Here is a 57,671-nt window from a genome sequence, read left to right as displayed (position 1 = left end):
ATCTCTGGTGCCTGCGGCCGCCTCATGTGCTGCCTGCGCTACGAGTTCGAGGCGTACCGTGACTTCAAGCAGCGCGCGCCCAAGAAGAACGCCGTCATCCAGACCCCGCTCGGTACCGCCAAGATCATTGAGTATGACACCCCGAAGGAACAGCTGGCGCTTCGCCTCGAGAACGGCAAGCAGATCCGCATCCCGCTCGCCGAGATGGAGACCTCGGACGCCGCGCGCAAGAAGAGCGAGGAGCTTGGCTGCCCCTGTCGTCCTGACACGGTTGTTCGTTCGACCATGGACCGCCTGGCGAGCCCCGAGGTTCGTGCCGCGCTTGAGGAGCTTGATCGCAAGAACGGCCTCCTGCCCGACCAGACCTTCTCCGAGGATGACCTCTTCGTGACGGAGGAGCGCGGTCGTCGCCGTCGCAACAAGGGTGGCAACAAGGGTGGCTCCGGCTCTGGTGCATCGCAGCAGGCGCCCGCCACGTCTGAGCAACCTGCCGAGACGAGCACGCGTAAGCGTCGTCGTCGCAAGACCGTCGAGATTTCCGGCGATGCCGCCGAGAAGCTTCCGGGTCAGGGCAACATGAACGAGGCCAAGCAGAGCGCCCCGGGTGAGGGCCGCAGGTCTCGTCGCCGTCGTCACCATGCCGAGGGCGAGGCTGCGGCTTCCAGCGAGGCACAACAGCAGCCGCGCGAGCAGAAGCCGCAACACCAGGATGCCACCGAGCAGGGTAATGCCGCCCCCAAGCGCCGTCGCCGCCGTCCCGGCGACAAGGGCGGTGCCGCCGCGGCCGATGCCGGCTCGCAGCAGCCGCGCCAGAAGCGCGTGCGCAAGCAGCAGCCCGGCCAGCCCGGGGACTCTCAGCAGCGTGAGGGCAAGCAGCGTAGCGGACAGGCTGGCGAGCCCCAGCAGTCCGGGGATGCTCCCAAGAAGCGTCGTCGCCGTCGTCACCGCAGTGGCGGCTCGTCCGAAGGCGGTGCCCCTACGGCCGAGTAGCTGGCGAATCTAACGTTATAGCGCGGCGGGCGTCGTACGGCCTCCAACTCGGTCGAGTAGCTAGCGGATTTACAGCGATAACGTCATCGCGGGTGGCGGGCGGCATGCCCGTCACCCGCGAGTTCTTTGCGCAGCAAAGCTGTCTGAGCGGGGGATGGGCATGCCGCCCGCACCCCCCCCACGCGATGCCCGGCGCGGTTGGACGCCTAAAGTTCGTTGGTGTCGAGCCAGATGGTGAAGGGGCCGTCGTTGACGAGGGAGACCTCCATCATCGCGCCAAAGATGCCGCGCCCGACGTGCTCGAGGCCAAGGTCTGCCTCTACGAGTTCGCAAAAGTGCTCGTAGAGGTTGTTGGCGAGCTCGGGCCCGGCGGCATCGGTGAAGGATGGCCTGCGTCCACGGCGGCAATTGGCATAGAGCGTGAACTGGCTCACGACGAGCGCCTCGCCCGCCACATCAGCTAGCGAGAGATTGGTCTTGCCGTCCTCGTCCTCGAAGATGCGCAGGCCAGAGATCTTGTCCCAGAGCTTTGCAGCCGTCGCCTCGTCATCATCATGACCAACGCCGAGGAGAATGAGCAAACCCTTGCCGCAACTCCCGACGCTCTCGCCGGAAACTGACACGTTCGCCTGTGTTACGCGCTGAATGAGAGCTCGCACTTCGTTGCCTTTCTCGGATGCCTGACAAGGGGATAGCTGTTCCTGACGGATATCTAACAAGTGGGCGGCTTCCCGACGGCCAGCCGACAGACGGGAAGCCGCCATCTGCAAATGCCTACAGGTTGTAGATGCCGGAGAACTTCTCCGTGAGGTAGCGAGTGTAGTGGGAGGCGTCGAATTTGCCGCCGCACGCAGCCTCGATAAGTGGCATGGGCTCGATGGCGCGTCCATGGCGCCAGATGCGCTCGCGCAGCCAATCGCGAATCGGGGCGAGGTCGCCGGCGCCAACGCTGCCTTCGAAATCGATGCCGCTCGTACGCATGGCGTCGAGTAGCTGAGCGCCATAGGCTCCTCCCAGCGCATAGGTGGGGAAGTAGCCGAAGTCTCCGCAGGACCAATGGACGTCCTGGAGGCAGCCGAGGGTGTCGGTGGGCACGTCTATGCCAAGATAGCTGCGGTAGCGCTCGTTCCAGAGGGTGGGGACATCCGCCGCGGTGGCTTCGCCGGCGATGAGGAGCTGTTCGATCTCATAGCGAATTACGATGTGGAGCGAGTAAGTGAGCTCGTCCGCCTCGGTGCGGACGAGGCTCGGCTCGGCGCGGTTGACGGCGAGATAGAGCTCGTGCGGCGTGACGTCGTCGAAGCGACCGGGGAAGCGCTTCCTTAGCGCCTCGAGCAATACGGGCGCGAAGGCCTCGCTCCTGCCCACGTAGTTCTCGAAGAAGCGGCTCTGGCTCTCATGGACGCCGCTCGAGATGCCTCCGTTGAGGATGCCGTGGTCATACGCGACGTCGACGTTCTGCTCATAGATGGCGTGACCGCCCTCGTGCAGCATCGAGAAGACGTTGCTCATGACGTCATTCTCGTAGACGTGCGTCGCGATGAAGGTGTGACGGCTGGAGACGGAGTCGCTAAAAGGGTGCTCGGTCTCGGCGAAGGTCATCGAATCGAGGTCGAGCCCCTCGATGCGGAGAAGGTCGCGAGAGAGCTCCATCTGCGTGTCGTGGTCGAAGTGCCCCTCGATGCAGGTGCGGCTGGGCTGCCACCCGCGTTCGCGAATCTCGGCGACGAGCGGAATGACGCAGCCCTTCACCTCGGTGAAGAAGGCATCGTAGAACTTGCGTGAGCTACCGTGCTCATATTCGTCGAGGAGGGTCTCGTAGGGATCCTGCTCGGGTGCGCGCATCAGGGCCATCTCGCGCCTGGCGGCAACGAGTCGGTCGAGGTAAGGGGCGAAGGAGCCCCAGTCATTCGCGACCTTGGCGCGGGTCCAGACCGCCTGGGCCTCGCTTGCGAGACGCGCGAAGTCTGCGGCGACATCCGCCGGCACGTCAACGGCGTCTGCGCGGTCGCGGGAGAGGACACGGACCTCGGCGGCGCGCGTCTCGTCGAGCTCGCCGGCGTCGGCGGCTTGCTGGAGGCGCTCGAGGAACTCGCCGGTCTTGGCGCAGCAGAGGTAGTCATGAGCCTCTTCCTCGAGCGTGGCCATGGCCTCCGCGCGGGCGGCGGTGGCGTTGGCGGGGTCGCTCGTCTCGCCGGCGAAGGCGATCGAGGTCTGAGCGTGGCGATGGGCGAAGAGGTGGCGCTGGAGCTTGTCGAGCGCGGCGAGATCCTGGGATATGGCGGGCATGCTTCCTCCTTGATTATGGTCCGGTATTTGAAGTGTAGCGCTGACATGGCTCCGCGGCCGGGCGCAGGGCGGTGAGCGCACGTAACGGACCTTGCGGCTCCTCCGGCGCACGATCCCGCACGCTTAAGGCCAGCATGTATGCCGAAGCGCCGCCGACCGCCCGGGCCCTGCCGGGCGCCCCCGGTGCGTTCGAGAAAGTCGATGGAGACGGGTAATTAAACGCTGCTCAAACCGTATGGCGCCTCCCTCCGCGTTGCATAATAAGAGGGCAATTCTCACGACGGCCGGGCTGCCAGCCGCAAGGGGCGCCCGCCAAGATCTTGGGAGAACAGACTATGAAGTACTTTGGTACTGACGGCTTCCGTGGCCGTGCTAACGAGGGCCTTACCGTCGACCACGCCTTTGCCATCGGCCGCTTCGTCGGTTGGTACTATGGCCTCCGCGAGGGTCGCAAGGCCAAGGTCGTTATCGGCAAGGACACGCGCCGTTCCAGCTACATGTTCGAGTATGCGCTTGGCGCTGGTCTTGTCGCCTCTGGCGCGGACGCCTACCTCCTCCACGTCACCACTACGCCTTCCGTGAGCTACGTTGTTCGCAGCGAGGACTTTGACTGCGGCATCATGATCACCGCCAGCCACAATCCCTATACGGACAACGGCATCAAGCTCATCAACTCCGGTGGCTACAAGATGGAGCCGGAGGTCCTCGAGATGGTCGAGGATTACATCGACGGCAAGACCGAGGTGCCCCTTGCCACCGGCGAGGACATCGGCCGCACGATCGACTACGTCGAGGGCCGTAACCGTTACATCGGCTTCCTCATCAGCTCCGCCAGCTTCTCCCTTCACGGTCTGCGCGTTGGCCTTGACTGCGCGAACGGTGCCTCCACGCCCATCGCCAAGGGCGTGTTCGACGCCCTGGGCGCCAAGACCTACGTCGTCTCCAACGAGCCCAACGGCTTTAACATCAACCGCGGCTGTGGCTCGACTCACATCGAGCAGCTTCAGAACCTCGTTGCCGAGAAGGGCCTCGACGTGGGCTTCGCCTATGACGGCGACGCGGACCGTTGCATCGCGGTCGACGAGCACGGCAACGTCGTCGACGGTGACCTCATCATGTACGCCTGCGGCACTTACATGGCAAAGAAGGGCCAGCTTGCGGATAACACCGTCGTCACCACGGTTATGAGCAACCTCGGCCTCTACAAGGCTTTCGAGCGCGCGGGCATTTCCTACGAGCAGACTGCCGTGGGCGACAAGTACGTTTCCGCCTGCATGAGCGAGCACGGCTACTCCCTCGGTGGCGAGCAGAGCGGCCACGTCATCTTCTCCAAGTACAGCGCCACGGGTGACGGCATCAACACGAGCCTGCGCATTCTCGAGGCCATGCTTGGTTCCAAGAAGACCCTCTCTGAGCTCACGGAGCCCGTCAAGATCTATCCGCAGCTGCTCAAGAACGTCGTCGTTGCGGATAAGAACGCCGTTATGGCGGACGAGCGCGTCAAGGCTGCCGTTGCCGGTGTCGAGACCGCCCTCGAGGGCGAGGGCCGCGCGCTGGTTCGTGCGAGTGGCACCGAGCCGATGGTGCGCGTCATGGTCGAAGCTGCGACGCCCGCCATCTGCGAGCAGTACGTCGACCAGGTGGTCAAGGTCATCGAGAGCCTCTAGGCTTGTGCGTCAGTAGGACCGTATGGCCGGTGCGTTCCAGGGGTGGAAAGCACCGGCCTTTTCTTTGAGAGGGTAGTTGAATGAGGCTCATTCTTGCAGATATCGACCGCACGATCATGCCTTTTGGCGATACCGTGGTGCCCGTCCGCGTACGCGAGGCGTTTAGGGCCGCTGTCGAGGCGGGCTGTGCCGTGGGCCCCTGCAGCGGGCGCGGCCGTGACTGGATCAGCATCTTGTTTGACGGGGACGAGCCCTGTTACCGCACGAACATCGCCACGAACGGCCTGCAGGTGAGCTATGGCGGCGAGCTCGTGCTCGAGCGCCATATCCCCGCCGAGCTGGTCGCGCACATGGCTGCCCTCACCGCTGAGGTGCCGCATGCGGGCCTCGTCTGGTTTGATGGTGCCGAGCCGAAGGTCGTCGCGGGTGATATGGAGGACCTTAAGGTCGCGTTCCCGCGCTATGGGGCGTGCGGCGTCTACGAGCCGCTGCCTGGTTATGACGTGGTCAAGGCGAACGCTTTCGTCGCGGGCGACGACGCGGCAACGCGCGAGCTCGCGGATCTTCTCACGAGGGAGATTCCGGAGCTTGACTTCGACGTGCCGCAGCGAGGCTTCGTCAACATCATGCCTGCGGGTTGGAACAAGGGAGCCGCGGTGCTTTGGCTCGCGGATTACCTGGGCGTGGCGCCGCAGGACGTCTTCGTCTTCGGTGACGCGGAGAATGACCTCTCGATGCTGCATGCGGTGGAGAACTCCGTTGCCGTGGCGAATGCCACGCCCGAGGCCGCCGCTGCCGCGCGGTGGCACATCGGCGCCTGCGAGGACTTCGCCGTCGCTGACGCCGTCGAGGCCCTCGCCTCCGGTGGCTTCCCCTTCACCGAGTAGCCGAAAGCTGACAAAGGGACTGTCCCTTTGTCAGCTCGACACCCACTGACCTGAAAAAGGGACTGTCCCTTTTTCAGGTTCTTTCTTACGTCCCCAGCTTGATATGTCAAGTGAGGCGCTATGGGGGAAGTTCGGGCGATCCGTTGGTGCCTGTACCCAAATAATGCGAGAGCATTTTCTGACAACAATAAAAGCGCAGGTAGACATATGCGCAAACGGTAACTCATGACCGAATGTCGGCTTAAAACGACTCGACCAAATGATTACCGCTCAGCGAACAAATAGATACCGTTCGGCAGCGGAAGCGGGCAATTTGGAACTTCTGTGATAGCTTAATATACGGAGTTGGAGGGAGAGAGGGACTCCCGCCGCTCTTGTTCGCTTCCGCTTTTGGTTGGCTCGCGGAGGGCCAACAGATGAATTGGCGTGGACGCGTACGTATTGTTTGGAAAGCAGTACAAATGAAAGGTAGGAGGGATACCGAATGATGAAGTATCTCCAGAAGCTCGGCAAAGCGCTGATGCTTCCCGTCGCGGCGCTACCCGTCGCTGGCATCCTCATGGGCGTTGGCTATCTGCTCGCCCCCGGCGTCATGGGCGTTCCTGGCGCTGAGACCGCTGGTGCGGCCTACACCGTTGGTTTCCTGCTCGTCAAGGCGGGCGGCGCTCTTATCGACAACATGGCTTGGCTCTTCGCCATCGGCGCAGCCGTGGGCCTGGCTGACGATCACGACGGCACCGCTGGCCTCGCTGGCCTCGTTGCCTTCCTGATGATCCAGCAGCTCCTCAACCCGGCTGTCGTCGGTACCGTTCGCGGCATGGACGCTGACGCTCAGGCTGCCTGGCTCCTTACCGCCGAGGGCATCGCCTTCTCCAAGATCGCTGGCAACTGCTTCATCGGCATCCTCTCCGCCGTCATCGGTGGCACCATGTACAACAAGTTCAAGGACACCCGTCTCCCGGATTGGCTGGCCTTCTTCTCCGGCAAGCGTTGCGTCGCCATCATGACCGCGCTCGTCTCCATCCTCACCTCTGTTGTCTTGCTCTTCGTGTGGCCCATCATCTTTGACGGCCTCGTCGCGCTTGGCAACGGCGTCGCCGCTATGGGTGGCATCGGCGCTGGCATCTACGCCTTCCTGAACCGCCTCCTCATCCCGACCGGCCTGCACCACGCCCTCAACAACGTCTTCTGGTTCGACACCATCGGCCTCGGCGATCTGTCCCACTTCTGGGCCGGCGACGTCATGGGCCAGAACGGTGCCAACTGGAGCGTCGGCATGTACATGTCCGGCTTCTTCCCCTGCATGATGTTCGGCATCCCGGGTGCTGCCCTCGCCATGGTCAAGACTGCCAAGGACAAGAAGGCCGCCATCGGTCTGGTTCTCTCTGCCGCCATCTGCGCCTTTGTCTGCGGCGTCACCGAGCCGTTCGAGTTCGGCTTCATGTTCCTCTGCTTCCCGCTCTACGTCGTGTACGCCGCCCTGTACGGCATCTTCACGATCGTCGTCTACTACGTGAACTTCCGCGCGGGCTTCTGCTTCTCCGCTGGTGCGACTGACCTGCTCTTCTCCGCGAGCCTGCCCGCCGCTTCCAACACCTGGATGATCATCCCGCTGGGCATCGCCGCCTTCGTGATCTTCTACGCGGTCTTCTACTTCGCCATCACGAAGTTCGACCTCAAGACCCCTGGCCGCGAGGATGTTTCCGAGGATGAGGTCAGCGTTGCTTCCGCCACCTCTGGCGACGACAAGTTCGCCGCTATCGCCGCTGGTGTCCTGGCTGCCGTGGGCGGCAAGGAGAACGTCAAGAACGTTGACTTCTGCGCCACGCGCCTCCGCTTCGAGGTCGTTGACTCCGCCAAGGTCGACGAGGCCGCCTGCAAGAAGGCCGGTGCCGTGGGCGTCATGATTCCTTCCAAGGAGTCCGCTCAGGTCATCATCGGCACGCAGGTCCAGGCCGTCTGCGACGAGCTCCAGAAGCTCATCTAAGACTGATGCCTGAGGCCGCAAGGCTGAAGTAACAGCACGAAGGGCCGTTCCCACTCCGCGGGGAACGGCCCTTTTCTTGTGCGCCATCACGATAAAGATGCTGGCAAGAGCACAAATCCGATGCGGCTCGCATTGGCGTACGAATCTAATCACACCCCGGCAAGCTGGAGTTCCTCGGCCCATGCCGCGTTACGCAGCCACAAGAAGAGGGCCCGCCGGCATTGAGTCGGCGGGCCCTCTGTACGAGTCAACGCGCTTTGCGCGGGCGTGCGCCCGCAGAATCGCGGAAGCTACTTCGTGACGTTCACCACGACATCGCCAACCTTGACGGTGCAGTTGGAGATGGGCGCGACCTCGGCGCACTCGGCGGTGTTGGTGATGATGACGAAGGTGGTGTCAGGGTGGCCCGCCTCGGCGATCTTCTCGCGCGAGAAGGTAAGGAGCTCCTGGCCGCAGGTGACGGTATCGCCCTGGGCAACCTTGAGATCGAAGCCGTCACCCTTCATCTCGACGGTGTCGATGCCCACGTGGACCATGACCTCAACGCCGTTATCGGCGATGATGCCCACGGCGTGCGGCATGACGACGGAGACCTTGCCGGAGATGGGGGAGATGACGGTCGAGCTCGTGGGGTTGATGGCACAGCCCTTGCCCATCATCTCGCTTCCAAAGACGGGCTCGTTGGTCTCAGAAAGCTGGACGAGCTCACCGTCGACGGGAGCGAGAATCTCAGTGATGTTGCCGGCCGGCTTGTCCTCGGTCTTCTTGAAGCGATCGAACAGTCCCATCGTGTCTCCGTTCGCTGGGGGGATAAAGATATACTTGATATTATAAGTTGGAAGCAGGAGATCATTGCGCTTGCGTCGGCATGCGGTATGATTCGTCGTTTAACTGAAACGGGAAGACAAGCAACTAGGCTTGTCTTCCCGTTCTGCGTCAAATCGTGTGTGAAAATGCGCCAGAGCCCTGCCAAGCTTGAATTCCGGTGTGGATGGCGAAGGCGCTATCTTAGCCGTCTACTTAACGACGCCCTTGCGGAGAAGGATGTTCGCGTAGGTGGCTTCCTCAGAGGTGGCCACGATGGCGTAGGTCTTGCGGGCGCGCTCGATGAAGGCGTCATGCTCCATGTGGGAGATCTTCACGTCGCCGGCGTGCTTCTTGATGATCTCGCGGTAGGTGGCCCAAATGGGAGGCTCCTCCGGAGTGGGCGATTCCATCATCGCGACGGGAGACTCGACGTAGTCATCGAGCGGCATGAGCGTGAGGATGGAGTCGAGCAGCTCGGGTACGCCGAGACCGATGCAGCGGACGAGCAGGTTGCCGCTCGAGGTGGCGGGATAGTTGCCGTCCGAGAGGACGATCTCGTCGCCGTGGCCCATCTCCATCAGGACCTTCAGCAGGTCGGGCGAGACGTTCTTGGGGATTCCGTTGAGCATGGGTTGTCCCTTCTGCCGCGCGAGCGGCATGTCCGTTGGTTGGCCGTCAATTGGCAGCTGGTTTAGTTGTAACCACTTTGGACGGGGCCTACGTCAACGCTTCGGTGGACGCGCGCGATGGTTCGCAGGCGCGGGGGCGAGACGGGGCGCCCTAGTCGAGCACACTGCGTGTGCCAGAGCGAGCGCGGGGGCGAGGCGGGACGCCTAGTCGAGTACGCTACGGGCACCAGAGCGATCGAGCGAGGAGAACTTCAGCTTGAAGTAATCCCAGCGCACATAGGAGAGCGCGTCCTCGACAACCTCGCCCGTGGCGAGCGTCGTGATCTTGTGCTCGCGAACGACGGGCGTGTCGCCCTCGAGCTTGAGCGCATCTGCCACCTCAATCGGCGCGGGGAAGATGATGTCATCCACCTCGACCGCGGCCTCGTCATTGAGCGAGATGCCGAAGTCCTCGCGGACCTTGCGGTAGATGGAGGAGTACTCCTGCGGCTCCGCGTCCTCCTTGATGAGGCGGCTCGCGATGTAGCTGCGCTGATAGACGATGGGAATGCCCTCGCAGCTACGGATGCGCATGATGCGCTGGTAGCCCTCCGTGGGACCGAGGTGCATAGAACGGCGGACCTCCGGGTCACCACCGCGCTCGAATGACAGGACCTCGACGGTCTCTCGTTCGGTGTAGCCCTTCCATGGCTCCATGTCCGTGAGCTCGACGAGGCGACGCTTGCGCGTGCGTGAGACGAACGTGCCCTTGCCCTGGCTGCGCACGAGGTAACCCATGTTCACGAGTTCGCGGATGGCGCGGACGATGGTGATGGAGCTCACGCCGTAGCGCTCGATGAGCTCTGACTCGCTGTAGAAGCGTTGGCCGTTCTCGAACTTCTTGCTCTCAATCTCCTTGCGGAGGTCTTCTTTGATGAGCTCGTACTTGGGCGTGCGCATGTCTCACCTGCCGTGGGGCTCAGCCTGTCGCAAAAGGCTGCCGTTTGCCGGGAAAATAGGATAAAAGCCGTGCTAGTGAATTACTATACTAAGTATATGACAGGCGTGAACAACAACTAAATCCCTCATCGTTGAACGGCTGCCAAATTCCGTTTATCCGTAGCTCTGCTCTACGCATTTTCGCGTGAGAAGGGATTGCAATGGCTTCGTATCTTATCAAAGCTGACAAGTTCTTCCTGCCCGGCGGAGTTGCCCTGGGCGGTTACCTCAAGGTCATCGACGGCAAGTTTGGCATGTGGACTCCTGCTGCGTCCGAGGGCGTCGAGATCCGTGACTTCACGGGCAGGTGGATCGCTCCCGGTATGGTAGACACGCACATCCACGGTTTCTTCGGCCACGCCACTATCGACGTCGATGCCGAGGGTATGGTCGAGGCGAGCGAGAACCTCGCGAAGTTTGGCACGACGAGCTGGTTACCCACCACCTTCACCGATGGCGTCGAGCATATCGGCGAGTGCTGCGCGGCGATTGCCGAGGCCGCCAAGTCTTGCCAACCTGGCTCTGGCCGTGCCCACATGCAGGGCATCTACCTCGAGGGGCCGTTCTTCACGATGAAACACGTGGGTGCCCAGAACCCGGCGTTTCTCGTCGATCCCAGCTATGAGGTCTTCGCCGCTTGGCAGGAGCGCGCCGGTGGCATGATCCGCAAGAGCGCGCTTGCTCCCGAGAGGGACGGTTCCGTCGACTACATTGCCGCGCTCGATGCCGAGGGCGTCGTGACCTGCATCGGGCACACGGATGCCACCTATGACGAGGCGCTCGCCGCCGTGAACGCTGGTGCGACCTGCTTCGTCCACACCTACAACGGCCAACGCGGCCTCCACCATCGCGACCCGGGCGTGGTGGGCTGCGCCATGTCGACGCCTGAGACCTATGCGGAGATCATCTGCGATGGCAAGCACGTGCGTACCGCCGCGATCGAGTCCCTGCTTCGCGCCAAGGGCTGGCAGCATACGGTGCTTATCACGGATTGCCTGGGCTGCGGTGGCCTTCCCGAGGGCAACTATATGAGCGGCGGCATGCCCGTCGTCCTCGCTGATGGCCTGTGCTACCTGCGCAATGAGGACGGCACGAGGGGCAACATTGCCGGTTCCGTGCTCACGCTCGCCAAGGGCGTGAAGAACATCGTGGATTGGGGCCTTGCGAGCGCTGACGAGGCGATTCGCATGGCGACGGAGGTCCCGGCTCGCTCCGCGCGCATCGACGACGTCTGCGGCTCGATCAAGCCTGGCCGCGACGCGGATTTCGTGGTCTTTGACCACGAGCTTAACCTTCGCGAGACGTTCCTCGCGGGCGAGTCCGTGGGAGCCCCGATCGAGTATTAGCGGCGATGCGGTAGCGCGGGCTGCAGCGCGGACGCGGGCGGCAGATTGAAGACTGTCTGCGGGATCAACGGCAGCACCCGTATTAAGCAGCTGCGATAACGCGCGTGTGCCGCTTCTGGAAACAGTGCGTAACGAAACCTCCTGCGGGGCGCGTTGCGTGCTTTGATGGGACGAACTAATCGCAGTCAAGCACGCGCCGCCCCGCAGGAGGTTCTTCATGGTTGGATTTGTCCTCACTGGTCACGGAGAGTTCGCGCCCGGTCTTGCGAGCGCCCTTGACCTCTTCGCCGGTCCCCAGGAGAACTTTGACGTCGTGCCGTTTGACGTGAGGCGTGCCGGCGAGTACCCGCACCTCATCAGCGGCGCCATCGCCACTATGCGCGAGCATACCGACGGCGTCCTCGTGATGTGCGATCTTATTGGCGGCACGCCGTACTACCAGTCGATGACGGCGTCCGCCACGATGCCGGACGTGCGTGTCGTTGCCGGCGCGAACCTCCCGATGGTCATCGAGACGGTCTTCACTCGCAACGCGGATACGGCTGCCACGCCAGATTTACTCGTGGCCGTAGCGCTCGACGCCGGAAAGAGCGGCGTGGAGAGTCGCTTGATCTCCTAGCCCAGCAGCTCAGATACCACACTCGCGACGAGCGTGCGGGGGAGCAGTACGTCGAGGCCGCTCGCACGGCGCGCCGCGTCGCGCATGGCGAGGGTGAATCCCATGCAGTCGAGGCAGAGAAATGCGTCGTCCGCGCCCTTGAGCGTAGCCGCGGCGCGCGTGACGCCGTCGATGCCCTGATAGGGGCTTGCGGAAACGATATCGACCTCGACGCCGCTCATGCTCCACCACTCACGCGCCTGCTCGATCTGCGACGGGTCGGGCACCATGACGGCGACGCGGCGACCGCCGGCGAGCGCGCGGGCGTTCGAGTGCAGGAGAGGCTGCGGGAAGATGAGGGGAACCGTGTGACGGAGCTCCGGGAAGGAACCGGTGCAGAGCACGATGATTGCGCGGCAGCCGTCCGCCTCGGCCTGATCGATCTTTGCCTGGACGAGGGGGACGACCTTGTCTCCCGAGAAGGTGGCCTGGCGGCCGTCGCTCATGCGCGAGACGAGGACCTCCTCGCCGGGCTCGGGCTTAAGCTCGCTCTCGACCTGCTCAAGCGTCATACCGTCAAGCGCGCCGTACTCGACGAGCTCGAGGTTGTCCGCAAGACGCTGGACGAGGTCACAGGTCATGTCCGTGCGGGGACTCTGGCCCACCGTGATGCCTGCGATACGCGTATGACGTGCCATGATGCCTCCAAGAGAGTGATTGCCGAGATAGATTCGGGCTCGGCACATAGAAAGGCCCGCCGACGCTGGGTCGACGGGCCAAGTGATGCGTATGCCTGACTACTCGGACTTGCCGGGGGTCTGGAAGTGGCTCATATCGCCGTAGAGCTTCTGGAGACGGTCGAACTGCTCCTCGTCATAGAACTTGCAGGCGCCGGGGCCAAAGACCTTGGCGACCTCGACGGCGAAGCGGGCGGCCTCCTCCACGTCGGTGCCATGGGTGGCGCCGGTGGCGCAGCCGGCGACCATCTGCTCGGTCGCGATCGCGACGCCGACGACGGGGGCGTCGGTGGAGGTGGTGGGCTGGAGGATCGAGTTGAGGTGGTAGAGGTTATTGCCGTAGGGCGTGATGTCCTGCTGCGAGAGGGCGAAGACCTGCGGCATCTTGCCGGTAACGCGGGTCATGACGTCCATGAGGTCATTGGAGACGGACAGGATGTAGCCCATCTTGGTGGTGGGGGAGATGGCGATGCCGTTCACGTTGATGATGCGGTTGCCCTTGGTGGTGTCGATGGAGACGATGGCGTCCATGCGCTCGTCGACCTCCATGCGGTTCATGGTCGCCATGTCGATCGGGGAGTCCATGAAGGGGACCGGCTCGTGCGGGAGCGTCGGGGCGTCCGGGCAGACGTGGGTGGCGATGATGACGTCGCCCTCGAGGACGTCGCCGTTCTCGTGCATCTCGGCGAGCTTGAGGGCGGCGGTGAGGGCGGCGAGGGCACCGTCACCGTCGGACACGGCGCCAATCATCTCGGGACGAGCGCCGAGGCCGCCGAGACGGCCGACGATGCCGAGCGTGGGGGCGGTGCCACCGCAGGACTTGCCGTTGGAGCCGGGGATGAGGACCTTGATGCAGTCAGTGCCACCGCGGTCACCGCTGACGCGCTCGACGGTCACCTCGGTGATGCCGTGGCTGCGGATGAGCGCGGCGCACTCCTCGCCGGAGGCCTGGGGCTTGTCGATGAGGTCATAGATGTCGAGCATCTGACGAAGAAGCATGGATGGTCGCCTTTCCTTAGAGGTTATTCGCAACGCTCACCATCATACGGCAATGAACGCCTTACGTGTGCAAGCGCTATGCTAGTCGACCGATAAAGGACAGGGGCGTTCGCGTCGTGCGGCGTCTTCATACAAGGGAGGATGCATGGGAACCGAGGAACTCGACTTCTCTACCGTCAACGAGCTCACGAATAACTTCGCGAGCGTGCGTGCCAACCGCGTGGCGCGCAACTCCGTCACCGCGCTCGGCGTGGTCGAGGCAAGCGTCGACCGCAGGCAGGCGCGTAACTACCAGGACACCTTTGGCGTGTCGCTCAAGGTCGCCAAGACCGTGACCGGCCAGCGCCACTCGGGTCGCTGCTGGATGTTCTCGACGCTCAACGTCCTGCGCTCCAAGGTCCTCGCCAATCTCGACATCGATGACTTTGAGTTCTCCCAGAACTACGTGCAGTTCTATGACAAGCTCGAGCGTTGCAACTCCCGCCTCGAGTACGTGATCGATACCGCGGATCAGCCTTGGAATGACCGCGAGGTCACCCAGCTCATGCTCACCCCGGTCGATGACGGCGGCCAGTTCGTCTTCTGCTGCAACATCGTGAAGAAGTGGGGCGCCATCCCCAAGGCCCTCATGCCGGACACCGCCTGCAACAAGGACACCGCGCAGATGAACGCCCTGCTCACGACCCTCCTTCGCAAGGACGCCACGATCCTGCGCAAGATGGCTGCGAAGGGTGCCACGCTCGAGGAACTTCGTGCCAAGAAGCAGGAGATGCTGCCCGAGTTCCACCAGATCCTTTGCTGCTGCCTGGGCGAGCCGCCCGTGACCTTCGATCTCGCGATTGAGGTGGGCGAGGGTGCCGACATCGACGCTTCCAAGGTCGAGGAGGTCGTCTGCGCCAACGGTGGCGAGCCGCGACGCGTCCTACGTGACGCGGGCATCACCCCGGTCGAGTTTGTTGAGCGCTACGTGAAGCTCGATCTCTCGCAGTACGTCGAGCTCGTCAACTTCCCGGGCGAGACCCGTCCCTACGAGCATGCCTATGGCATCCGCTACTTCGATCCGGTCATCGGCGGCCAGCGCCTCCGCTTCCTCAACATGCCGATGGAGGACCTCGAGAACGCCGCCGTCGAGTCGCTCAAGGCTGGCGTCCCCGCGTTTATGATGTGCGCCGTCAACAAGAACCTCATGCGCAAGGACGAGGACTTCTCCGGCGTGCTCGCGCTTGATGGTATGGACCTCGACGGCACCTTTGGCGTCGACCTCTCCCAGACCAAGGCCGAGATGATCGACGACCGCGAGTGCGGTATGACGCACTGCATGGCCTTCCAGGGCGTTGAGCTGGGCGAGGACGGCAAGCCCGTGGCCTGGCGCGTCGAGAACAGCTGGGGCGACGACTTCGGCTTTGACGGCTATCTCGTCATGGACGCGGACTGGTTCCGCCTCTACGGTGGCGACGTCGTGGTGGAGCGCCGCTTCCTGCCGCAGCGCATCCTCGACCTCTGGGACACCCTGCCGCTCGAGGACGTTGCTTATTGGGATAACATGCTCGCGATCGGCTAGGGGCTTTAGGGCGGGAATGTCCAATAGCCACGCCAAAAGAGCCTTATTCGCTTGTTTGCGATGAAATGCCCGCAGGCGGTGAAACAGCGGTTTGCCGTCTGCGGGCATTGTATAGCCGTTCACACGAAAATGTACAGTAATTAGAGACATCTATCAGGTAAAGTAGGAAGTTGCTGTTTTATCCAAAAGCAGTCCAGTATTTCGCCTGAGTAAACCATCGCGTATCACTAGCTCAACGTGATGCCGTTTCAGATATCTTTTATGAAGCGAATTGCATGGCTGGTAAGGAATTTGCAGTTTCCAGGCATATCCGCGTTTTTCAAGAGGGCGCTCGCGTCCTGACACCAAAATGGGAGGAACCATGTCTGACCTCAAGATCTCTCGTCGTTCGTTCGTCGGTGGTGTGTCCATCTTCGCAGCGGCAATGGCGGGCACCGCGCTCTCCGGCTGCAGCTCTGATGGCGGCTCGACTTCCACCGGCTCCGGTGCCGAGGGCGGCACGCTCGTTCTCAGCCTTCCCTCTTCGCCCAAGTACCTTGACCCTGTCAAGTACACGGGTGCCTATGAGGCCCAGATCATCTGGACCGTGTGCGACACCCTCGTCGACTACAACATCGACCTCACCCAGATCGTTCCTCAGCTCGCCACCGAGTGGAAGATCTCTGACGACGGCCTCACCTACACCTTCACCATCCGTGATGACGCCAAGTTCCAGGCTGGCCAGTACCAGGAGGGCCGTGCCGTTGTCGCCGAGGACGTCAAGTACTCCCTCGAGCGTTCCGCGACCGAGTCTTCGATGAACCGTCTGAGCATGCTCGACCACTGCAACGTCGTTGATGACCACACGGTCGAGTGCGTGCTCAAGGCCCCCAATGCCTCGTTCCTCACTGCACTTACGGATGCCGGCAACGTCATCGTCCCGAAGGAAGAGGTCGAGGGCTGGGGCGACGCTTTCGGCGATCACCTCGTCGGTTCCGGTCCGTTCAAGCTTGATCAGTTCGTGAAGGATCAGCAGAGCGACCTGTCTCGCTCTGAGAGCTACTGGGGCGAGAAGCCGCACCTCGACGGCGTCACCGTCAAGGTCGTCACCGATATGACCCAGGCTGCCAACGGCCTGTCCACGGGTGAGGTCGACATCGCCACTTCGCTCACGGGCGAGTCCATCCAGACCGTCAAGAACAACGACCAGCTCGTCATGGATCAGAAGCAGGCGCTCCACGTTGCCTACGTCTACATGAACCAGGTCAACGGCCCGACCGCCGACCAGAGGGTCCGCAAGGCCATCCTTATGGCCGTCAACCGTGATGACCTGGTCAAGGGCGTCTATCCCTACGGCGAGGCTGAGACCGCCGTCCTGCCCCTGCCCAAGGGTTCCTGGGGCTACGATGAGTCCGTCGAGGCTGACGTCCCGGCATATGACCCCGAGGGCGCCAAGAAGCTCCTCGCCGAGGCTGGCTATCCTGATGGCCTCTCCCTCAACATCTACATCTCCAACACCGAGGCTCGCGTGAAGATGGCCACCATCCTCCAGCAGTCCCTCAAGGAGAACCTGAACATCGACCTCACCATCAACCCGAGTGACTGGGGCACCTTCAGCGCCACCGCCTCCGCCGGCAATGCCGACCTGTATGGCATGAGCTGGACCTGGTACCCGGATCCCTACTTCTTCCTCAACAAGCTGTTCAGCTCCTCTGAGGTTGGCGCGCTTGGTAACGGTGCTGGCTTCAACCACCCCGAGGTTGACGAGCTGCTCGACAAGGCGCTCGAAGTTACGGATCAGGACGAGCGTGCCAAGTACTACAAGGAGGCCCTGAAGAAGATCGTCTCCTATGACCCGATCTTCGTCTATGGCTCCGAGTACGTGAACACCGGCCTCTCCAAGAAGGTCGAGGGCTTCCAGAGCCGCGCCGATAACAAGACGACTATCGTCTCCAGCGAGATCAACCTCTCGAAGACGGCGTAATTAGAGTTTCATTCAGTTAAGAATGATGGGGGCATGGCCCAGAGCCGTGCCCCCATCACATGGTTACGCGGGCACAAGTTCCCGCCCGACTCCGCTCAGGGGGTGTTGCAAAGGTGGCAAAGACTATCCTCAAGAGGATTCTCCAGACGATTCCGGTTCTATTCGTTGTCGTCACCATCACCTTCGTCCTCACGCGCATGATTCCGGGCGATCCAGCGGCGCAGATGCTGGGTCCGCAGGCGTCACCCGATGCGATTGCGACGATGAGAGTAAAGATGGGCCTCGATGAGCCCATGTTTACGCAGTACATCAACTACATTGTTGGTATCCTGCACGGCGATTTTGGCTACTCGTACTCCTACAGTGGCCCCGTCATGCCCATCATCCTGAGCAGGCTTCCCTCCACGCTTTCGATCACCCTCACAGGCCTCGTGCTCGCGCTTCTCGTTGGCGTGCCCATCGGCGTCGTGTCTGCTGTGAAGCAGAACACCGTTTTTGACTACGTCTTCATGGTGCTTGCCCTCGTCGGTGTTTCCATGCCTATTTTCTGGCTGGGCCTCATGCTCGTCCTCACCTTCTCGGTGAACCTCGGTTGGCTCCCCGCCATGGGCATGGGCGCAATGTCGAAGGGCGTCTGGGACGTCATCAGCCACATGATTCTGCCGTGCTTCTGCTTGGCAACGATTCCTGCAGCGACGTTTGCCCGCATCACGCGTTCCAGCATGCTCGAGACGATTAACGGTGAGTACATCAAGGCACTCCGCGCTCGCGGCATCAAGGAATCCAAGATCATCTGGAAGCACGCGTTCAAGAACGCGCTCCCGCCCATCGTGACCGTCTTGGGTCTTCAGCTCGCCAGCGCCTTCGCCGGCGCCATCCTGACGGAGACCATCTTCTCCTGGCCCGGCCTTGGCACGCTCATCGTCAATGCCGTTAACGGCCGTGATTACTCTCTCATTCAGGGCGTGGTCCTGTTCTCCGCCGTCGTCTTCGTCTTCGTTAACCTCGTTGTTGACATCGTCTACATGGTCATCAACCCCAAGGTCAATTATGAGGGGGGTAGCAACTAATGGCAGATAACGCTACTGGCGCTAGCCTTTCTGACGAGGCAACGCTCAAGATGCTCGAGCGTGAGCGCAAGGCGAACAACGCCTGGCACAAGCTCGCTCGTAACAAGATGGCGCTCGTGGGCCTTGCGATCGTCGTCGTGATGGTGATTCTCGCCATCTTTGCGCCTCTGCTTGCTCCATGTGATCCCAACGCCACGGATACTAGCAACATGTTTGCCGCTCCCGGTGTGGGGGGCCACCTGTTTGGCACCGACGCCTATGGCCGTGACCTTCTCTCCCGCGTGATCTATGGTGCGCGCATCTCGATCTTCATCGCCATCGGCGGCACCATCCTCGGTGCCATCGTCGGCATCCTGCTGGGCCTCATTGCCGGCTTCTTTGGCGGCATCGTTGACTCTGTGATCATGCGCATCATGGACGGCATGATGGCGTTCCCGTTTATCCTGCTGTCCCTCATTCTCATGACCATTCTTGGTCAGGGCACCATCAACGTGATCATCGCGATTGGCGTTGCGAACGTGCCCAACTTTGCTCGTGTCGTGCGTGGTCAGGTTCATGTCGTGAAGAACGAGGAGTACTGCAACGCCGAGCGCGTCATTGGCGCCAGCCCCGCTCGCATCCTCTTCAAGCACATCTTCGCCAATGCCATGAGCCCGGTCATTGTCTACTTCACGCTCAACATCGCCAGCGCGATCATCTCTGAGGCCGCACTCTCCTTCCTCGGTCTTGGCATCCAGCCGCCCACCGCTTCTTGGGGCTCGATTCTTTCCGAGGGCAAGAGCTGCCTGCAGGGCGCCCCTCACATCGCCACGATTTCTGGCATGTTCATCCTCGTCACCGTTCTTGGCTTCAACCTGTTTGGTGACGGTATTCGTGACGTTCTCGACCCGAAGCAGAAGAGGTAGGCCCTATGAGCGAGAACAACTCTCAGGCTACCGAGACCAACGCGGCTACCGAGCAGGTCTCGGAGCACCTTGTTGAGGTCCATGACCTTAAGACGTACTTCCACACGGCTGCCGGTATCGCCAAAGCCGTCGACGGTGTGAGCTTTACGCTCGATCGTGGCAAGACGCTTGCCATCGTGGGTGAGTCTGGTTCCGGCAAGTCCGTCACCTCGAGCTCTCTGATGCACCTTCTGCCCAAGACCGGCAAGATCGAGGGTGGCAGCGTCATGTTCGACGGCAAGGATATCGTGCATGCCACCGAGGCTGAGCTTCGCGAGCTTCGTGGCAAGGACATCTCAATGATCTTCCAGGACCCGATGACGGCCCTCGACCCGGTGTTCAAGGTCGGCACCCAGATGATCGAGAACATCCGCCTGCATGACGGTCTCGACAAGGAGGCCGCGCGCGAGCGTGCCATCGAGATGCTCAAGCTCGTGAGCATCCCCAACCCCGAGAAGCGTATGGACTCGTATCCGTACGAGCTCTCCGGTGGTATGTGCCAGCGCGTCATGATCGCCATGGCAATGAGCTGCCACCCCAAGTTCATCATCGCCGACGAGCCCACCACCGCCCTTGACGTGACGGTGCAGGCCCAGGTCCTGAGCCTACTCAAGGGCCTCCAGGACACGCTCAACACGGGCATTCTCCTCATCACGCACAACCTCGGCATCGTCTGGCAGATGGCTGACGACGTCATGGTCATGTATGCGGGCCGTACCTGCGAGTATGCCCCCATGGAGGAGCTCTACGCCAATCCGCTGCACCCCTATACCTGGGGCCTGCTGGACTCCATGCCCAAGCTCTCTGATAAGGCGAAGACCGATCTCAAGACCATTCCGGGTGTTCCGCCCGATCTGAGGCTCACCGGCACCTGCTGCAACTTCTACAACCGTTGCCCCTACGCCTGTGAGAAGTGCAAGCACGAGGTTCCGCCGCTGGTCGAGGTCAAGCCTGGCCACTTCGTGGCGTGCCACAGGCAGAACGGCGAAGAGAGCCTCGTTCGTGGGGAGGCGAACTAAATGGCCAACGATAATGTGATTCTTGGCATCAAGAACCTTAACAAGGAGTTCCGTCTTCGTGGCGATGGCCTCTTCGGCAAGCCTCAGACGCTCCATGCGCTTTCCGGCGTTTCGCTTGATGTCTATGAGGGCGAGACCCTCGGCATCATCGGCGAGTCCGGTTGTGGCAAGTCGACCCTCGGCCGCTGCATCGTTGGTCTCCATGAGCCCACGAGCGGCGAGATCATCTATAACGGCCAGGACATTTCCAAGCTTAAGGGCGCCGCGCGCAAGCCTGTGCACAAGGATCTCCAGATGATCTTCCAGGACTCCTATTCGAGTCTTGACCCTCGCTTTACCGCAGCGGCTTCCATCGAGGAGCCGATGGTCATCCATGGCATCGAGCCTGATGCCGCGAAGCGCCAGCAGAAGGTCCTCGACCTCATGAAGGAAGTCGGCCTCGACATCCAGCACCTGCAGCGCTACCCGCATGAGTTCTCCGGCGGCCAGCGTCAGCGCATCAACGTCGCTCGCGCCCTTTCGCTCGATCCGAAGATCATCGTGTGCGACGAGCCCGTCTCCGCGCTTGACGTGTCGATTCAGGCCCAGGTCCTGAACCTCTTCCGTCGCCTCCAGCGCGAGCGTGGCCTGACGTACATCTTCATCAGCCACGACCTCTCGGTGGTCAAGCACATCTCTGACCGCGTGGCCATCATGTACCTCGGTCGCGTCATGGAGATCTCGCCTGCCCACAGCATCTATGAGAACCCGCTGCACCCTTACACGAAGGCTCTGCTCTCGGCCATCCCGCCCGAGAATCCCTTCGAGCGTCACCCCGAGATGAAGCTCGAGGGTGAAATCCCCAGCCCGGTGGGCGAGCAGGTCGGCTGCCCGCTAGCTGGCCGTTGTCCCAACGCCACAGAGCGCTGCCACCACGAGCGTCCCGCGCTCATGGAGGTGGAGGACAATCACCGCGTCGCGTGCTTCCTCTACCACGATAAGGTCGCGGAGTAGATCTATTATTTTGGGGCCAGTCGTTTCCGGCTGGTCCCTTTCTGTTTGTTTGCAAGTCTTGCGTTTGTCTAATGGCTGGTGTGCCGGGAGCCGGCATGCCTTGAGGGAAGGCGGAACCGAAGTGTCGGTTACGAAGGAGCAGCTTCACGAGGCTGTACTTGCTCACCAGGACGATCTGCTCAAGCTTTGCCAGCAGCTCATCCAGATCAAGAACCAGAGCCCGATTGATGACCAGGAGCCCGCTATCAAGTTCGTTCGTGACTACCTTGCCGATCACGGCATCGAGTCCGAGCGCCTCGTTGCGGACAGCGGCGAGGACTACCCTGTCGTCTATGCTCACATTGGATCCGAGGACGGTTTTCGCGTCGTTCTGAACGGTCACGTTGACGTCGTGCCCGTTGGCAATCTTGATGGCTGGGACTTCGATCCGTTCGGCGGCGAGATTCGCGACGGCAAGATGCTCGGCCGCGGCACCTCTGACATGAAGTGCGGCCTTGCGGTCCTGCTCTTCTCGATGGCCATGCTGAACGAGGCTGACGTCGACCTCAAGGGCGACATTCGCCTGCACGTCGTCTGCGACGAGGAGATCGCCGGTTCTGGTACCAAGTGGTTCTGCGAGAACGGCTATGCCGACGGCGCCGATGCCGTCATGATTGGCGAGCCCACCGGCCACGACACGATTGAGATTGGCCAGAAGGGCATCCTCCACCTCACGTTCACCGCTCATGGCGTGCCCGGCCACGGCTCGACCGGCAACTACAAGGGCGATAACGCCATCAACAAGCTCGCGAAGGTCATCCCCTTCATCGACGAGATCACCGCTGTTCCCGGTCACTATGACGAGTCCCAGGCTCGCGCCGTCAAGAACTCGCGCACCATCGCCGAGCGCACGATCGGCACTCCTGGCGTCGGCAACGTCATCGACCACTGCTCCACCAACGTCGGCATCATCCAGGGTGGCGGCAAGATCAACCAGGTGCCGGACTTCGCCTCCTGCAGCGTCGACGTTCGCCTGCCGTATGGCTGCAAGCACGAGGAAGTCGTTGCTGCGGTTGATGCTCTGATCGCCAAGAGCGGTGTCGAGGGTGTCGAGGCCAGCTATAACTGGATTGCCGAGGGCAACTACACCGACGATGAGTCCAAGCTTGTCACGAGCCTCAAGAAGAACATCGAGGACGTCTGGAACGAGGAGTGCCTGCCGGCTTACCAGTGGGCGAGCTCTGACGCCGCGCACTACCGCGCGCTCGGTGCCCCGACGATTCAGTTTGGCCCGGCCAACAACGAGGGTATCCACGGCTACAACGAGGATGTCGACGTTATCGACATCGTTCACTCGGCGGAAATCTACATGCTGTCGCTCTGCGACATGCTGGGGGTGGAGTAAATGACTGACGAGAAGTGCTGCTGCGGCATGGACGCCACGACCGACGCCAACGCCGTCCCGGAGGGCAAGCGCACCGAGGGCCTGGTCTGGCAGTATGGCGATGAGCGCATCGAGTACGCCGCCGCCGCTGGTCACCTCGACATCTATGACCCCGCGCGCGTGCTCGAGGGCAAGATGTTCAACGTGAACTACGTTGCCTCCAGCGTTAACGGCGAGGCCGTGGACTCCTCCAAGCGCCCCGTGACGTTTGCCTACAACGGTGGCCCGGGCTCCGCGTCCGTGCCCATCAACTTTGGTGGCCTTGGCCCGAAGCGTGTCGTGAGCGAGGGCGAGAAGTTCGCGAGCGCCTCCTATGAGGTCGTCGACAACCCCGGCACGCTCCTGCGCGAGACGGACCTCGTGTTCCTGGACGCTCTGGGCACCGGCTGGTCTTTCGTCGCTGATGGCTATGACAAGAAGCGCGTCTACGGCCTTGAGGAGGATGCTCGCACGTTCTGCCGTGCCATCGTCCGTTGGCTTGACGAGAACAACCGCTGGGACAGTCCCCTCTACATCTATGGTGAGTCCTACGGCACCATGCGTTCCTCCGTCCTTATGCGCTATCTCGGCGAGGCCGGCGTGCCGCTGGCCGGCGTCGTGATGCTCTCTGCGTACTTTGACTGGTCGCAGAACCTGCCGGGCAATGACCTGTACTACCTCGGCATGCTTCCGAGCTTCGCCTCGACGGCCCAGCACTTTGGCGTCACGGGCCAGGGCATCGATGTCGACGAGTGGTTCGATGAGGCGAGCGAGTTCACCGCGAACGAGTATGCCCCGTCTCTCATGAAGGGCGATCGCATCGACCCAGAGGAGAAGCGTCGCGTCGCCGAGAAGATGGAACACTACATCGGCATCCCCGCGGACTTCCTGCTCGCTCACAACAACCGCATTGAGCTCGAGGACTTCCGCGCGAACATCGTGCGCGACCGTGGCCTGATGTGTGGCCGCCTCGACATGCGCTACACCGAGACCATGACGCTGCCCGTGCAGCGCAACACCTTCTACTTCGCTTGCGAGGACCCGGCGGCCCACGCTCTCGAGAAGGTCTGGTACGGCGCGTTCCGTAGCTTCCTCCGCAGCACGCTTGGTTACGTCAACCCCGCCGAGTACCGTCTGTCCGTCTGGAGCGAGATCGGTATCGGTTGGAACTGGGTCCACGACGAGCCCGGCATGGACGACACCAAGACCGCCGCTCCCAACCTCGCGTTCGACATCGCCACGGCGCTCCGTCGTAGCCCGACGACCAAGCTCGCCATCCTCGGTGGCCGCTATGACGCCGCGACTCCCTGGTGGAACATGGACCACACGATGTCGCAGCTGTTCCTCCCGGCAGAGCTCAAGAGCCGCATCACCTACCACCGCTATGGCTGCGGCCACATGGCATACACCGATGTCCCGACCCTCATGCAGATGGTCGACGACATGCGCGAGTTCTACGCTGCGGAGTAGGTTGCCCATATGGATGCGAGGACGCTAGGGATCGTTCTGGTTATCGTGGCCCTTCTCGGCAGCGTTGCGGGAAGGCTCGTCAGGGGTCGTGCTGTCTCAAAGGCACAAGACCAATTCATGGCGGGGGACTTCGAGGGAATGATTAAGACCCTCGATGGCGCTGCGGCGAAAACGGGCCTTCCGCCGTTCAACCTCCACTACATGCGTCTCAACGGCTTTGAGGCCATGCAGGATATCGAGGGCGAGAAGGCAGAGCTAAGCGTGCTGTTGCGTATGCGCTGCACCGACGTGCAACGTCGGTTGGTGCTTGCTCGCGCGATGAACTTCTACGAGATGCAGAAGGATCGCGAGGGTGCCGAGCACGTGCTTGAGCTCATGGAGAGCTTCGAGGACAAGGATTTGCTTCGCGACGCGCGCCAGACGTTCGCCATCGTGTTCAAGAACAGCTTCGCGTACATCGCCGAGATGGAGCACCAGCTTGCGGATGTGGAGCCGGACGAGAAGGCGAGGCTCAACTACTTCCTGTCTCTCCAGTACGAGAACAAGGGAGATGAGGCTCGAGCCAAGGAGCATCTCGACCGGGTCATGTCCGTCTTTGGGGCTGTTCCTGCGAACCCGGCGGATTCCAGTGACGAGGCTGACGAACCCGAGAACTCTGGGGATTCCGAGACGGTCTCCAACGAAGAGTAGACAACTTCGCAAAAAGCGAGGCGAGGAGGGGTGTATGGCTTTTGCCATGCACCCCTCCTTTGTTGCGAGCTGGGCGTAGAGCCGGTAGCTGTGCTAATATTCCTCTCTAGGCAATGACGGAGAGGTTTGGCTGTCGCGTCGCCAGCGGATAAGAGATGGGGCCCACCGGCTGAGAGGTCCCTCCAAGGTTGACGGCCAGAGTTCACTCCACCAGCCGCGAACTGAAAGCGCCATGCGTCAACGCGCGCGCGAGTAGGGGAGCCGTCCGCCCCACGAGACGGGGAGAAGAGCGGGTACGTCGGGCAAGACATCCGGCGGCCAAGCAAGGTGGTACCGCGGAGACTCATCCGCCCTTGCTCGCAAGAAGGCGAGCGAGGGCGGTTTTTTTGTCGCGCACTCTCGCCAAGGAAGGCGGGCGCGAGCCCGCGAACGAAAGGGGCATGAAAGGCATGACGATCATTGACGACCTCAAGGCCATCGAGGCCGAGGCGCACAAGGGCATCGGCAACGTCGCCGACCTCGCGGAGCTTGACCGCGTTCGCGTCGCGGTGACGGGCAAGAAGGGTTCTCTCACCGGTGTCCTCCGCCAGATGGGCCAGCTCTCTCCGGAGGACCGTCCGAAGGTGGGAAAGCTTGCCAACGAGGTGCGCTCCCGCATCGAGGCCGCCCTCGAGGAGCGCAGGCACGAACTCGAGCACGCGGCCCTCGAGGCGCGCATCGCCGCCGACTCGGTCGACGTGACGCTTCCCGGTCGTGTCCCGTCCGTGGGCACGCAACACCTCATCTCGCAGATTATCGAGGAGATTGAGCAGATCTTCTGCGGCATGGGCTACACCGTCGAGGACGGTCCCTACATCGAGACCAGCTATTACAACTTCACCGCGCTGAACGCGCCGCTCGACCACCCGAGCCGTAGCGCCCGCGACACCTTCTATGTCGAGGACAACAACCCTGGCAGCCTCGATCACTCCGAGGTTCACGCCAACGGCGAGTCCGATATCCTCCTGCGCACGCAGACCTCCGGCGTCCAGGCTCACACGATGGAGGCCCAGAAGCCGCCCATCTACATGATCTGCCCGGGCACCGTCTTCCGTCCCGACACGCCCGACGCGTGCCACCTCCCCCAGTTCAACCAGATCGAGGGCCTCGTCGTGGACGAGGGCATCACCTTCGGCGACCTCAAGGGAACCCTCGACTACTTCTGCCGCGAGATGTTCGGCAAGGACCGAGCCACGCGCTACCGTCCCCACTTCTTCCCGTTCACCGAGCCCTCCTGCGAGGTTGACGTGTCCTGCGGCGTTTGTGGTGGCAAGGGTTGCCGCTTCTGCAAGAACACCGGCTGGCTTGAGATTCTCGGCTGCGGCATGGTCGACCCGAACGTTCTCGACAACTGCGGCATCGACCACGAGAAGTACACCGGCTTCGCCTTCGGCATCGGCGCTGAGCGCGTTGCTGCTCTCCGCTACGACCTGCCTGACCTGCGCATGCTGATGACGGGAGATATGCGCTTCCTCTCCCAGTTCTAACCCCCAGGCTTTCCACAGCACCCAATCTGGCCGCTCAAGCCGTCGCTCGCGTGCCTTGGCACGCTTCGCTCCTCTTTCGCGACCATCTCGGGCACTGTGAAAACCCTGGTATGACCCCGTATTTTCTGCGCTATAGAAAGGTATTCACATGCGCATCTCATATGAGTGGCTCGGCTCCATGGTCGACCTCCCGGCCGATCCCAAGGTCCTGTACCGCGAGCTCATCCGCACCGGCACCGAGGTCGAGACGATCGAGCGCGTTGGCGCCGATCTCGACCATGTCGTCGTTGGCCAGGTTGTCTCGAAGCAGCCGCACCCGGATTCTGACCACATGTGGCTTTGCCAGGTCTCCGTTGGCGCCAGGAACGTCGACGCGGACGGCAATCCCGTTCCGCTGCAGATCGTCTGCGGCGCCCAGAACTTCGAGGAGGGCGACAAGATCGTCGTCGCGATGATCGGCGCGGTGCTCCCCGGTGACTTCAAGATCAAGAAGAGCAAGCTTCGCGGCGTGGAGTCCTGTGGCATGAACTGCTCTGCTCGCGAGCTCGGTCTCGGTGGCGACCACTCCGGCATCATGATCCTTCCCGAGGACGCCCCCGTGGGCATGGACTTCGCCGAGTACCGTGGCCTGTCCGACACCGTCCTTGACTGCGAGATCACGCCCAACCGCCCGGACTGCCTCTCCTATGTGGGCATGGCTACCGAGGTCGGCGCGGTTCTCGACGAGGACACGCACATCGAGCTTCCCGCGATTCAGCACGAGGAGGGCCCCAAGTCCTCTGACCTCGTCGACGTGCGCATCGACGCCCCCGAGCTCTGCTCTCGCTACGTCGCCCGCGTCGTCCGTGGCGTGAAGATCGGCCCGTCTCCGGACTGGCTCGCACGTCGTGTCATCGCTGCTGGCAGCCGTCCCATCAACAACGTCGTGGACGTCACCAACTACGTGATGTACCTTACCGGCCAGCCGCTGCACGCCTTCGACCTCGGAAAGCTCTCCGAGCGCGACGGCCGTCGTCACGTCGTCGTCCGCGCCGCTCGCGATGGCGAGGAGCTCACCACGCTCGACAGCGAGGAGCGTAAGCTCACGAGCGACATGGCCGTCATCACCGACGACGGCGAGCGCCCCATCGCCCTCGCCGGCGTCATGGGTGGCCTCAACTCCGAGATTGACGACACCACCGTTGACGTCCTTCTCGAGAGCGCCTGCTTTGACAAGAGCCACATCTCCCGCACGAGCCGCAATCTCAACCTCATGAGCGAGGCCTCCATTCGCTACGAGCGCCAGGTCGACGCCGCAAACTGCGAGGAAGTCTCTGACATCGCAGCCGCTCTCTTCGAGAGCTGCTGCGGCGCCACTGTCTGCCGTGGTCGCGTCGACGTCTATCCCGCTCCCGTCGAGGCCGTCTGCATCACCCTTCGTGGCGATCGCGTCCGCGCCGTGTGCGGAGCCCCCATCACCAACGAGGAGATCTCCCACCTGCTCGAGCGCCTTGGCTGCGCCGTCGTCCCGCAGAAGGGCGGCAATGACTTCGAGGTCGTGGCGCCCACCTCTCGCCCGGACCTCACCCGTGAGGCTGACCTCATCGAGGAGGTCATTCGCCTGTGGGGCATGGACCGCGTCGAGCCGACGCTCCCCGGCGCCAAGAACCACCACGGTGGCCTCACGGTCGATCAGCAGCGCACGCAGCTCATCGGTCGCACGCTGCGCTCCTGCGGCCTTTCGGAGACCTTCACCTACTGCTTCGCGGAAGACGGCGACCTCGAGCGCGCAAAGATCACCGAGACTGGCCGTGGCGTGCCCGTTCGCATCATGAACCCGCTGCTCGCCAACAACTCCGAGATGCGTCGCTCGATTCTCCCGGGCCTTCTCCGCTCCGTCGCCTACAACCTCGATCATGGCGTTGAGAACGTCGCCCTCTACGAGCAGGGCCGCGTGTTCTTCGGCCATGCGAAGCGCACGCTTCCCGACGAGCCCCGTTTCGTCTGCGGCGTGCTCTCTGGCGCTTGGGGCGAGGACGGCTGGAACCAGAAGCACGAGAAGCTCGACTTCTTCGATGCGAAGGGTATTGTCGAGCGCCTGCTCTCCGCGCTTCGCATCACGAAGGTTCGCTTCAAGCCGGTTGATGCCGAGGAGTACACCTGGCTGCAGCCTGGCCGTGCGGCCGAGGTCTATGCCGGCGGCGAGCTCATCGGCTGGGTGGGCAACGTCCACCCCGTGAGCCTCGATGCCTTTGGCATCGACGCGGACGTCATCGCTTTCGAGCTCTCCGAGCCGCACCTTCTGCGTCTTGCCCAGCGCGAGCTGCCGTATGTCGACGTGCCCACGCTTCCCGCCATCACGCACGACCTTGCGATCGTCGTTGACGAGAGCGTCACGTGCGAGACCCTCGTTCAGCGTCTGACCAGTGCCGGCGGCAAGCTGCTCGAGAGCGCCCGTCTCTTTGACGTCTATCGTGACCCGGTGCGTGTGGGACTTGGCAAGAAGTCGATGGCCTTCCAGCTCACCTATCGCTCGAACGACCACACACTCACGAGCGAGGAAGTCGAGCGCGCGCACGCGAAGGTCGTGAAGAAGGTCTGCGCCTCTACGGGCGGCGAGGTGCGCTCCTAGAGCGACGGGGCGAGACCCGAGATTCGATGACGTTTGGCTTGCGATAGGCGCGGACGTCGTTGCTCGTAAATTTTCCCGAAAGTTAGGGGGTCGTCACATTTGTGGCGGCCCCCTTCGCGTGCGTGCTACCATGGGCCTATGCCTAGCTGGAACGTACATACCGCCCATGTTCAGCGCTTGCTCAAGGAGGGTCCGGCCTCCTCCTTTGGCATCCGTGATGTCGACGCATTTCTGTTTGGCAACTATGTGCCAGACGTATACGTGGGCTATATGCTGCCGCATCCTTCCGGCATTCTGCCGTATGCGCTCACCCACTTCGCCGATCCCTGCGCCATTCCCATTCCTCGCGAACGCGAGTTCTGGGATCTCTACGTAGAGCCTACCCTCGAGATTCCTGCGGATGTGCCCATTGGCCCCGCTGCCATTACAGTGGAGGAGGGCGTGAGGATCTCCCGCGCGGGTGGTTCCTTCATCATTCCGGCTAGCCAGCCGGCGCACGATGAGGTGGCGAAGCGCCTGTCCCACCCTGGCTATCGTGCAAGCGACGTCGTGCTGGGTGCCTGGGCGCATCTGCTCTGTGACAGCGTCTATAACACGGCGACGCACGCTTGGCTCGAGCGTTACCACGTGCCAACGGGCGAGGCGACTCGCATTCGCAAGCAGGGAGATTTCGACAAGTTTGGGCGTACCCTGCCCATCACGCTGACCTGCGAGACGACCGCCGCTGTGCTTGCTCAGGCGGCGGAGTTTCCGCAGTATGCGCTCCGCGAGCGGGACGTGAGGCGTTCCGTGGACGTGGCGCGCGGCATTGTCGAGGATAACCAGCGCAACCATATTGATGGCACACCTGAGTACAGCCTGTTCACCGGCGATTTCTTCTTTGAGGTATTTGAACATGCGACTGAGCTGCTCGTCGAGCGCCTGAGTGACTATGCGAGGCGCGTCTCGGCGTAGGGCTATTGGCCCGGTCCCGCGCGTCTGCCACGGCGAAGTTGACTATCCCGTCCACGGCGAAGTTGACTATCCTGTCTGTTTGAAGACGTGCTTCTGGCGAGGTTGACCATTCGTTGATTGCTTGGGTATTGCGTCTCCTGTTGCGCAAACGATTACTTGCTCAATAAGAAATTACTACTAAAACCGCAGGTAGAGTTTGGTTGACTAGTCGTGTATTTTTAGGCTTAACGATTGCCTGGGAGTCAACTTCGGGGTTACACTTCAGCCAGAACTAGTCAAGTTGCTGGGAGCCGTAGAGCGCTCCTGACGCCGGGCACTTGGCGCTCATGGAAAGGCACGCAATGGCTGACTTCGAGAAGAAGGACACCTCGCTGCTCTACGTGCAGGTAGCAGACTATGTTCGTGAGAAGATTTATTCCAAGGAGTGGGGTGTTGATGAACGCATCCCGTCCGAGCACGAGCTAATGGCCATGCTCCACCTCTCTCGCGGTACCGTTCAGAAGGGCATTCGCTCGCTTGTCGAGGAGGGCCTGCTCGTTCAACAGCGCGGTCGCGGCACCTTCGTGATCCAGCCGGTCATGGCTCGCCCCTCGGGCAACAAGCTCCACTCGTTCGCGGAGTCTATGAACGAGCAGGGCATCGAGTACGTGACCCGTGTGGTTGAGAAGCGCATTGACCGTGCCAATCGCGTCTGCGCGCAGAACCTCGGCATTGCGGAGGGGTCAACTTTTCTCTACCTCATGCGCGTCCGCTTCGTTGCGGAGCAGCCCGTCATGCTCATCGAGAGCCGCATTAACCTTGAGCCGTGCCCTGGCCTCGAGAACGTCGACTTCGAGCGCGAGGGTCTGTTCGATGCCGTCGAGCGCACGAGCGGCCAGTCCGTTGGGGATGCGGAGATGACGTACAGCGCTCGCGCCGCGGGTAAGAGGCGTGGCCGCTGGCTCGAGTGCGGCGAGCGTTCCCCGGTGCTTGACCTCGACCAGCTCGTACGCCTCGAGGACGGTACACCCGTGGAATGGGGTAGCGTCTGGCTCCCCGCAAACCGCTGCGTGATCAGCTCCGTTCGTACGAGGTAATGGCCTTATAAACAGCGTGTTTGCCGCGCTCTCTTTTAATTCTCCTTTGATGTCGCCGCCGGGATTGTTAATCCTTGGCGGCGACATTTCTCATGCCCAACAACGCCATTCTCCAAGAGGGCTAGGCTTGCCTTGACTGTCATCATCGGGGGAAGGACATGCATGGAGCTTACGACTATCAACTACCTGCCCAGCTACACCGTGGGTGTTGATGCCTATAAGGCAGTGCCCGAGGTCACGCGCCGCTTCGGGCGCAAGGCCGTCGTGATTGGCGGAAAGACCGCTATGGAGAAGGCCGGCCCGCGCCTCTCGGCCGCTCTTGAGGGAGCGGACGTCGAGATACTCGACTTCATCTGGTATGGCGGCCAGTCCACGCACTCGTCGGCTGCTCGAATCGCCCTGGATCCGCGCGTCGTCGAGGCCGACATGGTCTTTGGCATGGGCGGTGGCCGCGCCATCGACGAGAGCAAGGAGATCGCGGAGCTCGCTGGCAAGCCCCTCTTCACGTTCCCCACCGTCGCCTCGAACTGCGCTCCCGTGACGGCGATCGGCGTCTTCTACAAGGAGGATGGCTCGGTCGATAACTACTTCCTGCCCAAGGAGCCGCCCATCCACTCCTTCATCGACACGAAGGTCATCTCGGAGAGTCCTGACGACTACTTCTGGGCGGGCATCGGAGACGCGCTCTCCAAGCAGCCCGAGGTCGAGCTTTCGAGCCGAGACCTCGACCTGCCCCACACGCCGCTTATGGGTCGTGCGCTCGCGGTGTCGTGCGAGCGCCCTCTGCTCGACTATTCCGAGAAGGCTCTCGCGGATAAGCGCGCGGGTGAGTCGAGCTATGAGTTCGAGCAGATTGTCCTCGACATCATCGTCTCCACGGGCCTCGTCTCGAACATGACGACGAACCTCGGTGCCGCCGAGGGCGCCTACTACTTCAATTCGAGCACGGCCCATGCCTTCTATAACGCCTATACGGGCATGGGGAAGGCCGCGGAGCGCCATCTTCACGGAGAGGTTGTTTCGTTTGGCGTGCTCGTTCTCAAGGCGTTTGATGACCAGACAGAGAGCCTCGCCGAGTACGCGGCGCTTAACCGCACCCTTGGCCTCCCGGTGACCCTGGGCGAGCTTGAGTGCGGCGAGGATGCGCTTGAGGGGATCGTCGAGCGCGCTCAGAAGACCAACGAGTGGGGCCGCGCTCCCTATGGCTTCACTCCCGAGCGATTCAAGAGAGCCATTCTCGACGCGGACGCGTATGGCACGGCCCTTCTTGCCGGGGACGCCGCAGGCCGGGCCAGGGCGCTTGAGGCGGTTCATGCGCATCGTTGCGTGGAGCCCACGTCCCGTAAGCTCTAGAGGCTTCGGCCCCGCTTGCATACGCGCGTTCGCGCAAACAGCTGGCTCGACACACGAAAGGCGCCCCGAACCTGATGGCTCGGGGCGCCTTGTTGTCACTTGGGAGCGACTGATTCGCGTTGCGACCTGCGTCGCGGCTTTTGGCCTAGTGGCTTTGCGCCAGCCGCCAATGGCTCTTTGGCGCGAGGCTTACAGCTCGTGCTTGTTGCCAGCGACAGCTGCGTCGCCAGAGGGAACCTGCGCTACGAGCAGCATGTTCGTCGAGGTGATGTAGTCACCCTGGGACGGCGCGGTGTGCGGGTCGCCGGCGGTGACGCAGACGAGGTCGCCCTCGTTCACGAGGTCCTTCTTGTGGATGAGGTCGAGGGCCTGGCGGACGGTCACGTCAATGGCACCCTGGGCGGTGCCGGGAAGGACGGTGACGCCCCAGTAGAAGCAGCACTTACGGACGGTCTCATCGTGCGGGGACACGGCATAGATCGGCAGCTTCGGGCGGAAGTTGGAGATGAGGCGGGCAGTGCGGCCGCTCTCGGTGGGGGCGACGATGCACTTGGCACCCACGCGGTTGGCGGTGGTCACAGCGGCGAAGCCGATGGAGCCGTTGACGTCACGGACGCCGCCGCGCTCGTGGTAGCTGTGGCGCTCGGGCAGGAACTGCTCGGTCTCGCGGCAGATGGAGGCCATCATCTTCACGGCCTCGACCGGATACTTGCCGGCAGCGGTCTCGCCGGAGAGCATGACGCAGTCCGTGCCGTCCATGACGGCGTTGGCGACGTCGTTGACCTCGGCGCGCGTCGGGCGCGGGTTGCGGATCATGGAGTCGAGCATCTGCGTGGCGGTGATGACCGGCTTGTAGGCGGCGTTGCACTTGCGGATCATTTCCTTCTGCGCGTGCGGCACCTTCTCGGGCGGGATCTCGATGCCGAGGTCGCCGCGGGCGACCATGCAGCCGGAGGCGTGGGCCAGGATGTCGTCGAAGTTCTCGATGCCGAGGGCACACTCGATCTTCGGGTAGATCGAGACGTTGTCGCGGCCGTGCTCGTGGCAGATCTGGCGGATCTCCTCGACGCCCTTGCCGTCGCGGATGAAGGAGGCGGCGATCGCGTCGATGCCGACCTCGCAGCCGAAGATGATGTCCTCGCGGTCGCGGTCAGTCACCGCGGGGAGGGAGATGTCGACGCCGGGGATGTTGACACCCTTGCGCTCGCCCAGGTCGCCAGAGTTGGCGAGGGTGCAGTGGATATCGGTGCCGTCGATGGAGTCGACGTCGAACTCAAGCAGGCCATCGTCGATCAGGATGCGGTCGCCCGGCTTGATCTCGTTGGGGAGGTTCTTGAAGTCGAGGGAGAAACGCTCATGGTTGCCGATGACGTCGTCATCAGTGGTGATGATGGTCTTGTCGCCGGTCTCGAAGTGGACCTTCTCGCCGTTCTCGAGCACGCCGGTGCGGACCTCGGGGCCCTTGGTGTCGAGCATGATGGCGACGGGGATGCCAAGCTCGGCAGAGACCTTGCGGACGCGCTCGACGCCGGCACGGTGGTAATCGTGGGAGCCGTGGGAGAAGTTGAAGCGGGCGACGTTCATGCCGGCCTTGATGAGCTCGGCGAGGACGGCCTCGTCTTCGGTGGCCGGACCCATGGTGCAGACGATCTTGGTCTTCTTGGACTGCATTTCTTTCCTTTCGTGTGACGAGTGCCGGACCCCATGCCTGACACCCGGGGGCGGAATGGGGGTTCCGCCTGCTCGACGCGGGCGACTTCTGCGCGCGCCTGGCTGCCCAAAGGGGCTAGATATCAAAAGCGCTGCCTCGTCGGGGAGGGCAGCGCGGGTTTGCTAGCAGACGACAGCGGGCTTGGGGAGCTCTTCGCCATTCATGAACGCGGTCGCGTTGTCGAGCGTGGTCTTGGCGATCGAGGCGAGGGCCTCCTTGGTGAAGAACGCCTGGTGGCTCGTCATGACGACGTTGGGGAAGGAGCACAGCGTCGAAGTGACGGACTCGATGATGGTGTTCGAGCGGTTGCGGAAGACGTTGTCGCCCTCCTCCTCGTACACGTCGAGGCCGGCCGCGCCGATCTTGCCGGAGCGGATGCCCTCGATGAGGGCCTTGGTGTCGACGAGGCCACCACGGGCGGTGTTGATGAAGATCACGCCGTCCTTCATCTTGTCGATGGCGTCGGCGTTGATCATGTGGCGGTTGCTGTCGAACAGCGGGCAGTGCAGGGAGATGAGGTCAGACCTGCGGAGGAGCTCGTCAAGCTCGACGTACTCGACCATGCCCTCGAGGGAGGGGTTCTGGTAGACGTCATAGCCGAGGACCTTCATGCCAAAGCCGTTGCAGATGCGGACCATGGCAGCGCCGATCTTGCCGGTGCCCACGATGCCGGCCGTCTTGCCGTGCAGGTTGACGCCGAGAAGGCCCTGGAGGGAGAAGTCATTCTCGCGGACGCGGGCGTAGCCCTTGTGGATGCGGCGGGCGGCGCAGAGGCCCAGGCCGATGGCCTGCTCTGCGATAGCCTCCGGCGAATAGGCCGGGACGCGCAGGACCGTCATGCCGAGGTCCTTGGCGACGGGCACGTTGACGGCGTCGAAGCCGGCGGAGCGCATGAGGACGAGCTTCACGTCAAAGCCGCGAAGGATCTCGAGCGCCATGGCGGAGGCGTCGGAGTTGACGAAGGCGCAGACCGCGTCATAGCCGCGAGCGAGCGAGGCGGTGACGGGCGAAAGGTCGGCCTCGATGTAGTCGATCTTGATGTTGGGATAGTTCTTGAGTTGGGCGTCGAAAGAATCTCGGTCGTAGTCACGGGCGTCGTAGAAGAGGATTTTCACGCTGCCTGACTCCCTCCTGGATCGTTGCTGGGCACATGGCCCTTCCATTCCATACTCCAAGAGGAATTGTAAAACATGAAGTGTGGTCGAATGTGCTAGCAACATGTAAAGACTGAATGAATAATCGCAGCTAGATACGGTTGACTTCGATGCGATGGGCATTTCCCGGGCCCTTGATGGGGCCTGGCTCCCCAGCTTTTGCGTGCAAGTTGACAAAGGGACAGTCTCTTTGTCAACTTGCGCCGGCGCGCAGGGGAGGCGAGCCGTGGAAGCTGAAAAAAGGGACAGTCCCTTTTTCAGCCGCGCGGAGTCCACGTGGTGGCAGCAGGTTCCCTGACGTCTGGTTGCGCGGTTTGAGAGCATGGCGTGCTTGATTGGTGAGAGCCCGTCGAGTTGGGTATCATTGAAAAGATTTGACAACGCGCGAACCACGGCAACCTTGATGAGCCCTTGCCCTTCCTGGGAATTATGATCGGGCATCAATCTGGCTCGCGCCTGAAAACCAGGAGGGCAATCTTGAGAGAATACCTGTCTACATCCGCCGAGGTTCTGAGCGCCCAGGAGACTGACGCCACCGCTGGTCTCACCAGCGCGGAGGCCGCGTCCCGTGCCGCTAAGTTCGGCCCCAACAAGCTGAAGGAAGAGGAGAAGACCCCGCTGTGGATCCGCTTCTTCCAGCAGATGGCCGATCCGATGGTCATCATGCTCATCGTCGCGGCGGCCATCAGCGCGGTGACGGGCGCTATTCAGGGCGAGGTCGACTTCGCGGACGTCATCATCATCATGACGGTCGTCATCATCAACTCCGCCCTCGGTGTCATCCAGGAGGCCAAGAGCGAAGAGGCCCTCGCGGCCCTGCAGGAGATGAGCGCCGCGCAGTCCAAGGTCATGCGCGATGGCAAGCTCGTCATGCTGCACTCCTCTGAGCTCGTGCCCGGCGACGTCATCCTACTCGAGGCCGGTGACTCCGTCCCGGCGGACTGCCGCGTGATCGAGAGCGCCTCCATGAAGATCGAGGAGGCGGCGCTTACCGGCGAGTCCGTCCCGGTCGAGAAGCACGTCGAGGCCATCGAGCTCGCCGCTGGTGCCGATGACGTGCCCCTGGGCGACCGCAAGAACATGTGCTACATGGGTTCCACCGTGGTCTACGGCCGCGGTCGCGCCGTCGTCGTCGCCACGGGCATGGACACCGAGATGGGCAAGATCGCAGGCGCCCTCTCGGACGCCAAGGAGGAGCTCACCCCGCTCCAGGTCAAGCTCGACGAGCTATCTCACATCCTCACCAAGCTCGTCATCGTGATCTGCGTCGTCATCTTTGCGGTCGACGTCCTCCGTCACGGCTTCGGCAACATGGCCGAGGAGCCCACGCTTCTGCTGAACACCTTCATGGTGGCCGTGTCGCTCGCCGTCGCCGCCATTCCCGAGGGCCTCGTCGCCGTCGTGACCATCGTCCTGTCGCTCGGCGTTACCAAGATGGCCCGTCGTCAGGCGATCATCCGCAACCTTTCCGCGGTCGAGACCCTCGGCTGCACCCAGGTCATCTGCTCGGATAAGACGGGCACCCTCACGCAGAACAAGATGACCGTCGTTGACCACCTGCTCGCCGCTCCCGAGGAGAAGCTCCTCTCCGGCATGGCCCTTTGCTCTGATGCCAAGTGGGATGCCGAGGCCGGCGAGGCCGTGGGCGAGCCCACCGAGTGCGCCCTCGTGAACGACGCGGGCAAGGCGGGCCTCACGGGCCTTGTCGAGGAGCACCCGCGCGTGGGCGAGGCTCCGTTCGACTCCGGCCGCAAGATGATGTCCGTTGTGGTGGAGACTCTCGACAATGAGTTCGAGCAGTACACCAAGGGTGGCCCGGACGTCGTGATTGGCCGCTGCACCTCGATCTTCGATGGCGACAAGATCGTGCCCCTCACTGACGAGAAGCGCGCTGAGCTCCTCTCGGCCAACAAGGCCATGGCAGACCAGGCCCTGCGCGTGCTCGCGCTTGCCTGCCGCCACTACGAGGCCAAGCCCACGGACTTCTCCGCTGACGCCCTTGAGCAGGACCTCACGTTCTGCGGCCTCTCCGGCATGATCGACCCCGAGCGCCCCGAGGTGGCAGCCGCCATCGACGAGGCCCACACCGCCGGCATCCGCACCGTCATGATCACGGGCGACCACATCGACACCGCCGTGGCCATCGCCAAGAACCTCGGCATCATCGAGGACCGCTCGCAGGCGATCACCGGCGCCGAGCTTGACCGCATGACGGACGAGGAACTTGACGCCCACATCGAGGACTACGGTGTCTACGCCCGCGTCCAGCCCGAGCACAAGACGCGCATCGTCGAGGCATGGAAGGGCCGCGACATGATCGTTGCCATGACCGGCGACGGCGTGAACGACGCTCCCTCCATCAAGCGCGCCAACATCGGCGTGGGCATGGGCATCACCGGTACCGACGTTACCAAGAACGTCGCCGACATGGTGCTTGCGGACGACAACTTCGCCACGATCATCTCCGCGTGCGAAGAGGGCCGTCGCATCTACGACAACATCCGCAAGGTCATCCAGTTCCTGCTCTCCGCGAACCTCGCCGAGGTCTTCTCGGTCTTCGTCGCCACGCTCGTTGGTTTCACGCTGTTCCAGCCGGTCCAGCTGCTATGGGTCAACCTCGTGACGGACTGCTTCCCGGCTCTGGCGCTGGGCATGGAGGACGCCGAGGGCGACATCATGCGCCGCAAGCCGCGCAAGGCCTCTGACGGCGTCTTCGCTGGTCACATGGGTCTCGACTGCGTGGTCCAGGGCATCATCATCACGGTGCTCGTTCTCGCGAGCTTCTTCGCGGGCGTGTACTTCGACATGGGCTACATCAACATCGCGGACATGATTGCCGGCACCGCGGATGAAGAGGGCGTCATGATGGCGTTCATCACGCTTAACATGGTCGAGATCTTCCACTGCTTCAACATGCGCAGCCGCCGTCAGTCGATCTTCACGATGAAGAAGCAAAACGGCTGGCTCTGGGCCGCCTCTGCCCTCGCACTCGTGCTGACCCTCATCGTGGTCGAGTTCGAGCCGCTCTCGATGATGTTCTTTGGCGTGCCGGGCCTCGAGCTCAAGGGCTCCCTCACCGCCCTGGGCATCGCCTTCCTGATCATCCCGTTCGTCGAGATCTACAAGGCCATCATGCGCTCTGTGGAGAAGGAAGACTAACGCATGGGAAAGAGACCGGCAAAGAGCAGGTCAACCAAGCAGCCGAGGCGTCGCTCCCACGGGGGCGGCGCCTCGCGCGCGTCTCGCGATGAAATCCTGGCGGGGCTGCCCGCCGTGGATGAGCTGGCGAACGTGCCCGGTTTTGGTGACGTGCGACCGAGCGACGAGCAGCTTGCCGCGTTCGAGGGCGCGCGGGAGCGTGTGGCCTCGCGCCTGGGCGATGGCGTCGCCTCAACCCTCGCGTTGGGTTGCGTGGTGCGCCTTGATAGGAGCTTCCCACTCGTGGCGTGCGAGGGCGTGACGCTTCGAGCGGAGCATGCCGTGGACTTCGCGAAGGGCGCCGCCGCCGAGGCGGGCATCATGCCGACCGTCGGCGATTGGGTGGCGGTTGCCGTTGACCCGACGCATGACATGGGCGTCATCCACGAGGTTCTTCCCCGCAGATGCGCGTTCGCGCGGTGGCGCGGAGGCAAGCGCGGAGAGTTCCAGACGCTCGCGGCGAATCTCGACGAGGTCATCATCGTGGCGGCCCTGGGCGAGGGAGAGCTCGCGCTTGCGCGCATCGCGCGTTCGCTCGTGCTCGTCCGTGATTGCGGCTGCCGCGCGTCCGTGGTGCTCACCAAGGCGGATCGAAAGGGAACGGCGGAGGAACTCGAGTGCGATGTCGAGCGAGTGCGTAGGCTCGCAGGCGAGGGCGTCGACGTCGTGGTGACCTCCTCTGCCGAGGGCGAGGGCCTGGATGGCGTGCGCGCCCTTGTGCCGGAGCGGACGATCGCCCTTATCCTGGGGGAGAGCGGCGCGGGCAAGTCGACGCTACTGAATGCCTTGCTCGGGCAGGACGCTCTTGCCACGGCTGCCGTTCGCGAGCGCGACGACATGGGTCGCCACACGACGGTTGCACGCATGATGGTGAAGCTTCCGGGTGCGGGAGTCATCTGCGACGCACCGGGCCTCAGGAGCCTGCCGCTTGTGGGCCACGAGCGCGGCCTTGCGCTTGCGTTCCCCGAGATTGCCGAGCTTGCGGGCGAGTGCAGGTTCCGCGACTGCACGCACGGCGAAGAACCGGGCTGTGTCGTGAGGGAGGCCGAGGCGGCGGGCGAGCTTGATGGGATACGGCTCGAAGCGTATCTCGCGCTTGCCGCGGAGATGCGCAGGAGCGCGGACACGCTCGATCCGGACGTGACGCTGTAGACGCTGGGCGCCTGGCGTGGTCCGTGCGAGCGCGCGGCGCGGTCCGGGCGAGTGGGCGGCGCGGTCCGGGCGAGTGGGCGGCGCGGTCCGGGCGAACGACGTTGTTCGAGCGGTCGGCAGGAGCAGCCCGGGCGAGCGGGCGGCGGAATCAAGACAATAAAGAATTTTGAGCCGGCGAGTGCCTTTTCGGGGCGCTTGCCGGCTTGCTTTTATAAGCGTTCTACCTGCGAAAACCGTAGTTATCAACAGTCTGTTTGACGCACTTTGGCACGTTTTGCGCAAAACGTGTTGGGAACGTGTCTGATTTGGGTTTGAGCGCGTGGGACTTTCTCGCGAGCGAGCCATTTTCGGGACCGTTTTCAGGCGATGATTCCGCCACGTTCAACGAGTGGCGGGAGGAACCATGAAGCGAAGGGTCAGGCTTGCGACGTCCGCGGCGTGCGGCGTGCTCGCGATGCTGCTTGCGGCAGCCGCGGCTGATGCTGCGCGTGCGGAGGTGAGGTCCGAGCGCGCGGAGGTACTCGAGCGCTATGGCGGCGAGGTCACCCAGCTCGTGGTCGCTCGCAGGGAGTTGCCAGCGGGAAGCGTGCTTGCCGAGTCAGACCTCGAGATGCGCGAGTGGCTCGCAGACCTCGCGCCCGCAAAGGCGGTGACGAGCTTTGATGACGTGGTGGGAGTCCGTCTCGCCGCGTCGGTGAGTGCCGGCGAGCCCTTGACGGAGCTGGATGTCGCTGCCACGGAGGGCGCCATCGAGGTGCCAGAGGGTCGAGTTGCCGTCAGCGTGAAGATCGGCGATAAGTCTGGTGTCGCGGCGGATACGCCAGCGGGATCGCGCGTGCTCGCCTACGTGTCTTCGGCCTCGGGCGTAAAGCTTGTTTCGGCGGATGTGATCGTGCTCGGGGCGTCCAGTGCATCCGCCTTTGGAGGGACGGACGGGCTTGTAACCCTCGCGGTCGATCCCGAGCATGTCACGACGATTCTCTCCGCCGGCGCCGATGGCAGCCTGCGTCTGGCGCTTCCTGCCGATGACGTGGAGTTTGAGGAGGATGGCGTGACTCCCGTTGCCCCGACCTCCGTCCCTCCCGTGACGGGGGATGAAGCGTGATGGCGAACTGGGCTATTTGTTCTGGCAAGCGAGAGGCTGCCGCTCTCGAGGCGTATGTGCGCGCTTGTGACGCCGATGCCACCATCGCGTGCGTTGGTGACGCCGCGGGCTTTAGGGAGCGGCTTCGTGGCGACTTGAGGGGTGCCACGGCCCTCGTAGCCGAGGGAGCGCGCGGACCTGCGGCGGTAAATGTCGCGGCGGCCGTCGCGGCGGACGGGGGTGCCTCACAGGTGGTGCTTGCCGTGCCGCACGCGTCTGGCTCGCTGCGTTCCCGCGCCAAGAGTGCCGGCATAGACCGCGTCATAACTGAGGAAGAGCTTGCCGCCGCCCGTTCGCGGGAGGCTGTGGAACGCAAGACGATGGGGATCGCGGGCGCTATGGCTGCGGGCCGGGCGACGGCAAGCGAGCGGCGGCAGGGCGTGCCCGTGGTCACGTTCGTCTCGGGTAGGGGAGGCGTGGGCAAGTCGACCATCGTCGCGACCTGTGCCCACGTGGCAGCGTCATGGGGGCTCGACGTGGCCTGCCTCGACCTCGACCTCGCCTTTGGCAACCTCTCCGCGCTTGCCGGTGCCGAGAGGCCCGCTGACTTGGCGCAGGTGGCGACGGGTGCGCTTGATGACGAGGCGTTCGAGTCTCTCGGAGCCGTGGCGGGCGACCGCGTGCGTGTCTGGGGTCCCTGCCGCGAGCCGGAGTATGCGGAGTGCGTGCAGCCGCTTGCCGCGGATATCATCGCGAGGCTAACCCAGAGTCATGACCTCGTGCTCGTTGACACTTCGGCAAGCTGGGGAGATGCGACAGCGTCTGCCGCGCAGGCGGCTGACAGGCTCGTGATCGTCTCTGATGACCGGCCGGGCGCGATCGCGGCGCTCGCTCGCTGCGGCGGGCTTGCCGTTCGTCTCGGTATCGCGCGTACGAGAATCGTGCGCCTGATGAATGGTTACGACCCAAAAATGCGAGACGAGTCGTTCGTCACGCGCGCCGCCGTCGGGCTTGAATGCGCCCGCGAGGTGCGCGTGCCAGATGGTGGCCTTGAGGTCGTTGAGTTGCTCGCAACTGGTGGATCATCCGAGCTGGCGATGCTTGATGGCGCGATGCCTCGCGCCGTGGCCCATGGCCTTGCGGCGGTCTTGAAGGAGCTTGGGCGTCTTCCTGAGGGCGACGCGCCGGCGCGCGCCCTTGCGGGCGGGAAGCGCCAGCGTAGGCTCTTCGGCCGCGTGCGGGAGGCGAGCTAGGGATGGGCGTCCTCGAGCGTGTCCGCGAGTTCGCGACGGATGCCGAAGCCGTCGCTTCGCCTATCGGAAGTGAGCCCCTGGCTACCACGGCGGCCCCGGTCGAGGTTCGTGCTGCGCTCAAACGTGCCCTCGTGGACAGGCTCGGTTTGCGGGAGATGGCCTCGCTTGTCTCCTCGGGAGACGTGGTGCGAGCGCGCGACGAGCTCTCCGTGGCATGCGTGGCGGCGATCAACGCCGGCGAGGTTGCCGGCGCGGAGGCGCTTGATGTCGAGGCACTCGTCCGCGAAGTGATTGACGAGGTCCTCGGTCTCGGGCCGCTTCAACCTCTGCTTGATGACGACTCGATCACGGAGGTCATGGTGAACGGATGCCGCTCGCTCTACTTCGAGCGCGATGGCAAGCTTGAGCAGGCGGAACGGGTCTTCGATTCGCCCGAGCAAATCATGCTCGCCATCGATCGCATCCTGGCGCCGCTTGGCAGGCGCCTCGATGACGCGAATCCCATCGTGAACGCGCGCCTCTCGAATGGCTTTCGCGTAAACGCCGTGATCTCGCCTGTGGCGATGGAGGGTCCCGCGCTCACGATTCGCAAGTTCTCGGGTGCGATTCGCTCCCTGCCGAGTCTTGTGGGGCTTGGGTCTCTTCCCGCCTGGTACGCACGTCTTCTCGGGTGGGCCGTGCGCCTCAGGTGCGATATCGCCGTGGCGGGAGGCACGGGCTCGGGGAAAACGACGCTCCTGAATGCTCTATCTGCCGAGATTGACCCACGCGAACGCATCGTGACGATTGAGGACTCCGCCGAGCTCCACTTCGAGGAGGGACTTCACGTGGTGAGGCTCGAGGCGAGGGATGCCTCTATCGAGGGGACGGGTGCCGTGAGCATCCGAACGCTCGTCACGAATGCCCTGCGAATGAGACCGGATCGCATCGTCGTGGGAGAGGTGCGCGGCGAGGAGTGCATCGACATGCTCCAGGCCATGAACACGGGCCATGACGGAAGCCTTACCACGCTACACGCCGGCACGGCGCGGGAGGCGGTGAGCAGGCTCGTCCTTATGGCGCGCTTTGGAATGGACCTCCCGGCGGCGCTGATCGAGGAACAGGTTGCCACGGCGCTCGACCTGATTGTGATGTCGAGGCGCATGCCGGATGGCTCGCGCGTGGTGTCCTCGACATGTGAGGTCGGGCGCGACGAGACGGGAGGGGTGGCCCTCCGCGAGCTTGTGTCCTTCGATTCGGCGACGCGTTCGTGGCGGCTTGTCGAGGTGCCTCACTTTGTTGAGAGAGCCGTGCGTGAGGGCCTGTTGGGTGAGGGAGAGGTGGTCGAATGGCGTGGGCAGGTGCCGTAGGGTGCGGCATGCTCGCAGCCCTGGCTGCGTGGTTGCTATGCGGTGCGAGAGGCGTTGCCAGGCGTCCGGGCGGAGAAGAGGGCTGCGTGCGGGCTGTCGCGGCGTCTGCGCTTGGCTCGTTGGGCGCCACGCGGCCGGTGACGCTCCTCTCTCGAATCGAGAGCTGGCGTATCGCGGCGGACGAACTCGCGCTTGAGGATGCGCTCGCGGGAATCGTGCGCGGACGCGAGGCGGGCCTCGCGCTCCTCGTCTGCATCGTCGCTTCGTCCGCCCTTGCCGGGCTTGTTTGCGCTCGCTCTGTCGTTGGCCTTGTCGTGGGGCTTGGCTGCGCACTTGCGGGCGTGCCCGCTTGGGCGCGCTCGCGGACGGGCCTGCGCGAGCGCGAGCTTGCCCGCCAGGTGCCGGAGACGTTTCGCTCCCTCGCTGGTGCGATGGCGGCGGGAAGGACCCTATCGCAGGCCATCGCCTACGTGGGGTCACGAGGTGACGGCCCGCTTTATCGGGAGTTCTCCCGAGCCTCGCTTGCGGTTTCGTGTGGGGTGGGTGCAGCGGAGGCGGTCGAGGAGATCGCCCAACGCACACAGGCGCCGGGCGTGTCGCTTATGGTCTGTGCCCTCGTGGTCTCCTCGCGCACCGGGGCTCCGCTCCAGGGGCTTTTCGCGCGCTCGGCTCGGCTCGTGGAGGAGCGCTTCGAGCTCGAGCGGGAGCTCATCGCCAAGACCGCTCAGGTGAGGCTCTCTGCAAGGGTGGTGAGCGCGCTGCCGGCCTGCATGGTTGGTGCCCTGGCACTGATTTCGCCGGACTTTAGGCTCGGTCTCGCGACACCGGTGGGTTGTGGTTGCGTGTGCGCGGCGGTGCTTCTCGACGTCGTTGCCCTCCTCGTTATCCGGCGGCTCATGAGGAGCGTGATGTGATGGCTGGCGGGTTTGCGGTGGGAGCCGCAGCTTGTCTGGCGGCATGGCTCGCGCTTGGCGGAAAGAGGGGCGAAGGTGCTCCGAAGTTTGATGTCAAGGCACTGCTGCGACACATGCCCAAGGTCCGGAAGGCTCTCGAGCGTGAGGGGTCGGCGCGAGTGACGCGTGCCTGCGAGAGGCAGATGCCGGAGTTCCTCGACATCCTTGGCCTGGGATTGTCCGCGGGTCTTTCCTTCGATGCATCGCTCGTGCTGTTCTGTGATCGCAGGGACTGCGAGCTCTCGAGGGAGGTCCGAGCGGCGATGCTCTCGTGGCAGATGGGCATGGAAGGGCGCTCTGAGGCGCTCTCCTCCCTCTCCGCTCGCTTGGGGTCGCCCTCTTTCGAGGGGTTCTGCTCGGCCGCGACGGAGGCGCTTTCGTTTGGCGCCCCGCTTGCGCAGGCGCTCGAGCGTCAGGCCGCCTCGATCAGGCAGGAGCAGAGGTCGCGGGTGCAGGAACGCATCGAGAAGGTTCCGGTGAAGATGCTCGTCCCCCTGGGGACGCTCGTGGTCCCGGCGATGTTGCTGGCGATATTGGGGCCGTTGCTGTCGGCGGCCCTGACAGGTTGAGCGGCGATGCCGCTCGGATTGGAGGCTGAGATGGCTATTGGGGTTGCTGGTCTGGCTGTTGGGCGGATTCGAGATGCGGTTTGCCGCGTGAAGACGGGCTTGTTCTTGAGGGTGCGCCTGCCCATGCGCTCGCGCGAGCTCGCTGGGGAGGAGCTGGGTCAGGGGACGACGGAGTACGCGATTCTCGTTGGCGTGCTGGTCCTGATGGCGATAGTTGCCGTCGTAGCGTTCAGAGGCAGGCTCCAAGAGCTCTGGACCGAGATCACTGATGGCATCAACTCGCTTTAGGCGCTCGCTGCGACGCCGGATGAAGGTGGTGTTGCTCAGCCTCTTTGGCGTTCTGTTGGCGGTCTTGGTCTGTGGGTACCTCGCCCTGGGTGCGAGAGGGGGCGTTGCCGGGTCAGGCCCGGCTGAAAGCGCGGGCGGAGGGGGCGGCCTGGCCTCGCCGATCGAGGCGCTGCCCTGGACGGGCGGGGCGTCCTCTCCGCCTCTGCCAGATGGGGGCGACGCCAATTTGGGTGTCCTCTCTGGTGCCGGGAACCTCGGCGGTCTCGCCCTCTCCGCACCTTCCTCTACCTCTGTGCGCGAGGTCGACCTTGGCGTGGTTGAAGCGGCGAGGGAGGTCCTAGGCGAGTACCGTTCTCAGGGCGAGGTGGTGCTTGCCCATGCCGGTTGGATTGACCTGCTTGGTCGGACGTGGGGTTGCGTGGTGCGTGGGCCGAGCTGGTCTGAGCTGTGCCTCGTCTGTGAGGCGGGCGAGGGGAGCCGGGTGACGACGGTGCGGATGGAGGTCACGGAATGGAGGGATTCCCATGCGGAAGCGGCGACGGAGGGGGAGCCAGAGACGGAGGAGGCTCCTCGCGAGGGCGAGGAGTCTGGCTCGGAAACTGGCGGGGCCGCCCAAGAGCGGTCCTGAGCGGGTGTCTCTCGTACGTGAGTGCCGGGGACAGTCGACGGTCGAGTACGTGCTCGTGCTCTCGGCCTTCCTTGCGATGCTGCTCGCTCTTGGCGCCATCTGGAAGGCTGTGGGCGCGGGAGCCCTCGCGCGCCTTGGGGAGTCTGCCTCGTCGCATTCTCTTTCGGGCGAGGGGGCGCTCGGGGGCATGCGGGACATCGTTCTGTTCTGAGGCGCTAGGGCAGGCAAGTGTCGAGGCCGCGGCGTTCATTCCGGTGATCATGCTGCTCCTCGCGCTATTGCTACAACCGGCGTTCTTGCTCTATACGCGATCGGTCATGCAGCAGGCGGCGGCTGAGGGGGTGCGTGTGCTGGCCACGAGAGAAGTGGGAGGTGCTGGCGATGATGCCGCGTGCGAGGCCTATGTCAAAAGACGCCTTCGCGCGGTACCTGACGTCGCGGCGTTCCATACCGGCGAATGGGAGGTCGAGCTCTCGGGAGATTCGACGTCGCGTGAGGTGCGCGTGGGCATTGAGGGCCGTTTGCGCCCGCTGCCGTTGCTTGGCGTGCTGGCCCAGATGCTCGGCGAGCCTGATGGCGACGAGGTGGTGCTGCGCGTCGAGGTGACGGGAGGGGCTCGTCCGGATTGGTTGGAGGGAGGTTACGGTGAGTGGGTCACGATGTGGGACTGATGGGCGGAGCGAGCGTGGAGGCGCCCTGGCGAGGGAAGGCTCCCGCGCGTCCTGTTGCGAGCCAAAGAGAGACGTTGCGAGCTTTGAGCTGGGCATCGGTGCTTTTGTCGACGACGAGGGCGGCTACACCTCCGTCGCGGTGGCGCTCGCCCTTCTCGTGAGCCTGTCTCTCGTGTGCTCGCTTGTCTCGGTCGCATGGGTGCAGAACCGTTCTGCGGATGTTCAGTCTACAGCGGATGCCGCCGCGCTTGCCGGCGCGAACGTGGTGGCGGCGTATTCGACCGTGGCGACGACGCTTGATGCGTGCGTGCTTACCCTGGGCCTTGCGGGCATGGTCACGTTGGGCGCCGGCCTCGTGGTCTCCGCCGTTCCCGGTCTCTCCGCGGTGGGCGCCGAGACCATTGCGGCGGGCGTGAAAATGCTCGACGCGCGCAGGGAGTTCGCCACGTCGGCGGCACGCGGCCTCGAGGCAGTCGAGAAGACGCTTCCCTTGGCAATCGCCGCTCGCTCTGCCGCCGTCGTGGAGGCGAACGAGGGTGAGGGCTCTTCTTACATCGGCTGCGCGATTCCCTTTCCCCAAGAATCCCAGAGCGACTTCTCCGCGCTCGAAGCTGATGTCACGGGAGACGAGATAGCCGAGGTGGCGGATCATCTGCAGGATGCGTCAGACCGAGCCAAGGATGCCCAGGACCGTCTTGACGAGGCCCTGCGTGAGGGTTGGCTTGCCGATTGTGGCGGAGAGCCCATGAACATGCGCGAGCGGGCGGATGGTCTTGCCGGCCTCTTGGTGACGGAGAACCCGCACTATCCCTCGCCGGAGAGCTGGACGTTTGGCGTTCCGCTCTTGCGTTCGCGCAACTACTACGCGAGGCGTGCCGCCATCGAAGCTCCCACTGGACAGGGAATCAGATACCTCACTGACTCCGAGTGTAGGCTGGCGTTCTATGAATACGCGCTGTCTGAGATGGAGGCTGGCTACTATCTGGAGCTTCCAGACGGATCAGTCGATATCGATCTCCCGAGCCTCCCCAAGAACACCGGCGAGATGCAGGGCACGCGTCTTTACACGGATGTCCGCTGGCCCTGCACGCAGGAGGGAGGGCGTGCCACGCTTCACTCAACTCTTCGGTGTCCCGGGGCTCAGGGCGCGTCTGCCGGCGAGGCGTCTCTGTCGCAGCTTGATGCGGGTGCCGTCGCGCGGTGTCCCACCTGCCAGATGAGCTCGGCGGATATGGGCAAGGTTGCCGCCGCGTCAACGAGTATCGACAACGGCTACGAGTACTACTGGGCTCGTGTGGTCGCGGCTTCGCTCGATTACGAGGCCGCCGCCGACGATCTTGCGGCCGCCGAGGCTGAGATGAGGGACTATGCGGATGAGGGCGCGTCAGCCTTCGAGGAAGCGCTCGAGACCCTCGCGTCGCCGCGTCTCAAGATCTGCCCGCCGGGAGCGTGGGGCTGCGTCGCCGTGGTAGGAAGGGGCGAGGGAAACCTGCCGGATTCCTTCGAGAACGACTTCGCCGCTCCCCTCGCCGTTTCGCCTGGCGCTGCCATATCCGCAGCCACGCTCGCGCCGGATTCTGACGCTGCCGGCAATGATGTCCTTACGCGGTTCCTCGAGGCTTTGGGCAATGACATCGGCTGGGGGTGTGCTGGCGTACTCGGTGGGATTGGCGAGTTGTGGGCGGGGCTCTTACGAGGCTATGGTTCGAGTGCGGATGGCTTGTCAGACGCGGCGAGCGAGGCTCTCTCAGGCTTGAGCGGCACGCTGCTTGGACCGGTCGCCTCCTGGTTGAACGATAAGTTGTCGGAAATCGTGAGGGCCGTGGGCTTTGAGCCAGCTGACCTGCGACTTCGGAAGCCGGTTCTCACCAACTCCCAGAACGTGTTTGACCGAGCGGGCTTCGGGCAGGCGGCGAACGCGCGAGAGCTCATCGAGCGTCTGCCGGATGCCGGGGATCCTGCCTCGATTGCGAGAGCGCTCGGTCAGGTAGTCGTCAACGAGCTTGGTGGTGGTCCCTATGCGATTGCCGAGCTGCCAATACCCGGGACGGATATCACGGTGCCGCTCACGATCGATGTCGGCGCCCTTCTGGGAGCTGGTTCGTCATGAGGGGACATGGGGGTGCCGAGGGACACGCGGCCTTTGGTAAGCGTGCGAGTTCTGGTAGGCACGTGAGTCAGGCGCGGCGCGCCGGCTTCGGTAAGCGGGCGGACGTGGCGTTGCACATGGGCGCTGGACGGCATGGAAGCGCCGTGTTTCGCGAGTCGAGCGGGCAGATGGCCGTCGAGCTAGCCGTGCTCATCCCCGTCATTGTCGTCTGCGCTCTCGTGGTGGTGAACGTCATGCGCTATGCCGAGCTCTGCGCTCGCTTCGATAGGGTTGCGCCGGATGCGGTGCTCGCCCATGGCGTGTCGCCTTCGGGGGCTACGAGCTCGCTTGCGGGCGTTGACGAGGTGAGGAGCGCCATCGAGCACGGCATGAGTCCCATGGCTTGCGAGGTTGAGGTCTCCGTCGAGGACCTGATGGAAGGCGCTTCTGGCGCGCTTCTCGACCTTTCCGCGGGAACGACGCGTTTTACCTGCACGCTCGTGTTCCGGCCGTGGCCCTCGTCCGTCTCCATTGCGGGCGTGGGATATCAAGCACCTGCTTCGATCAGGCACGAACGGGAGATTGTCATCGATAGATATCGTGCGGCGGTCATCACGTGAGGAGGGCGGATGTGAAGGGCGAGCTAGTCGAGGTGACTCTCGAGGAGAGCGGACGCGAGGTCGTGGTCGCTCGGGCGGAGGTGCTCCGGAGCTGGTGGAGACGTGCTCGGGGTCTGTTGGGGACGCGCTTGGACTCGGGCGCCAGGTGCGTGCTGCTCACCCCGTGCGCGTCTGTCCATACCCTTGGGATGCGTTATGCGATTGACGTGGCGTTGGTGGGTGAATCTGGCGAGGTCCTTGGCTCATGGCGAGGACTCCGGCCAGGGAGGCTCGTGCGAGCCCGTGACGCGTGCCATGCGCTCGAGAGGCCAAGCATGCCGGGACCCTGGCCCTGCGTGGGACAGCAACTGGGGATTCGAATCGTTGATGAGGAGACTTGAGGGGAGAATCGATGTCTGGGATGCAGATGACAGGGATGAACGAGGGGAGAGGGCGTGGGAGTACGGTCGGGCGTTCTGGCGCGAACGATGGGGCGGGTGCCACGAAGACGTGTCCACGATGCGGGGCCGTGCTCTTCTCGGACATGAACAGGTGCTACGGATGTCTCTATGACTTCCCGGAGCAGGATCCCGAGGTTGGCCTTATGACGCCTGACGAGCCATGGGGGGACGTTGACGAGCCTTGGGGGTCGCTTGACGGGCTTTGGGCTGAGGATGAGGCCGCCGTTGGAGGGGCGTCGCCAAGTGCTGACAAACGCGATGCGGCGCTCGAGGAATCCGTGAGTATGCCGGGCGTCGCGCCGGGCGTCGAGGAGGGTGCCGAGGGTGAGCCACGAGTTGGGGCTTCCGAATCCCTGGGGGCTCAATCGCCGTCTGGTGCCGTGGCCGCGACCCCCTTTGCTCGCCCGGTTTCGCCTCGTACCGCGTCGCCTGCGGGTGCCACCTCCCCAGCGTCCGAGGCCCCCGCCTCTCCGGCATTTTCGGCATCCGTCACTCCCGCCTCCCCGGCTCCTTCGCACGTTGTGGTGCCATCGGTTTCCGACGCCGCGCAGAAGCCTGTTGCGTTTGTCCGCGGGGTGCCTTGCGTGAGGATCCAGACCCCGGTGTCGACGGTCGTCGTAGAGGTTGACGGAAGCAACGTCACTATCAGGCAAGAACCTCTTGGGGACGGCGAAAGGCAATCGAAGGCGTGCGGCTGAGACGAGGCGTTTGCCAGCGGCCTGACCAATTTCAAACTTTTCCAAAAAAGTCGCTTGACCGAGGTTTGCTATTTGATATAGTTAACGAGCTCGAAGCGCGAGTGGAGAGCAACATATTCGGCTGGGTAGCTCAGTTGGTAGAGCAGGGGACTGAAAATCCCCGTGTCAGGGGTTCGATTCCCTTCCCCGCCACCAGAAAAGATACAGGTCGGAGGCTATAAGCTTCCGGCCTGTTTTCTTTTGCTTCGTAGCGTCTTTCGCCGCCGGGAAACAGCTTGTCCCGAGAGCCTGCTGTCCTGGGTTGCACCTTCTTTTGCTCACCAAACCCACCTTCGCCAAACCCACCTTCGCCAAACACGCCTTCGCCAAACACGCCTCTTGTAAGGAATTGGGCCCATTTCTGCCGCCAATCCCTTACAAGAGGTGGGTTCCGGCGGGCAAGGGGTGGGTTCCGGCGGGCGACGCCGCTCGTTTCTGCCGCTGAACCCTTACGAGAGGTGGGCTCCGGCGAGCGACGCCGCTCCTACGCCTTCAGGTATGCGATTGCGATCTGCGTGCGGTTACGAAGACCCAACTTGGCGAGAATCGAGCTGATGTGATTGCGCACCGTGCCTTCGCCCATGTAGGCGGTGGCGGCGATCTCCTTGTTGTCGAGGCCCTCGGCAATCAGGCGAACCACCTCGAACTCGCGGTCAGTGAGCGCGGCGAAGGCGCCGGTCCGTTCGTGCGACTCCGCCTCTTCGGTACTGGCAGAGAAATTCACGCTGTTTGCGGGTTTTCCCTCGAGCACACGCTTGCCCTCCATGACCTGGGCGAGCGCCGGCGGGATGGCCTGTACGTCCGTCTTGATGAGGTACCCACGCGCGCCAAGCTTCAATGCCGCGACGATATACTCGTCATCCGAGAAGGTCGTGAGGAACACGACGCGTGCCGCCGGGTCCTCGGCAAGGATCTTGCGAGCGGCGGAGAGCCCGTCACGTCCTGGCATCTGGATGTCGAGAAGCGCCACATCGGGTGCAAGCTCGCAGAACAGCCTTACGGCGTCATTGCCGGATGATCCGAGGCCCACCACTTCGATGCCGGGCTGCGCGCCCAGGATGATCTTGAGCGAATCGCAGACCAGCTTGTCGTCGTCGACGATGATGATCCTCATGCTGCGCCAGTCCTCTCCTTGGGAATCGATGCGAACACGCGCCAGCCGGCTGAGTCACGCCTCGGTCCTGCCGAGAAGGACCCGCTGAGCGCCTCAACGCGCTCGCGCATGGATGCGAGGCCCATGCCGTCGCTCGTGTGGAATTGGCCTGAAGCCGCCGTCGGATCTGACGATGCGCCATGCCCGTCACCTGCCGACGCGCCTGTCCCGGCGGCGCCCGCTACCATGTCGGCCGCTGCCATACTGTCCGCCGTTCCTCCGTCGTCAAGCACGGACAGCTGCCACAGCGCTGGGTGCTCGAGGCAACGCACCTCAATTCTTCCCGCGTGCCCGTGGCGCAGTGCGTTCGACATGGCCTCGCGCATCACGGCGAGAAGGCAAGCCCCCACGTTTGCGGGCACGTGCTCGCAGGAGACCTCGACCGCCACTCTCACGCTCGAGCCGCGCATGATGGCGTCGGCTGCCTTATGGGCTTGAAGCCCGAGGTCAAACGAGTCGTCGTGGAGGTCATGCACACTCGCGCGGACAAGCGAGAGGGCTTCGTCCACGGCACGGCCGACGCTCTGGAAGTCTGCTGCCGCGGCGGGGTCCGCCTCGTGGACGATGGCCAGCGCATCCGTCTGGAGCTTGACGCGCGTGAGCTGGTGGCCAACGTTGTCGTGGATCTCGCGAGCGATGCGGGCACGCTCGGCGAGGGTCGCCACCTGCACCTCGTAGTCCTGTCGCTCGAGGAGGTCGCGGTTTTTCGCCTCCAGCAGCAGCGTGCGCTCCTGAAGGTCGTCACGAACGGTGGCGTTGCGAGCGTACTCGCGCTCGACTTGCGTGGTGCGAACGGAGAGCAACGTCGCGGCGAACGCGAACACGGTGGAGAGCGCGATCGTCTCTGCCGATAGGTTGCCCGAGCAAAGGTGCGCGGCAACCGCGACCATGAAGAGCATCGCACGTCCAAGCAACGGCGAGGGACTCTCGCGGTCGAACCCCCGCGCGGCATCGTAGAGCGCGAGCGGGGCGAAGGGGACGAGCGCGGGCACGAAAATCGAGGCGGCGATGAACGCGAGCGATGCAATCCCGCTTCCGCGCCGCTGGGCGCTATCGTGTAGCGTTTCGACACACGCGCTCAAGGCGACGGAGAGGCAAAGCGCCGCCACCAGCGCCGCGTCGACCGGTAGCCGCGAGGCGCCGACGAGGCAGCAGGTGAGCACGATGAGCTTGTCGAATAGCCTGTTCATGGGGCCATTGTATGCGTGTGCGTAGAGCGCGCGTCTCTCCAAGCGCCTCTCGTGACAAAACTCCCGCGAGAGGAAGGCTGCAAAACCTGAAAAAGGGACTGTCCCTTTTTCAGGTCCTTTTGCAGGTCGGATAGTTGACAAAGGGACTGTCCCTTTGTCAACTCTTGCGGGTGGTGACAATTATCACTGTTGCGCGGGCGGGGCTGGCCGTACGATGCAGGCAATGGAAAACCGTCCGAAGGGTGAACTGATGAGCGACATCGTTCGCGTCGAGAACCTCGTCAAGCGCTATGGCGACCTTCTCGCGCTCGACCACTTCAACCTCCGCATTGCCAAAGGCGAGATATTTGGTCTCCTTGGCCCCAATGGCAGCGGCAAGACCACATCGATCAACTGCATCCTGCAGCTGCTGACCTACGACAAGGGCCATATCGAGCTCTTTGGCGAGCCCATGGAACCCACGCGTTATGACCTCAAGCGCAGGATCGGCGTGGTACCGCAGCAGGTTGCCGTCTTTGACGAGCTTACGGTGCGAGAGAACATCGACTACTTCTGCAGCCTCTACGTGGCAGACCGCGCCCGTCGTCGTTCCCTCGTGGACGAGGCGATCGAGTTCGTCGGCCTTGGCGACTACGTCAAGTTCCGCCCCGGCAAGCTCTCCGGCGGCCTTGCCAGGCGCCTGAACATCGCCTGCGGTATCGCCCACAAGCCCGAGCTCATCTTCTTCGACGAGCCCACGGTCGCCGTGGATCCCCAGAGCAGGAACTCGATCCTCGACGGTATCTGCCGCCTGCGCGACGAGGGCGCCACGGTGGTCTATACGAGCCACTATATGGAGGAGGTCGAGCAGATCTGCTCCCGCATCATGATCATGGACGGGGGCCGCACCCTCGCCGAGGGCACGAACGACGAGCTCAAGCGCATGATCTCGATGGGGGAGAAGGTCGTGATCGAGGCGGCCGAGCTCGCCGATGACGCCCTTGCCAGCGTTCGCGCGCTGCCGCACGTGCTTTCCGCGAGCTACGCTGCCGGCGCGCTCACCTGCTCCTGCGAGGCGTACCCCCACAATCTTACGGATATCCTCGATGCGCTCCGGGCGCGGGGCGTCGCGCTTGGCCGCATCTACTCCGAACCCCCGACGCTCAACGACGTCTTCCTCGAAATCACCGGCCGCGAGCTGCGCGATTAGGAGGTCGTGATGCTATCGACGATAAAGGCGACCATCCTGGCGAACGCCCGCAAACCAAGCATGTGGATTTGGACCTTGCTCTTTCCCATCATCCTCTCGACGATGTTCATCTTCATGTTCTCGAGCCTCAAGAACTCCCAGAGCGTGGACCCCGTGCCGGTCGCCGTGGTCGAGGACGATGCATGGGAGACCTCGGGCTTCTCGCAGGTCGTGGACGCGCTGAATGCCGAGGGAGATGACCGCCTGCTCGACGTCCGTCCCGTCTCCACCATCGAGGAGGGCGAGCGCCTTCTCGACTCGGGCGAGGTGTTTGGCGTCTACTCGGCCGACCCGGACCTCGAGGCCTATGGAAGCCCCAAGGTCATCCTGGGCGCTAGGTCCTCGAACACCGACGGTACCGCCGAGAAGAGCGTCAACCGCTCAATTCTGGAGACGGTCGCGAGCTCATACACCCAGACCTCGGCGCTCGTGGAGGCCGCCTTCGAGAACGATCCGGGCCTGGTTGCCAATCCAAGCGTCATTCAGGACGTCCTTGGCATATCGGGTGAGGTCAAGCGCATCTCCCTCACGCGCTCAACACCCGATGACACGGTGCGCTTCTACTATGCCCTCTTGGGTATGGCGGCTCTGTTTACAGCGCAGGTCGCGATGGGGGCGACAGTCGACGCCGCAGGCGACCTCTCGCCATTGGGTGCGAGACGCTGCGTGGGAGGCCAGAGCCGCCTCGCCACCCTCGCATCGACGCTCGCTGCCTGTTGGGCCATGGCTCTTGTCAACCTGACGCTGGTCTTCGCCTTCGTGCGCTTCGTCGCGGGCGTCGACTTTGCCGGGCGAGAGGGACTTGCTCTTCTCGGCATCGCCGCGGCTTCGTTCCTCTCGATAGGCCTTGGCATGTTTGTGGCGGTACTGCCCCTGCGCGGAGGAAAGGGTCCGCGAGACGGGCTCCTCACCTTGCTGACATGCTTGGGCGCCCTGTTTGCGGGCCTCTACGGCATGCCTGCCATGGCCCTCGCGGACGAGGTGGCGCGCGCGTTCCCCGCCGAGGCATGGCTCAATCCCTCCAAGCTCATATCGGACATGTTCACGAGCCTCTATTTCTACGAGGACCTGACGCCATTCTTTGCGCGCGCCGCCGCGTGCGTCGCGTTTGCCCTCGCGCTTCTCCTCGTCGCTACCCTTGTCTTTAGGAGGCAGCGTTATGAGCACCTTTAAGGCCGCGCTGCGCGTAGTTGCCGCTCACCCGCTCTACCTCACGATATATGCCCTCGTCATCTCGCTCATGGGTGCCTTTATCGTGCTCGCGAGCTCGGCGTCCGTCTCTTCGGAGCCTGCGGAGTACGAGCCCTATGCGGCCGAAGTCGCCATTGTGGACCGCGATGGCTCTCCACTCTCGCAGGCGTTCGCCCGGCACATGGGTGATCTGTATACGCTTATCGACGTTGCGGACGAGCCCCGCGAGCTCCAGGATGCCATTGCGACCGGCCGGGCGGATTGTGTCTTCGTCGTGCCCGAGGGCTTTGGGGACGAGTTCGTCCGTGCCGCTCGCGCCGGGGATGAACTCCCCCAAATTGAGGAGGCCTATGGCGTGAGCACACAGGCCTCTGCGCTCTCTGGCGTCGAGGCGGCGCGCTTCTCAACGCTGGCGGGGTCTGCTGCGGCACTTGATGGGGGAGCTGGGCTCGAGGAAGTGGCTGCCATGGCGCTCTCCGCGGCTGCCGAGCGAGCCGACGTCGAGGTTCACGCTGCCCCGTCCTCAGGCGGTCTTGCGGCGGATAGCGTCAAGCTCTACCTGCAGTTTGGCTCGTATGCGATCACATCCTCCGTCATCGTGTGCGTAGGGCTCGTGTTCTCGGCGATGTCGCGGCCCGAGCTCGAGCGACGCCTGGGGGCGGGCCCTCAGAGTTCCGCCGCACGTGATGCCGCCGTGTTTGCAAGCTGCCTTGTCTTGACGCTCGCGGTGTGCGCCCTGAGCAGCCTCGTGGGCGTCGTTGCCCTGCGTGACTACGTCGCCGCTTTGCCCGCGTTGCACGTGGCCCTTGCGTTTGTCGCCAACTTCGCGTTTGGCCTCGTGCCCCTGTCCATTGCGTACCTCTGCACGAGCTTTGGCGCGCGCGAGGAGGTGCTCAATGCCGTTGGCAACATCTTTGGCATGGTGATGAGCTTCTTGGGCGGCGCTTGGATCCCGTTATCGTTCATGGGCTCGGGCGTTGCCGCGGCAGCCCATTTCGCCCCGACGTTCTGGACCAACCAGGCGATTGCCGCCGTGCTCGACGCCGAGGCGCTCACGCCTGCCGTTATGGGCTCCTATTTCACGAGTGTGGGGATTACGCTGCTGTTCGCGGTAGCCATTGCTGCCGTGGGCCTCTCCGTCGCTCGCGGGCGTCGCGCGTAGACCGCGCGCCATCGGCCGCCTCGGGCGTCCCGCCGACCGCGCCTCCGGCCGCCTTGGGCGTCCCACAACTACGTAAACCCACCTCTTGTAAGGAATCGAGGCCGTTTTTCGGGCGAAACCCTTACAAGAGGTGGGTTACGTCGTCTGCGGTGGCCGTCGCTCGCGGACGCCGTGCGGTTGCCGCAGCTCGCGGGCGTCGCGCCGTCTGCGGTGGTTGTCGCTCGCGGACGTCGCGCATAGACCGCGCGCCTGTCGAGAGCGTACCCAACGCTTACCGAAGGCCTGTCTTTTCCTGTCGGTATCTCCTGTAAAGTTAGTAGGGTTTTGTGAGCACAACCAAAGGGGGATACATGTCCAAGATCTTCAATAGTCCCAGCAAGTACATCCAGGGTCCGAACGAGCTCGCGAAGCTCGGCACGTATGTGGCGCCGCTTGGCAAGAAGGCTCTCGTCATCAACACGCCCTCCGGCGTCAAGCGCGTGGGCGACAAGGTCGCCGGCAGCTTCGAGGGCGTCGACGCCGAGGCCGTCTACGAGGACTTCAACGGCGAGTGCTCTGAGGGCGAGGTCAACCGCCTCGTCGAGGTCGCCCGCGCCAATGGCTGCGACGTCGTGGTGGGCATCGGCGGTGGCAAGACGCTCGACACCGCTAAGGCCACGGCCTACTACCTCGGCGCTCCTGTGGTGATCTGCCCCACGATCGCCAGCTCGGACGCCCCGTGCAGCGCCCTCTCCGTCCTCTACACGGATGACGGCCAGTTCGACCGCTACCTGTTCCTCCCGGCCAACCCCAACATCGTCCTCATGGACGCCACGGTCATCGCCGCGAGCCCCGTGCGCCTCACGGTCTCCGGCATGGGCGACGCGCTGGCCACCTACTTCGAGGCCCAGGCCACGCACGACGCCGATGGCGACACCTGCGCCGGCGGCAAGGGTGGCCTCGCCGCCCTTTCCCTCGCGCGCCTTTGCTATGACACCCTCATGGAGGACGGTGTGAAAGCCAAGGTCGCTCTCGAGGCCGGTGCCCTCACGCCCGCCGTCGAGCACATCATCGAGGCGAACACGCTGCTCTCCGGCATCGGCTTCGAGAGCTCGGGTCTTGCTGCCGCGCATGCCATCCACAACGGCCTCACGCTCCTGCCGGAGTGTCACGGCATGTACCACGGCGAGAAGGTCGCCTTTGGCACGCTCGCGCAGCTCGTCCTCGCCGACGCCGACATGGACCAGCTCGAGGAGGTCCTCGGCTTCTGCATCGAGGTTGGCCTGCCGGTGACGCTTGAGGAGCTGGGCGTCGAGGAGGTCACGC

At 63.5% G+C, this 57,671-nt stretch carries 48 protein-coding genes, 1 tRNA gene and 1 pseudogene (2 of these 50 cut by a window edge); 39 read left to right on the top strand and 11 right to left on the bottom strand.

The window, feature by feature from the left end; genetic code table 11:
• Positions 1-990 carry the 3' portion of a regulatory iron-sulfur-containing complex subunit RicT gene (gene ricT, locus Q0H23_RS03195; RefSeq protein WP_293835608.1) on the top strand. Its footprint begins 594 nt before the window's first position, so the window shows 990 of its 1,584 coding nt (coding positions 595-1,584); its start codon lies off the left edge, out of view; it ends in the stop codon at positions 988-990.
• 206 nt (positions 991-1,196) lie between these two features.
• On the opposite strand, the gene dtd is transcribed toward ricT, so the two are convergent.
• Both dtd and Q0H23_RS03185 read right to left on the bottom strand, forming a co-directional pair.
• The gene (gene dtd, locus Q0H23_RS03190) at positions 1,197-1,649 is read right to left on the bottom strand and encodes a D-aminoacyl-tRNA deacylase (protein WP_293835605.1); all 453 of its coding nucleotides are present in this window, start codon (positions 1,647-1,649) and stop codon (positions 1,197-1,199) included.
• A gap of 115 nt (positions 1,650-1,764) precedes the next feature.
• Positions 1,765-3,279 (bottom strand): carboxypeptidase M32, encoded by a 1,515-nt coding sequence (locus Q0H23_RS03185; protein ID WP_293835602.1) that lies wholly within the window; start codon positions 3,277-3,279, stop codon positions 1,765-1,767.
• A 335-nt stretch (positions 3,280-3,614) separates the two neighbouring features.
• On the opposite strand from Q0H23_RS03185, the gene glmM reads away from it, so the two are divergent.
• From glmM to Q0H23_RS03170, 3 genes are all read left to right on the top strand, one after another.
• Positions 3,615-4,946 carry a phosphoglucosamine mutase gene (gene glmM, locus Q0H23_RS03180; protein ID WP_293835599.1) on the top strand — a complete coding sequence of 444 codons (1,332 nt, stop codon included), beginning with the start codon at positions 3,615-3,617 and terminating at the stop codon, positions 4,944-4,946.
• 80 nt (positions 4,947-5,026) lie between these two features.
• Complete coding sequence (locus Q0H23_RS03175) at positions 5,027-5,833, top strand: HAD family hydrolase (RefSeq protein WP_293835597.1); 807 nt, start codon at positions 5,027-5,029, stop codon at positions 5,831-5,833.
• A gap of 484 nt (positions 5,834-6,317) precedes the next feature.
• Positions 6,318-7,820, top strand: coding sequence for a PTS transporter subunit EIIC (locus tag Q0H23_RS03170; RefSeq protein WP_293835595.1), 1,503 nt, complete (start codon positions 6,318-6,320; stop codon positions 7,818-7,820).
• 290 nt (positions 7,821-8,110) lie between these two features.
• On the opposite strand, the gene Q0H23_RS03165 is transcribed toward Q0H23_RS03170, so the two are convergent.
• From Q0H23_RS03165 to Q0H23_RS03155, 3 genes are all read right to left on the bottom strand, one after another.
• Positions 8,111-8,608 carry a PTS glucose transporter subunit IIA gene (locus Q0H23_RS03165; RefSeq protein WP_293835593.1) on the bottom strand — a complete coding sequence of 166 codons (498 nt, stop codon included), beginning with the start codon at positions 8,606-8,608 and terminating at the stop codon, positions 8,111-8,113.
• A gap of 228 nt (positions 8,609-8,836) precedes the next feature.
• Complete coding sequence (locus tag Q0H23_RS03160) at positions 8,837-9,256, bottom strand: RbsD/FucU domain-containing protein (RefSeq protein ID WP_293814290.1); 420 nt, start codon at positions 9,254-9,256, stop codon at positions 8,837-8,839.
• 204 nt (positions 9,257-9,460) lie between these two features.
• Positions 9,461-10,195 carry a GntR family transcriptional regulator gene (locus Q0H23_RS03155; RefSeq protein ID WP_293835589.1) on the bottom strand — a complete coding sequence of 245 codons (735 nt, stop codon included), beginning with the start codon at positions 10,193-10,195 and terminating at the stop codon, positions 9,461-9,463.
• A gap of 200 nt (positions 10,196-10,395) precedes the next feature.
• Here Q0H23_RS03155 and nagA point away from each other — a divergent pair, with 200 nt between their 5' ends.
• Both nagA and Q0H23_RS03145 read left to right on the top strand, forming a co-directional pair.
• On the top strand, positions 10,396-11,580 hold the full coding sequence (gene nagA / locus Q0H23_RS03150; RefSeq protein ID WP_293835586.1) for an N-acetylglucosamine-6-phosphate deacetylase: 1,185 nt from the start codon (positions 10,396-10,398) through the stop codon (positions 11,578-11,580).
• Positions 11,581-11,797: 217 nt separating this feature from the next.
• Positions 11,798-12,199: a PTS fructose transporter subunit IIA gene (locus Q0H23_RS03145; RefSeq protein ID WP_293814287.1), complete on the top strand. Its 402-nt coding sequence runs from the start codon at positions 11,798-11,800 to the stop codon at positions 12,197-12,199.
• On the opposite strand, the gene Q0H23_RS03140 is transcribed toward Q0H23_RS03145, so the two are convergent.
• Positions 12,196-12,876, bottom strand: coding sequence for an AroM family protein (locus Q0H23_RS03140; protein WP_293814286.1), 681 nt, complete (start codon positions 12,874-12,876; stop codon positions 12,196-12,198). The two genes, Q0H23_RS03145 and Q0H23_RS03140, sit on opposite strands and share 4 nt — an antisense overlap.
• A gap of 99 nt (positions 12,877-12,975) precedes the next feature.
• Positions 12,976-13,914: a DUF1177 domain-containing protein gene (locus tag Q0H23_RS03135; RefSeq protein WP_293835584.1), complete on the bottom strand. Its 939-nt coding sequence runs from the start codon at positions 13,912-13,914 to the stop codon at positions 12,976-12,978.
• Between the two features lie 145 nt (positions 13,915-14,059).
• Here Q0H23_RS03135 and Q0H23_RS03130 point away from each other — a divergent pair, with 145 nt between their 5' ends.
• The 14 genes from Q0H23_RS03130 (at position 14,060) to Q0H23_RS03065 (ending at position 32,546) form a co-directional block, all read left to right on the top strand.
• Entirely contained in the window at positions 14,060-15,475 is a 1,416-nt protein-coding gene (locus Q0H23_RS03130; protein WP_293835581.1) for a C1 family peptidase, read from the top strand.
• Between the two features lie 361 nt (positions 15,476-15,836).
• Entirely contained in the window at positions 15,837-17,438 is a 1,602-nt protein-coding gene (locus Q0H23_RS03125; RefSeq protein ID WP_293835579.1) for an ABC transporter substrate-binding protein, read from the top strand.
• Positions 17,439-17,551: 113 nt separating this feature from the next.
• Entirely contained in the window at positions 17,552-18,508 is a 957-nt protein-coding gene (locus Q0H23_RS03120) for an ABC transporter permease (RefSeq protein ID WP_293814282.1), read from the top strand.
• Positions 18,508-19,413 carry an ABC transporter permease gene (locus Q0H23_RS03115; RefSeq protein ID WP_293814281.1) on the top strand — a complete coding sequence of 302 codons (906 nt, stop codon included), beginning with the start codon at positions 18,508-18,510 and terminating at the stop codon, positions 19,411-19,413. Before Q0H23_RS03120 ends, Q0H23_RS03115 begins: the two co-directional genes overlap by 1 nt.
• A 5-nt stretch (positions 19,414-19,418) precedes the next feature.
• Positions 19,419-20,471 (top strand): ABC transporter ATP-binding protein, encoded by a 1,053-nt coding sequence (locus Q0H23_RS03110; RefSeq protein ID WP_293835574.1) that lies wholly within the window; start codon positions 19,419-19,421, stop codon positions 20,469-20,471.
• Positions 20,472-21,464, top strand: a complete 993-nt coding sequence (locus Q0H23_RS03105) for an oligopeptide/dipeptide ABC transporter ATP-binding protein (RefSeq protein WP_293814279.1) — start codon at positions 20,472-20,474, stop codon at positions 21,462-21,464.
• A gap of 121 nt (positions 21,465-21,585) precedes the next feature.
• Positions 21,586-22,848, top strand: a complete 1,263-nt coding sequence (locus Q0H23_RS03100) for a M20 family metallopeptidase (RefSeq protein ID WP_293814278.1) — start codon at positions 21,586-21,588, stop codon at positions 22,846-22,848.
• Positions 22,849-24,336 (top strand): peptidase S10, encoded by a 1,488-nt coding sequence (locus Q0H23_RS03095; protein WP_293835571.1) that lies wholly within the window; start codon positions 22,849-22,851, stop codon positions 24,334-24,336.
• A gap of 117 nt (positions 24,337-24,453) precedes the next feature.
• Positions 24,454-25,026, top strand: coding sequence for a hypothetical protein (locus Q0H23_RS03090; protein ID WP_293835569.1), 573 nt, complete (start codon positions 24,454-24,456; stop codon positions 25,024-25,026).
• A gap of 449 nt (positions 25,027-25,475) precedes the next feature.
• Positions 25,476-26,552: a phenylalanine--tRNA ligase subunit alpha gene (gene pheS / locus Q0H23_RS03085; RefSeq protein ID WP_293814275.1), complete on the top strand. Its 1,077-nt coding sequence runs from the start codon at positions 25,476-25,478 to the stop codon at positions 26,550-26,552.
• A gap of 148 nt (positions 26,553-26,700) precedes the next feature.
• Positions 26,701-29,163 (top strand): phenylalanine--tRNA ligase subunit beta, encoded by a 2,463-nt coding sequence (gene pheT / locus Q0H23_RS03080; protein WP_293835566.1) that lies wholly within the window; start codon positions 26,701-26,703, stop codon positions 29,161-29,163.
• 138 nt (positions 29,164-29,301) lie between these two features.
• Positions 29,302-30,117, top strand: a complete 816-nt coding sequence (locus Q0H23_RS03075; RefSeq protein WP_293835563.1) for a hypothetical protein — start codon at positions 29,302-29,304, stop codon at positions 30,115-30,117.
• Positions 30,118-30,458: 341 nt separating this feature from the next.
• Positions 30,459-31,193, top strand: coding sequence for a GntR family transcriptional regulator (locus tag Q0H23_RS03070; RefSeq protein WP_293814272.1), 735 nt, complete (start codon positions 30,459-30,461; stop codon positions 31,191-31,193).
• A gap of 162 nt (positions 31,194-31,355) precedes the next feature.
• Positions 31,356-32,546 (top strand): iron-containing alcohol dehydrogenase family protein, encoded by a 1,191-nt coding sequence (locus Q0H23_RS03065; RefSeq protein WP_293835560.1) that lies wholly within the window; start codon positions 31,356-31,358, stop codon positions 32,544-32,546.
• Between the two features lie 189 nt (positions 32,547-32,735).
• Here Q0H23_RS03065 and pyk read toward each other — a convergent pair whose 3' ends face one another.
• Both pyk and Q0H23_RS03055 read right to left on the bottom strand, forming a co-directional pair.
• Positions 32,736-34,217: a pyruvate kinase gene (gene pyk, locus Q0H23_RS03060; RefSeq protein ID WP_293814270.1), complete on the bottom strand. Its 1,482-nt coding sequence runs from the start codon at positions 34,215-34,217 to the stop codon at positions 32,736-32,738.
• Between the two features lie 162 nt (positions 34,218-34,379).
• A complete protein-coding gene (locus tag Q0H23_RS03055) occupies positions 34,380-35,372 on the bottom strand; it encodes a 2-hydroxyacid dehydrogenase (protein WP_293814269.1) in 993 nt (330 codons plus the stop codon).
• A gap of 516 nt (positions 35,373-35,888) precedes the next feature.
• Between Q0H23_RS03055 and Q0H23_RS03050 the strand changes: the two genes are divergently transcribed.
• From Q0H23_RS03050 to Q0H23_RS02980, 15 genes and pseudogenes are all read left to right on the top strand, one after another.
• Complete coding sequence (locus tag Q0H23_RS03050) at positions 35,889-38,570, top strand: cation-translocating P-type ATPase (protein ID WP_293835557.1); 2,682 nt, start codon at positions 35,889-35,891, stop codon at positions 38,568-38,570.
• 3 nt (positions 38,571-38,573) lie between these two features.
• The gene (gene rsgA / locus Q0H23_RS03045; RefSeq protein ID WP_293835555.1) at positions 38,574-39,761 is read left to right on the top strand and encodes a ribosome small subunit-dependent GTPase A; all 1,188 of its coding nucleotides are present in this window, start codon (positions 38,574-38,576) and stop codon (positions 39,759-39,761) included.
• Between the two features lie 403 nt (positions 39,762-40,164).
• Positions 40,165-40,866 (top strand): SAF domain-containing protein, encoded by a 702-nt coding sequence (locus Q0H23_RS03040; RefSeq protein ID WP_293814266.1) that lies wholly within the window; start codon positions 40,165-40,167, stop codon positions 40,864-40,866.
• Positions 40,866-42,098: a P-loop NTPase gene (locus tag Q0H23_RS03035; protein ID WP_293835552.1), complete on the top strand. Its 1,233-nt coding sequence runs from the start codon at positions 40,866-40,868 to the stop codon at positions 42,096-42,098. Before Q0H23_RS03040 ends, Q0H23_RS03035 begins: the two co-directional genes overlap by 1 nt.
• A 2-nt stretch (positions 42,099-42,100) precedes the next feature.
• Positions 42,101-43,447: an ATPase, T2SS/T4P/T4SS family gene (locus Q0H23_RS03030; protein ID WP_293835548.1), complete on the top strand. Its 1,347-nt coding sequence runs from the start codon at positions 42,101-42,103 to the stop codon at positions 43,445-43,447.
• 8 nt (positions 43,448-43,455) lie between these two features.
• Positions 43,456-44,361 (top strand): type II secretion system F family protein, encoded by a 906-nt coding sequence (locus tag Q0H23_RS03025; RefSeq protein WP_293814263.1) that lies wholly within the window; start codon positions 43,456-43,458, stop codon positions 44,359-44,361.
• Positions 44,361-44,969, top strand: coding sequence for a type II secretion system F family protein (locus tag Q0H23_RS03020; RefSeq protein WP_293814262.1), 609 nt, complete (start codon positions 44,361-44,363; stop codon positions 44,967-44,969). The genes Q0H23_RS03025 and Q0H23_RS03020 overlap by 1 nt, the downstream gene beginning before the upstream one ends.
• Positions 44,970-44,999: 30 nt before the next feature.
• The gene (locus Q0H23_RS03015) at positions 45,000-45,257 is read left to right on the top strand and encodes a hypothetical protein (RefSeq protein WP_293814360.1); all 258 of its coding nucleotides are present in this window, start codon (positions 45,000-45,002) and stop codon (positions 45,255-45,257) included.
• A gap of 226 nt (positions 45,258-45,483) precedes the next feature.
• Positions 45,484-45,885: a hypothetical protein gene (locus Q0H23_RS03010; RefSeq protein WP_293814261.1), complete on the top strand. Its 402-nt coding sequence runs from the start codon at positions 45,484-45,486 to the stop codon at positions 45,883-45,885.
• Positions 45,768-46,220, top strand: a pseudogene (locus Q0H23_RS03005) (TadE/TadG family type IV pilus assembly protein); the annotation flags it as partial. The gene Q0H23_RS03010 and the pseudogene Q0H23_RS03005, both read left to right, overlap by 118 nt.
• Before the next feature lie 12 nt (positions 46,221-46,232).
• Positions 46,233-46,556 carry a pilus assembly protein gene (locus Q0H23_RS03000; protein ID WP_293814359.1) on the top strand — a complete coding sequence of 108 codons (324 nt, stop codon included), beginning with the start codon at positions 46,233-46,235 and terminating at the stop codon, positions 46,554-46,556.
• Positions 46,531-48,666, top strand: a complete 2,136-nt coding sequence (locus tag Q0H23_RS02995) for a hypothetical protein (RefSeq protein ID WP_293814259.1) — start codon at positions 46,531-46,533, stop codon at positions 48,664-48,666. Before Q0H23_RS03000 ends, Q0H23_RS02995 begins: the two co-directional genes overlap by 26 nt.
• A 143-nt stretch (positions 48,667-48,809) precedes the next feature.
• The gene (locus tag Q0H23_RS02990; RefSeq protein ID WP_293835544.1) at positions 48,810-49,265 is read left to right on the top strand and encodes a hypothetical protein; all 456 of its coding nucleotides are present in this window, start codon (positions 48,810-48,812) and stop codon (positions 49,263-49,265) included.
• A gap of 391 nt (positions 49,266-49,656) precedes the next feature.
• Positions 49,657-50,403, top strand: a complete 747-nt coding sequence (locus tag Q0H23_RS02985) for a hypothetical protein (protein ID WP_293835541.1) — start codon at positions 49,657-49,659, stop codon at positions 50,401-50,403.
• A gap of 119 nt (positions 50,404-50,522) precedes the next feature.
• A tRNA-Phe gene (locus Q0H23_RS02980) sits at positions 50,523-50,598 on the top strand.
• 328 nt (positions 50,599-50,926) lie between these two features.
• Here Q0H23_RS02980 and Q0H23_RS02975 read toward each other — a convergent pair.
• Together Q0H23_RS02975 and Q0H23_RS02970 are read right to left on the bottom strand one after the other, a co-directional pair.
• Complete coding sequence (locus Q0H23_RS02975; RefSeq protein WP_293835538.1) at positions 50,927-51,556, bottom strand: response regulator transcription factor; 630 nt, start codon at positions 51,554-51,556, stop codon at positions 50,927-50,929.
• The gene (locus tag Q0H23_RS02970) at positions 51,553-52,785 is read right to left on the bottom strand and encodes a histidine kinase (protein ID WP_293835535.1); all 1,233 of its coding nucleotides are present in this window, start codon (positions 52,783-52,785) and stop codon (positions 51,553-51,555) included. Before Q0H23_RS02970 ends, Q0H23_RS02975 begins: the two co-directional genes overlap by 4 nt.
• 250 nt (positions 52,786-53,035) lie before the next feature.
• On the opposite strand from Q0H23_RS02970, the gene Q0H23_RS02965 reads away from it, so the two are divergent.
• From Q0H23_RS02965 to Q0H23_RS02950, 4 genes are all read left to right on the top strand, one after another.
• Positions 53,036-53,974, top strand: a complete 939-nt coding sequence (locus Q0H23_RS02965; protein WP_293835533.1) for an ABC transporter ATP-binding protein — start codon at positions 53,036-53,038, stop codon at positions 53,972-53,974.
• A 9-nt stretch (positions 53,975-53,983) separates the two neighbouring features.
• Entirely contained in the window at positions 53,984-55,186 is a 1,203-nt protein-coding gene (locus Q0H23_RS02960; RefSeq protein ID WP_293835531.1) for an ABC transporter permease, read from the top strand.
• Positions 55,173-56,366: an ABC transporter permease gene (locus tag Q0H23_RS02955; protein ID WP_293835529.1), complete on the top strand. Its 1,194-nt coding sequence runs from the start codon at positions 55,173-55,175 to the stop codon at positions 56,364-56,366. Before Q0H23_RS02960 ends, Q0H23_RS02955 begins: the two co-directional genes overlap by 14 nt.
• A 350-nt stretch (positions 56,367-56,716) precedes the next feature.
• On the top strand, positions 56,717-57,671 hold the 5' portion of the coding sequence (locus Q0H23_RS02950; RefSeq protein ID WP_293835527.1) for a glycerol dehydrogenase. The gene runs 140 nt beyond the window's last position; the window shows 955 of its 1,095 coding nt (coding positions 1-955); its start codon is at positions 56,717-56,719; the stop codon falls past the right edge of the window.

It is taken from the genome of uncultured Parolsenella sp. (assembly GCF_934660935.1).
In the GTDB taxonomy this organism is placed as follows: domain Bacteria; phylum Actinomycetota; class Coriobacteriia; order Coriobacteriales; family Atopobiaceae; genus Parolsenella.
The sequence above is the reverse complement of the archived record's forward strand: the minus strand, read 5'-3'. Positions and strand labels throughout refer to the sequence as shown.

Excerpts from the sequence above, each read along its gene's own strand:
- glmM (WP_293835599.1), top strand. The coding sequence starts at position 3,615 with ATGAAGTACTTTGGTACTGACGGCTTCCGTGGCCGTGCTAACGAGGGC.
- Q0H23_RS03030 (WP_293835548.1), top strand. The coding sequence starts at position 42,101 with ATGGGCGTCCTCGAGCGTGTCCGCGAGTTCGCGACGGATGCCGAAGCC.
- Q0H23_RS02975 (WP_293835538.1), bottom strand. The coding sequence starts at position 51,556 with ATGAGGATCATCATCGTCGACGACGACAAGCTGGTCTGCGATTCGCTC.
- pheT (WP_293835566.1), top strand. The coding sequence starts at position 26,701 with ATGCGCATCTCATATGAGTGGCTCGGCTCCATGGTCGACCTCCCGGCC.
- Q0H23_RS03175 (WP_293835597.1), top strand. The coding sequence starts at position 5,027 with ATGAGGCTCATTCTTGCAGATATCGACCGCACGATCATGCCTTTTGGC.
- Q0H23_RS02960 (WP_293835531.1), top strand. The coding sequence starts at position 53,984 with ATGCTATCGACGATAAAGGCGACCATCCTGGCGAACGCCCGCAAACCA.
- Q0H23_RS03040 (WP_293814266.1), top strand. The coding sequence starts at position 40,165 with ATGAAGCGAAGGGTCAGGCTTGCGACGTCCGCGGCGTGCGGCGTGCTC.
- pyk (WP_293814270.1), bottom strand. The coding sequence starts at position 34,217 with ATGCAGTCCAAGAAGACCAAGATCGTCTGCACCATGGGTCCGGCCACC.
- Q0H23_RS03090 (WP_293835569.1), top strand. The coding sequence starts at position 24,454 with ATGGCGGGGGACTTCGAGGGAATGATTAAGACCCTCGATGGCGCTGCG.
- Q0H23_RS03035 (WP_293835552.1), top strand. The coding sequence starts at position 40,866 with ATGGCGAACTGGGCTATTTGTTCTGGCAAGCGAGAGGCTGCCGCTCTC.
- Q0H23_RS03165 (WP_293835593.1), bottom strand. The coding sequence starts at position 8,608 with ATGGGACTGTTCGATCGCTTCAAGAAGACCGAGGACAAGCCGGCCGGC.
- Q0H23_RS02970 (WP_293835535.1), bottom strand. The coding sequence starts at position 52,785 with ATGAACAGGCTATTCGACAAGCTCATCGTGCTCACCTGCTGCCTCGTC.
- Q0H23_RS03185 (WP_293835602.1), bottom strand. The coding sequence starts at position 3,279 with ATGCCCGCCATATCCCAGGATCTCGCCGCGCTCGACAAGCTCCAGCGC.
- Q0H23_RS03135 (WP_293835584.1), bottom strand. The coding sequence starts at position 13,914 with ATGCTTCTTCGTCAGATGCTCGACATCTATGACCTCATCGACAAGCCC.
- Q0H23_RS03130 (WP_293835581.1), top strand. The coding sequence starts at position 14,060 with ATGGGAACCGAGGAACTCGACTTCTCTACCGTCAACGAGCTCACGAAT.
- Q0H23_RS03110 (WP_293835574.1), top strand. The coding sequence starts at position 19,419 with ATGAGCGAGAACAACTCTCAGGCTACCGAGACCAACGCGGCTACCGAG.
- Q0H23_RS03025 (WP_293814263.1), top strand. The coding sequence starts at position 43,456 with ATGCTCGCAGCCCTGGCTGCGTGGTTGCTATGCGGTGCGAGAGGCGTT.
- Q0H23_RS03095 (WP_293835571.1), top strand. The coding sequence starts at position 22,849 with ATGACTGACGAGAAGTGCTGCTGCGGCATGGACGCCACGACCGACGCC.
- Q0H23_RS03145 (WP_293814287.1), top strand. The coding sequence starts at position 11,798 with ATGGTTGGATTTGTCCTCACTGGTCACGGAGAGTTCGCGCCCGGTCTT.
- Q0H23_RS03075 (WP_293835563.1), top strand. The coding sequence starts at position 29,302 with ATGCCTAGCTGGAACGTACATACCGCCCATGTTCAGCGCTTGCTCAAG.
- Q0H23_RS03160 (WP_293814290.1), bottom strand. The coding sequence starts at position 9,256 with ATGCTCAACGGAATCCCCAAGAACGTCTCGCCCGACCTGCTGAAGGTC.
- Q0H23_RS03065 (WP_293835560.1), top strand. The coding sequence starts at position 31,356 with ATGGAGCTTACGACTATCAACTACCTGCCCAGCTACACCGTGGGTGTT.
- Q0H23_RS02955 (WP_293835529.1), top strand. The coding sequence starts at position 55,173 with ATGAGCACCTTTAAGGCCGCGCTGCGCGTAGTTGCCGCTCACCCGCTC.
- Q0H23_RS02985 (WP_293835541.1), top strand. The coding sequence starts at position 49,657 with ATGTCTGGGATGCAGATGACAGGGATGAACGAGGGGAGAGGGCGTGGG.
- Q0H23_RS03125 (WP_293835579.1), top strand. The coding sequence starts at position 15,837 with ATGTCTGACCTCAAGATCTCTCGTCGTTCGTTCGTCGGTGGTGTGTCC.
- Q0H23_RS03020 (WP_293814262.1), top strand. The coding sequence starts at position 44,361 with ATGGCTGGCGGGTTTGCGGTGGGAGCCGCAGCTTGTCTGGCGGCATGG.
- Q0H23_RS03070 (WP_293814272.1), top strand. The coding sequence starts at position 30,459 with ATGGCTGACTTCGAGAAGAAGGACACCTCGCTGCTCTACGTGCAGGTA.
- Q0H23_RS02965 (WP_293835533.1), top strand. The coding sequence starts at position 53,036 with ATGAGCGACATCGTTCGCGTCGAGAACCTCGTCAAGCGCTATGGCGAC.
- Q0H23_RS03155 (WP_293835589.1), bottom strand. The coding sequence starts at position 10,195 with ATGCGCACGCCCAAGTACGAGCTCATCAAAGAAGACCTCCGCAAGGAG.
- pheS (WP_293814275.1), top strand. The coding sequence starts at position 25,476 with ATGACGATCATTGACGACCTCAAGGCCATCGAGGCCGAGGCGCACAAG.
- Q0H23_RS03170 (WP_293835595.1), top strand. The coding sequence starts at position 6,318 with ATGATGAAGTATCTCCAGAAGCTCGGCAAAGCGCTGATGCTTCCCGTC.
- Q0H23_RS03115 (WP_293814281.1), top strand. The coding sequence starts at position 18,508 with ATGGCAGATAACGCTACTGGCGCTAGCCTTTCTGACGAGGCAACGCTC.
- nagA (WP_293835586.1), top strand. The coding sequence starts at position 10,396 with ATGGCTTCGTATCTTATCAAAGCTGACAAGTTCTTCCTGCCCGGCGGA.
- Q0H23_RS03015 (WP_293814360.1), top strand. The coding sequence starts at position 45,000 with ATGGCTATTGGGGTTGCTGGTCTGGCTGTTGGGCGGATTCGAGATGCG.
- Q0H23_RS03105 (WP_293814279.1), top strand. The coding sequence starts at position 20,472 with ATGGCCAACGATAATGTGATTCTTGGCATCAAGAACCTTAACAAGGAG.
- Q0H23_RS03140 (WP_293814286.1), bottom strand. The coding sequence starts at position 12,876 with ATGGCACGTCATACGCGTATCGCAGGCATCACGGTGGGCCAGAGTCCC.
- rsgA (WP_293835555.1), top strand. The coding sequence starts at position 38,574 with ATGGGAAAGAGACCGGCAAAGAGCAGGTCAACCAAGCAGCCGAGGCGT.